The sequence below is a fragment of the Geodermatophilus tzadiensis genome, assembly GCF_003002915.1.
GTDB lineage: Bacteria > Actinomycetota > Actinomycetes > Mycobacteriales > Geodermatophilaceae > Geodermatophilus > Geodermatophilus tzadiensis.
Genome location: NZ_PVTG01000008.1, coordinates 115,344 through 173,014 on the forward strand (window position 1 = coordinate 115,344; position 57,671 = coordinate 173,014).

Here is a 57,671-nt window from a genome sequence, read left to right on the forward strand (position 1 = left end):
CTCACCCGCCTGGCTCGACTCGCCCTTCAGTGCGCTGAGGGTGGCGATCAGCTGCAGGTGCGCCGTCACCGGCGGACGCGAGTCGTCCCACGGCCGCTGGAGCAGGTCGGCCAGCACCGCCGCGCGCAGCCGGCCGATGGGCCGGTCGTCACCGTCCTGCTTGAGCAGGACGGCCAGCTGGGCGACCAGGTCGAAGCACGCCGCCACCGGCGCCGGCAGATCGGCAGTCAGGGTGCTCATGCCCTCCCGCGGGGAGGGATAGACCCGCACATCGGCCTGCCGCTCGGCCTCCCGGCGCCGCTCATCAACGGCATCGGCGTCCACCGCCAGCAGCGCGGCCACGGCCCGCTTCCTGAGCATGTGGGTGGTCCAGCCGGCGGCCTCGGGCAGCAGCCGGGACTCCACCTGTCGGGCCACCGCCGGGTCGGTGTGCTGCAGCACGTCGACGAGCACCTTCGCTCGGGCCTCGTCCAGCGCCCCCTCGGCCAGCGCCGCCCAGGTGCCCGGGAGGGACTCCCGGTACACCCACGCCCGGTGCGCCAGCAGCGAGGCCGACCGGCGGCCGCAGTTGAGCACCATCGCCAGCTCGGCGGGAAAGAACTCACTCACGCCGGGCAGCTCCGGATCCGCCGCCCACGACCCCCGCGTCGCACCCGGTGTCCCGGGCGCGGGGTCCAGGTCGTCCGGGGTGTCGTCGGCCAAGCCGAGGACGAGCTCGGCCTCGTAGGCGGCCAGCCGGGCCTTGAGGGCGGCCACGTGCTCCAGCTCGGCGGCCTTCTGCTCGCGGGTCAGCAGCACCACCGGCAGTCGCCGCAGCTCCGGGGGCTCGGTCACGAGCAGGTCGAGGAGCCCCCCGGCGCACACCGGCGGCTGGTCCTCCTCGATCTCCTGCACGACCCGAACCTACGACCGGGGTACGACAGTTCCCGCAGGTCAGGGAGGTGACGGGCGAGGAGATGTGGGGAGGTGAGAGCCCACAGCGCTGACCGCAGCGCCGACCAGCGGGAGTGGTGCTTGCATGACCGGCATGACGACGCAGCGGGTGGCGGTGCTCGGACCGGGCGGTGTCGGCGGGCTGCTGGCGGCCCTGCTGGCGCGGGTGGGCGCGGAGGTCACCTGCCTGGCGGGCGCGGACACGGTCGAGGTCCTGCGCCGCGACGGCATCCGCCTGGCGAGCGCCCAGCTCGGCGACTCCACGGCCCGGGTGGACGCCGCCGAGGAGCTGACCGAGCCGGTCGACGTCTGCCTCGTCTGCGTCAAGGCCACGCAGCTCGACGCCGCCCTGGCGCGGGTGCCGGCCGGCGTCCTCGGCGGCGCGCTGCTGGTGCCGTTCCTCAACGGCGTCGAGCACGTCGAGGAACTGCGGCGGCGCTACCCCGACGCCGGCGTCGTCCCGGCCGCGATCCGGGTGGAGAGCACGCGCACGGCGCCGGGCGTCGTCCGGCACGGGAGCCCGTTCGTCTCCGTCGACCTGGTCGCCACCGGCGCGCTCGAGGAGCGGGTGCGGGGGCTGGCCGAGCTGCTCGGGCGCGCGGGCGTCGCCGTGCGGGTGGGGGACGACGCCGCGGCCGTGCTGTGGGGCAAGCTCGCGTTCCTGGCACCGTTCGCGCTGCTCACCACGTCGGCGCGGGCGACGGCGGGCGAGGTCCGCGAGCAGCGCCGCGACGACCTGCTCGCCCTGGTCGCCGAGGTCGCGGCGGTGGCCGGCGCCGAGGGCGCCCCGACCGACGCCGAGGCGGTGGTGGCGTTCTTCGACGGGGTCCCGGCCGGGATGCGCTCGTCCATGCAGCGCGACGCCGAGGCGGGCCGGCCGACCGAGCTCGACGCGATCGGCGGCGCCGTCGTCCGCGCGGCCGGGCGGCACGGCCTCGCCGTCCCGGTGACCGCCCGCTACGTCGCGGAGCTCTCGGCCGGCTGAGCGTCCAGCGGCCGGGTGGCGCCGGCGGCGAACAGGCCTGCCGCCAGCACGACGAGGACGACGAGCAGCGCGTCGACGATCCCGGTGGCCTCGGCGACGACGCCGATCAGCGGCGGGCCGGCGAGGAACGCGGTGTAGGCGATCGAGCTGACCACCGAGACCCGCGCGGCCGCCCGCGCGGGGTCGTCGGCGGCGGCACTCATGCCGACCGGGAAGCCGAGCGCCGCGCCGGCGCCCCAGAGCACCGCGCCCGCGACGGCCAGCGGCAGCGACGGCGCGACGACGAACAGCAGCAGCCCGAGGACGGCGGTCGCGCCGCCTCCCCGCAGGGTGGCCACCCGGCCCCACCGCGCGAGCAGCGAGCCGCCCAGCACCCGGACGGCGGTCATCGCCGTCACGAAGCAGGCGAACCCGACCGCGGCGGCCGCCTCCGAGACGCCCTGCCCGTCGACCAGCGCCACGGCCAGCCAGTCGTTGGCGCTGCCCTCGGTGAACGCGAAGGCGAGCGTGAGCGCGCCGACCAGCAGCGTGCGCGGCTCGCGCCAGGCGCGCCCGACGCCGGACCCCTCCGACCGGGCGGCCTCCTCGTCGGGGTCCGCGGGGAGGAACGAGCGGACGGCGAGCGCGATCGCGGCGAAGGACGCCGCCGCCACGAGGACCAGGTGCACCGGCAGCGGGAGCGCCAGCGCCGCCGCCGCGGCACCGAGCAGCGCGCCGGCCACCGTGCCGAGGCTGAACCCGGCGTGCAGCCGGGGCATGAGCGGGCGGGCGAGCCGCCGCTCGACGGCGGCGCCCTCGATGTTCATGGCGACGTCCCAGCCGCCGACGCCGGCGCCGGTGAGCGCCAGCCCCACCGCGGCCAGCGGGACCGAGGCGGTGCCGAGACCGGCGGCGAGCAGGAGTTGGCCCGTCGTGGTGACGGCGGCGCCGGCCAGCACGGTGCGCGCCGGGCCGAGGCGGTGCACGACCGGGCCGGTGGCCGGCAGCGCGACACCCGAGCCGAGAGCGAGGCACAGCAGCAGCAGGCCGAGCTGGGCGGCGGAGAGGTCGAGCGTGTCGCGGGCGGCCGGCACCCGCGAGATCCACGACGCGAAGGCGAACCCGTTGACGATGAAGGCGGTCGCCACGGCGGTGCGTGCGCGCCCGACCGTCGGGGCGGTGGTGCTGGTCGTCACAGCTCTCCCTCGGCGTCGGTGCGGCCGGGAACCACCTTATCGAATCGATTCGACACCGTGTCCTGGAGGGCGGCGCGCCACGGCCGTAGCGTCGTGGTGACCCCGTCCGCTCAGGAGGCGCGCGTGACCGACCGGAACCGGCCGACCCTGGCCACCGTCGCCGCGCGCGCCGAGGTGGCGCCGTCCACGGCGTCCCTGGCCTTCTCCGGGTCCTCGCGGGTCGCGCCGGCCACCCGCGAGCGCGTCCTGGCCGCGGCCGCGGAACTGGGCTACGCCGGGCCGGACCCGGTCGCCCGCTCGCTGCGGTCCCGCCGCAGCGGGGTGGTCGGCGCGATGATCGGCGAGCGGCTGGCCTATGCGTTCACCGACCCCGTGGCGGTGCAGCTGCTCGACGGCGTCACCGAGGTGCTCAGCCCGCTCGGCGTCGGCCTGCTGCTCCTGCCCGGGGACGCCGACCGGCAGGGCCCGACGGTCGACCAGCTGGCGCACGTGCCGCTCGACGCCGCGGTCTACGCCACCTGCGGGCTCGAGGACGACCCCGCCCTGGCGCACCTGCAGCGCCGCGGGGTGCCGGTCGTCGCCGTCGACGGGCCCCGGCTGGACGACGTCGTGTTCATCGGCATCCACGACCGGCGCGGGACGGCGGACCTGGCCCGGCACCTCGCCGGGCTCGGGCACCGCCGCGTCGCCGTCGTCGCCATGCCGCTGCGGCTGGACGGCACCCGCGGACCGGTCACCGCGGCCCGCCGGGCACGCGCGCACTACCGCGACGTGCGCGAGCGGCTGCTCGGCGTCGAGGAGGTGTTCGGGCCGGTGCCGGCGGTGGAGGGCGCGAGCAACTCGGTCGGGGAGGGCGAGCGGGCCGGGCGGGCGCTGCTCGACGTCCCGGCCGCCGACCGGCCCACCGCCGTCGTCGCGCAGAGCGACCTCATGGCCGCCGGCGTGCTGCGCGCCGCCCAGGAACTGGGACTGCGGGTGCCCGAGGACGTCAGCGTGGCCGGTTTCGACGGCGTGGAGCTGCCGTGGCTCGCGCCGGTCCGGCTGACCACCGTCGCGCAGCCGACCACGGAGAAGGGCCGCGTGGTGGGCCGGGCGGTCGCCGAGCTGGTCGAGGGCCGGCGCCCGGAGGACGTCGTCCTCGACGTGCACGTCTCGGTCGGCACCACCACCGGGCCGGCCCCGGGCTGAGCCGCGTCGCCTCGGCCGGGCCCTCGGCGGGTCGTCCTCAGCCTCCTGGGGCGGGCGGCTCCCCGGCCCAGGCGGCGTGCAGCAGGGCCGCCACGCCGTCGCGGGTGACCGGGCGGGGGTTGGCGTAGGGGTCGGCCACGGCGAGGTCGGCGACGCGGGCGACGTCGTCCTCGGCCATGCCCAGCTCGGCGAGGGAGCGGGGGGCGCCGAGCCGGCCGGCCAGCTCCCACAGCGCCCGGGCGGGGTCGGACGCCCCGCCCAGGGCCCGGGACAGGGCCGCCACGGCCCGGGGTGCGGCCGGGGCGTTGTAGGCCAGCGCGTGCGGCAGGACGACGGTGTGGGTGGGTGCGTGCGGCAGGTCGAGGGTGCCGCCGAGGGTGTGACACAGCTTGTGGTGCAGACCCATGGTGGTCGCGCCGAGCACCGCGCCGCACAGCCACGCGCCGTACTGGGCCTCGCCGCGGGCCGCCGGGTCGGCGCCGTCGGCGACCACGGCGGGCAGCGCGGCGGCCAGCGCCCGCACCCCCTCCTCGGCCATCAGGGAGACGATCGGGCTGGCGTCGGGGGCGTAGAGGCCCTCCACGGCGTGCGCGACCGCGTTGACGCCGGAGGTGACCGACAGCTGCGGCGGCAGGGTGAGCGTGAGCTCGGGGTCGTAGACGACGCTCCTCGGCAGCACGCGGGGGTCGCGGCCGGTGCGCTTGGCGCCGGCCTCGGTCAGTCCCCAGATCGGGGTCATCTCCGAGCCGGCGTAGGTGGTCGGCACCGCGACGACCGGCAGCCCGTGCGCCAGCGCGACGGCCTTGCCCAGCCCGATCGCCGAGCCGCCGCCGACGGCCACACAGCCGTCGGCGCCGGCGCCCCGGGCCAGCTCCTGTGCGCGGGAGGCGACCTCGACCGGCACGTGCATCCGCGCCTCGGGCAGCACCCCGGCCGCCCGCTCCCCCAGCGCGTCGGCGACCGTCCGGCCGGTGTCCGCCTGCTCCGGGGAGCACAGCACCAGCACCCGTCCCAGGCCCAGGGCGGCGACCTCCTCGGGCAGCCGGGCGAGCGACCCGGGTCCGAACACCACCCGCATCGGCAGCGCGGTGTAGGCGAACGGCGCGATCACGCGCGGTCCTCGCGCAGCAGCGACAGGTCGAAGGTCAGCGTCCGGAACGGGTTGGCCAGCCCCACCTCCGCCGCCCGCGCCGGGTCGTCGACCTCGGGCACCTCGCGCACCAGGCTCTCCTTGACCCCGAACACCGCGTCGGAGTCCAGGTACGGGGAGTCGGCCACGAACACGTGCGTGGTCACCGGCCGGTACCCGGGTGCGTCGGCGATGAAGTGCAGGTGCGCCGGCCGGTTGGGGTGCCGCCCGGTGGCGGCCAGCAGCTGTCCCACCGGCCCGTCGTCGGGGATCGGGTAGAACCGCGGCACCACCGACCGGAACCAGAACCGGCCCTGCTCGTCGGCGGTGAACAACCCGCGCAGGTTGCCCGGCGGCTGGATGCCGGGCTGCTGCACGTCGTAGAAGCCGTCCTCGTTGGTCTGCCACACGTCCACGGTCGCGCCGGCCAGCGGCTCGCCGTCCGGGCCGGTGACCTGCCCCGACACCAGGCACGGGGTGCCCTTGCCGTCGAGGGCGATGTCGTCGCCGAGCCGCCGGGGCGGGGACTGCACCATGTGGAACGGGCCGAGCACCGTGGACTCGGTCGACGTGCCGCCGGTGCGGTGGTTGATCGTCTCCACCAGCATCGACACCCCCAGGACGTCGGAGAGCAGGATGAACTCCTGGCGCACCGCGTCGCTCGTGTGGCCGGTGCGGGTCAGGAAGTCGATCGCCACCGCCCACTCCGCCTCGGTGAGCTCCACGTCCTTGACGAAGGCGTGCAGGTGACCCACCAGCGAGGTCAGCACCTGCCGCAGCCGCGGGTCCGGGGTGTTCGCGAAACTGGCCGCGACCACCTCCGCCGACCGCTCCTCGCTGAACAGCTCCCCGCTCACGCCGGCCGGTCCAGCACCGTGCGCAGGGCGGCCTCGAGCGCGGCCTCGGCGTCGGGCACGGGGCCGGCCGACCGGAAGGCGACGTAGTTGTCCGGACGGGCGAGCAGCACGCCGCCGTCGTCGGTGCCGCGCACCCGCGCCCAGTCGCCGTAGAGGTCGTCGTACCGCTGGCCGGGCCCGACGACGACCGCGGCCACCTCGACGCCGAGCCGCTCCCCCACGGTGGCCGCGGCGCGCACCCAGGCGTCCCCGCCGATGCCGGTGAAGACGGTGAACCGGCCCTGCCCACCGAGGTCGAGGGTGGAGACCTGCCGGCGCCGGGGCCCGGTCAGCCAGGCGTGCGGCAGCTTGGCGCCGGGCCGCGAGGACACGTGCGAGTACAGCTCCGGGTCGCGCACCGGCTCCTCGGGCGGCGTGCCGTCGGGCACCACCGCCGTCGACTCGTAGCGCTGGTCCATCTCCACGCCGTGGCAGTTGAACTCGTAGTCCTTGAACGCGATCGCCTCGCGCAGCGCCGCGCGCTGCTTCTCCGCCTCCGGCGTGGCCTGCTTGCGGGCGGCCATGTGCTCGACCATCAGGTCGGGGTCGGAGGTGTCGAGCAGGCCGAGCGCGTCGAAGATCCGCGCGGTGTCGGCGATCGACTGGTTGGCCCGGTCGACCACCTGCCGGCCCACCGGCGCCCGCTCGGCCGAGTAGGTCTCCAGCAGGCCCGGTCCGGCCTGCCCGCGGAGGACGGCGGCCAGCTTCCACGCCAGGTTGTAGGCGTCCTGGATGGAGGTGTTGGAGCCCAGCCCGTTCGACGGCGGGTGCCGGTGCACCGCGTCCCCGGCGCACAACACCCGGCCGGCGGAGTAGCGCTCGGCGGCCAGGTGGTTCACGGTCCACGCCGAGCTCGACGTGATGGTCACCGGAACCGAGTCGTCGCCGATCAGCCGGCGCACGATCCCGAGCGCGTACTCCTCGGTGAGGTCCGGCGGCGGGCCGTCGATGTCGTAGCCCCAGACGATCAGCCACTTGTGCCAGGGCCGGACCATCCGCACCAGGCCCGCGCCGATGCCGCCGACGTCGGCACCGGGCTGCAGCACCCAGTAGAGGACCGACGGGCGGTCGGCGACCAGGTGCGACAGGTCGGCCTCGAAGACGATGTTGATGCTGCCGCCGACGCCCATCTGCCCGCGCAGCGGCAGGCCGACCGCCTCGGCCACCTGGCTGCGGCCGCCGTCGGCACCGACGACGTAGCGGGCGCGGACGTCGTACTCGTCGCCGCGCAGCCGGTCGCGGACGTGCACCGTGACGCCGTCGTCGTCCTGCTCGAGGGAGACGAACTCGGTGTCGAACCGGACCGTCGCCCCGCGCGACTGGGCGGCGTGCACGAGCAGGGGCTCCATGAGGTCCTGGGGCATGTCGCACATCCGCGTGGGGCTGGCGGCGGAGTAGTCGGCCGTCCGGTCGGGCCGGGTGCCCCAGGCGTGCAGCCGGCCGAGCTCCTCGCCGGCGATGGAGGTGCAGTAGACGAGGTTGCCCATGAGGTGCTGCGGCGTGGCCTCGGCCTCGACCTCGCGCTGGACGCCGAGGTCGCGCAGCACCTCCATCGTGCGCTGGTTGGTGATGTGCGCCCGCGGGGTGTCGGCCAGCTGCCCGTACTTGGTGATGACGGTGGTGTCGACGCCGTAGGTGGCCAGGGCCAGCGCGGCGGCCGAGCCGGCCGGTCCGCTGCCGACCACCAGGACGTCGGTCTCGAGGGTGGGCACGGGATCTCCTCAGCTCTCGCTCAGCCACGGGTAGCGGGCGGTGTCCTTGCCGGCGTAGTCCGGGTCCAGGTAGATGAAACAGCGCTGGATCAGGAAGTCGCGGATCTCGAACACGTCGCACCACCGGCCCGCGCCCCACTCGGGCACCCCGGCCCGCCACGGCCCCTCCTTGTGCTCCCCGTGGCTGGTGCCCTCGACGACGACGAGGTCGGACCCGGAGAAGACCCAGGTGAACTCGGCGTAGTGGTGGGTGATCGAGGCCAGTGACCCACCGACGTCGGCGAAGAGCCGACCGATCTGCTCCCTGCCCGTCGCCAGTCCCCACTTGGGGAACATCACCTGCGCGTCGGCGGCGAACAGGTCGAGGATGCTGCCGCCGGTCGAGGTGACCCCGGCGTTGTCGAAGGCCTTCAGGTACTCGAGCGCGACGGACTTGCGCTGCTCGTCGGTCATGGTCAGGGTCGCGATCGCCACGGTGGTGTCCTCTCCTCGGATGGGGTGGGTGCGGGGCCGGCGTCAGGCGGGGGTCAGCTGGGACGACGGGGCAGCGGCCGGCTCGCGGACCGGTTCGCGGTCGGCGGCCTGGGCGGCACGGTGGGCGAAGGCGATGATCGGGCCGAGGGTCGCGCCACCGGCCCAGTAGGCCTGCGCCGAGGCCGACGCGACGCAGTTGCCGACGCCGTAGAGACCGGGCACGGGGGTGCCGGTGTCGTCGAGGACCTGACCGTCGGGGTTGGTCCTCGGGCCGCCCTTGGTGTCGAGCGTCCCGCCGGTGACCAGGGCGGCGTAGTAGGGGCCGCGGTCGCTGATGGGCCACATGGTCGGGTTGGTCCGGCCGGGCTCGTCCTTGACGACGCCGTTGAACAGCAGCTGCACGGGCTTCTCGCCGCGGTGGAAGTCCTCGTCCACCCCACGCTCGGCGAAGCCGTTGAACCGCTCGATCGTCTGCCGCAGCGTGGCGGCGAAGTCGGGGGCGAGGGTGAGGCCCCCGGTGACGCCGCGGTAGCGCTCCAGCCGTCGCGCGATCGCGGCGGACAGCTCCTCCAGCGTCTCGCCCCGGATGACGTGCGCGTCGTCGGTGCCGGGCGGCACGATCAGCCGGCCGTACTCGTCACTGGCGGAGTGGTCCTGGCTGCGCTGGTCCCAGACCTGGACGAGCACGAGGTGGGGGTACTCGCCCCGGTCGCCGTCGTAGGCGAAGAAGCGCTGGGCCAGCTCGTTGTACTGGAGCTTCTCGTTGACCACCCGGCGACCGGTCTTGTCGACGAAGACCATCGAGTCGCCGGCGACGGAGAACATGCCGCTCATGCCCGGGTCCCGGGCGACGGCCTTCTCCAGCGGGATCGGGCACATCCAGGCGTAGTTCATGTTCCTCAGCTGCGCGCCGACCGGGCCGGCGATGGCGAGGAAGTCGCCCTCGTTGGTGCTGGCGGCGCACCCGCCGTAGACCGGCGCGTGGAGGAAGTTGCGGCGGAGGTCGACGTCGTGGGTGAAACCGCCGGTGGCGAACACGACGGCCTTGCGGGCGGCCACGCGGGAGGTGCGCCCGTCGGCGGTGGTGGCCTCGACCCCGACGACCGCGCCGTCGCGGGTCACCAGGCGCTGCACGCGGTGCCCGGTGCGGACGTCGACGCCGTCCCGGGAGGCGGCCGCGCTCATCGAGGCGACCGCGACCAGACCACCGTCGGACATGCTCTCGCGGGCACCGGCGGGCACGAGGACGCGCCCGGTCGGCGCCTTGTCCTCGGGCAGCTCCGACCAGTAGTCGGGGACCCCCGCGCAGTGCCGGTACTCCAGCGCGCCACGCTCGGCGAGCAGCTCGGCGGCCGGGGAGGCGCTGGCGTAGATGGCGCGGCACATGTCGTACTCCCACGGCGACAGACCCAGGGTCGGCGACTCGGGGTCGTAGGCCGTCGGCCGGGCCAGGCGGGCGACGTAGCGCAGGAAGTCGGGCTCCTCGTCGGCGATGCCGGCCGCGCGCATCGGCTCGTTGGCCGGGACCCAGTACCAGAAGGCCGCCTTGCGGGCCGTGCCCCCGAGGACGTCGGCCTTCTCGAGGAGGACCACCTCGTTGCCCAGCCAGCGGCTGAAGAGGGCGGTCGGCAGTCCACCGCCACCGCCGCCGACGACGACCACGTCGGCGACGACGTCTGCCGGGCGGTCGTCGGGCACGGGCGCCGCCGACTCGCGGGCCGGGGCGTGCGGGGGCGCGGGGGTGCTGGTCACGGGGTACCTCGCCGGATCCGGGTGTGGTTCAGGACACCCCGAGCGTGGAGCCGCCGGACCCGTGGCGGGTGTGCCGTTTCGGCACACCCGCCCGCCGCTCAGCCGCCGTCGAGTCCGTAGTAGCGGAGCTTGCGGTACAGGGTGGTCCGGCCGATGCCGAGGGTGTCCGCGGCGCGGGAGCGGTTGCCCGCCGAGGCCTGCAGCGCCGCGCGGATCGCCGTCCGCTCGGCCTGCTCCAGCCCGGTGAAGACCCGCGTCACGCGGCGCAGCTCCTCCGGCAGGTCGGCCGAGGTCACCGGCCGGTCCTCGCCGACCTCGCGGCACAGCCGCGCGACCAGCGCGCGCAGCTCCTCGACGTTGCCCGGCCACGCCCACCGGCGCAGCGCCGCCTCGGCGTCGAGGGCCAGGCGCAGCCCCCGCGGCACCAGCGGCGCGGAGAGGGCGGCGACGAGCGCCGGGACGTCCGCACCCCGGTCGCGCAGGGGCGGGACCTCGACGACCGCCGCCGGGCCCGCCGGCACCAGGTCCCGGTACCAGGGGCGGCCGTCCTGGGGCACCCCGCCGGTGAGGGCGAGCACACCTCTGTCGCAGCGGTGGGCCAGGTCGCGCAGGCTGGCGGCCGTCCGGGCGGGCAGCGCGTCGGCGCCGCGGACGACGACCTGCGCGTCGTCGGCGAGCGCCCCGGCGACACCGGCCAGCCAGGTCGCGGGGTCCTCGGTGACGGCGTCGACGGCCTCCACCTCGGTGACCGCCCGCCCCTGCCGGGTGCCGACCGCGCGCGCGACGGCGCTGCGGCCGCTGCCCCACTCACCGACGACGACGAGCACGCGGGCGTCCCCCAGCTGCGAGGCGCGGCGGAGCAGCGCCTGCCAGGCCGGCGAGCTCCCGACCAGCCGCGGCAGCGCCTCGGGGACCGGACGTCCGGGCGCGATCCCGAGCGGGGTGGACGGCGGAGCGTCCGGTGTCTCGAGGGTGACGAGGAGACCGGCGACCACGCCGCCGTGCAGCACCTCGCGCAGCCGGGCGACGTGCCCGCTGCCCGGCAGCCGCAGCCGGGTGGTGGCGAGCCGGTCGTCGCGCACCGCCGTCGCGGCGAGGTCCTCGAGGTCGGCCAGGTCGGGGTCGACGAGCAGCGAGCCCGCCGGGTCGCTGACGATCCGGGTGCGCCCGTCGAGGGCCAGCACGGCCGGGGTGCGTGCCCGCTCCGGGAGGAAGGCGTCGAGCAGCACCCGCTCGCGGGGCTCGGTGTGGTGCAGCAGCTCCCGCTCGATCGCGGCGGCGGCGGTGTCGACCAGGGTGGACAGCAGCACCGGCGGGACGTCGAGTCCGCAGACCAGGGACAGCACGCCGCGCAGCCGGGAGTCCAGCGGGTCGCGGATGGGAGCACCTGCGCAGGCGGTGTCCTGGTAGAGCCCGAGGACGTGCTGGGGGCCGCGGACCAGCGCCGGCCGTCCGGTCTCGACGACGGCGGAGATGCCGTTGAGACCGGTCGTCGTCTCCGACAGGTCCGCACCCGGGCCGGTGTCGATGCGCTCGAGGTGCCGGCGGACCTCGGGGCTCTGCGCCTGGACCACCTCCACCCGGCCGCGCGCGTCGGAGAGCACCACCGCCAGATCGGCGGCCGAGAGGCTGTCGGCCAGCCGCTCGAGCACCGGGGAGGCGGCGGCCACCAGCGAGGCGTGCCGGGGACCGGGGACCCGCGGCACGGCGGGGAGGTCGGGCGCGACCCCGAGGAAGAGCGCCCGCCGCCAGGCCGCGGCCAGCTCGGCCGGCAGGCCCGGAGGAGTGCGCGCGTGCAGTCCGCCGGCCAGGAACTCGTCACGGGCGCGCCGCAGGCGGTAGAGCCCCTCCGCCGTCAGTGCGTCGAATCCGGTCACGGCACCTCCGCTCGGCCCGCCGGGTGCTCGGCGGTCACCCTGTCACCGACGCCTCGGGCAGGCCAGGGGTCGGAGCGGCTCAGGCGCCCGAGGGGTCCTGGGTCGTCCTGGGGTCGATCGGCAGCGCCGCCCTGGTCGGAGGCCCGTCCTCAGGTACGGGGTTCGCGGCCGGCCGGCTGGCGGGGCTCGTCGAGCAGCGGGTCGGGGGTGCGCAGCGGCACGGTGGCCGGGGCGTCGGCGGTGACGGTCAGGCGTTCGCCGTCCACGACGACGGTCACCGGCCCGGGGCCGCGCATCAGCGTGACGGTGGTGCCCTCCCGCGTCGTCTCGACGCGCAGCAGGCTGCCGCGCCACGTGACGCGGTAGGCGGTGCGGGACAGCGCGGCCGGCAGCAGCGGCGCCAGCTCGAGGTCCTCGGAGTCCTCCCGGAGGCCGCCGAGGCCGGCGACGAGGGCCAGCCACGCCCCGCCCACCGCGGCCAGGTGCAGGCCGTTGGCGGTGTCGCCCCGGACGTCGCGCAGGTCGACCAGGGCCGCCTCCCGCAGGTAGCGCAGCGCGAGGTCGGGGTGCTGGGCCTGGGCGCAGACGACCGCCTGCACGGCGGCCGACAGCGAGGAGTCCCGGACGGTCCGCGCCTCGTAGTACTCGAGGTCGCGCGCCACCTCCTCGGCGGTGAAGTCGTCGCGGCACCACCACAGCGCCTGGACGAGGTCGGCCTGCTTGAGCACCTGCCGGCGGTAGAACTCGGCGTAGTGGTGGTGCTCCTGGACCGGGTAGGAGTCCCTCAGCTCCTCGAACGGCCACTCCCGGTAGGTCGTGAAGTCGTCGTTCATCGGGTGCACCCGCAGGCCCTCGTCCCACGGGACGTGCACGGCGTCGGCCGCCGACCGCCACGCGGCGGTCTCGGCGTGGTCCACGCCGAGCTCCGCCGCGAGCTCCGGCCGCCGCTCGCACGCGTCGGCGGCCCACCGGAGGTTGCGCCGGGCCATGAGGTTGGTGAAGACGTTGTCGTCGACGACGCCGGTGTACTCGTCCGGCCCGGTCACGCCGAGCCAGTGCCAGGCGCCCGCGGCGTCCTCGTGGCCCAGGGACCGCCACGCCCGTGCCGTCTCGACGAGCACCGGCAGCCCGCCGACGGAGTCGAGGTCGCGGCCGGTGACGTTCTGGTGCAGCCAGAAGGCGCGGGCGACGTCGGCGTTGACGTGCACCGCCGCCGTGCTCGCGGGCCAGTACGCCGAGACCTCGCGTCCGCTGATGGTGCGCCAGGCGAAGCAGGCCCCCTCGAGCCCCAGGGTCCGCGCCCGCTCCCGGGCGAGGTCGAGCGTGTCGGCGCGCCACCGCAGCAGGCGGGCGGCCGCGTCCGGGCGCAGCAGCGACAGCGCGGGCAGCACGAACCCCTCGACGTCCCAGAAGGTGTGGCCGCTGTAGCCGATGCCGGTCAGCCCCTTGGCGCCGACGGGGGCGCCGGAGATGCAGGCGGCGGAGCAGGAGAGCTGGAAGACGGTGTAGCGCAGCGCCTGCTGGAGCTCGGCGTCGCCGTCGACCTCGACGTCGGCGGTCGCCCACAGCTCGTCGAGCACGGCCCGCTGGCCGGCGAGCAGGCCGTCCCACCCGAGGTCGAGCGCGGAGCTGACGGCGGCCGAGGCCTGGCCGACCACGGAGTCCGACCCGGCGTCGTGCGACCAGCTGTACGCGACGACCTTGACGACGGTGACGCTCTCCCCCGCCGCCAGGTCGGCGGCGACCGTGGTGACGACGTGCTGCTCGTCGACCCGCGTGCTCACCCGCCCGCCGTCGACGTGGTGGGCGACCGCGGCCGCGACCGTGATGCCCGACCGGCGGGTCCGCTCCACGAGCGCGCCGCCGGTCTCGTGGCCGATCTGGGCGTGCGGCTCGAAGGCCTCGTCCAGGGCAGGCGCGACCCGCGGGTCGTCGTTGTCCACCCCGGCCGGCGTCACCTGGCCGGCGGCCAGCTCGGACCGGACGACGACGTGCCCCCGCCCGTCCAGCACGCGGACCTCGAAGCGCACGGCGCACACCGACCGCTCGGCCAGGGAGACCAACCGCCGCGAGGACACCTCCACCGACGTGCCCGACGGCGACGTCCAGCGCACGTGGCGGTCGAGGGTCCCGGCGCGCAGGTCGAGGGTGCGCTCGTGGACCTGCGGCGGGACCTCGCGCACGTCCAGCGGGACCCCGTCGACCAGGAGGCGCAGCGGCGTGCCGTCGGCGACGGTGAGCAGCGCCTGCCCCTCCTCCGGCTGGCCGAAGCCGCCCTCGGGATAGGACAGCGGGTGGGTCTCGTAGACGCCGGACAGGTACGTGCCGCGCATGCCGAAGGGCTCGACCTCGTCGAGCGTGCCGCGGACGCCGAGGAAGCCGTTGGAGAGGCTGAACACCGACTCGGCGACGGCGAGGGTGCGCGGGTCCACCCGCGGCTCCCGGACCAGCCACGGGTCGGTGTCGAGGGTCGGGGCGGTCACGTCGGCCTCGCTCGCGTCGTCCGGGACAGGACGGACGCCGGGGACCTGCGTCCGACCCCTGTCCTACCGTCCGCCACGGCCCCTCGCGATCCGGGCGCCACGCAGCCGGACGCGCGCGCCTGCTCCGCAGCCGGCAGCCGCCTCACCGACCGGGATCGGCGCCGGCCCGGGCGCTCGTGCGACCGCGCGTCGACCGCGCTCAGCCGAAGGGGTCGGTGGCCGCGCGCAGCACCGCCGAGGCGGACGTGGTCACGGGCCGGCCGTGGCCGAAGCAGGCGACCTCGACGTCGAGCGCCGCCATCCGCTGCAGCGAGGCCCACGCCGCCGTCCGGTCGGTGTTGAACGGACCGAGCACCACCGGCCCGCCGTCCCCGCTGCGGTCGCCGGCGATCGTGTCACCGGTCAGCAGCACCCCGTGCCGGGGCAGGTGCAGGGCGATGCTGCCCGGCGTGTGGCCCGGCACGCCGAGGACGACGGCCCCGCCGGCCAGGTCGAGGACGTCCCCCTCGTCGAGGGCGTCCACCACCGGCACGGCGGGCGCCGGCCGGACGTCGGCGGACGCGACGGCGTAGAGGTCCTGTTCGGCCGCGGTGACCACCGGCGGCGGCTCCGGGACGTCGCCGCGCACGACGGCGGCGTCCGCGCGCCCGGCCAGCACCGGGGCGCCCGACCACGCGGCGAGCTCGGCCGCCGAGCCGGAGTGGTCGGGGTGGCAGTGGGTCAGCACGATGCGGCGCAGGTCGGCGCGGTGCAGCCCGAGCTCCTCCAGGGCGGCGCCGATGGCGGGGCCGGTGCCGGACAGGCCGGTGTCGACCAGCGTGGCGCCGTCCTCGTCGTGCCACAGGTAGGCGTTGACGAAGCCCAGCCGCAGCAGGTGCAGGCCGGGCACGACCTCGACCAGGTCCATGTCGCGACGGTAGGGGCCGCGCCCGGGCACGGGCACCCTCAGCGCACGGTGTACGGCCCGGTCGGCTCCGCGTGGTAGCCCTTCGCGCCGACCGCGACCGCGAGCTCGCTGCGCGGCGGCCGGCCCTCGGCGAGCAGGTCCAGCGCCCGACGGAAGTCGTACTCGGGCGTCCAGCCGAGGTCGGCGCGGGCGGCGGCGTTGACGTACACCCGGTCGATGCGCGGGAACAGCCGCCAGCCCAGCCGCCGGTAGAGCGCGGCCGCGTCGGGGAAGAGCCGGCCCACGACGGCCGGGGCGTCGGTGCGCAGCTCGGCGAGGTGCTCGGGCCGGAACGGCGTGGTCGCGCTGACGACGTAGCGCGCGAAGCCCAGGGCCGGCGCCCGGTCCAGCGCGGCGCGGTGCGCGGAGACCACGTCGGCGAGGTCCACGCGCCGCGACAGCAGCTCGTTGACCTTGGCGTTGTCGTCGGCGTAGGCGGCGCGGACGTCGTCGGCGTCGTCGCCCTCGGGGAAGAACCGCGCGGTGCGCAGCACGACCACCGGCAGGCCGGTGTCGCGGGCGACGAGCTCGCACAGGTCCTCGGCGGCGACCTTGGTGGCGCCGTAGACGTTGCGCACGAGCGGCGGCACCGCCTCGGTGATCCAGGCGGCCGGCTCGCCCGGCGCGGGCACCAGCGCCCGCCCGAAGGCACTGGTGGTGCTGGTGACCACGACCCGGCCGACACCGGCGGCCGCGGCCTCCTCGAGCACGGTGAGCGTGCCGGTGACGTTGGTGTCGACGAACGCCTGCCGGTCGTGGGTGCCGACGTGCGGCTTGTGCAGCGTGGCGGTGTGCACCACGGCGTCGACGCCGGCCAGCGCCGCCCGGACGGCGGCCCGGTCGGTCACCGAGGCGACGACGTCGGTCCACCGCGACGGCGCGACGTCGAGGCCGGCGACGTCCTCCCCCGCGGCGCGCAGCACCCGCACCAGCGCCTCGCCGAGGTGCCCCGAGCTGCCGGTCACCAGCACCGCCATGCCGACACCCTGGCACGGGTCCCGCCCGGTCCCCGCACGACACCGCCGCGCCGCCGGCACCCGCCCCGGACGCAGGCGGGCACCGGCGCCCGGGATCAGTGGTGCCCGTGCCGGCCCCGGCCCGCACCGGGGGCGCCGGCGGTCTGCCGGCCGTCGTCGGCCTGCTGCGCGCCGCCGTGCCCGCCGCCGTGGTGGGCGTGGACGACGGCGTGCCCCTTGCCGCGGCTGATCAGCCAGCGGTTGACCGGCACGGTGACGACGAACGCGACCGCGAGGGCGAAGGCGAGCGCGCCCCAGAACAGCCAGCTGTCGAGGTGGGCCTCCATCGCGCCGGGGACCAGCAGCACGACCGCGTTGTCGACGACCTCCATCACGGTGATGGAGAGGGTGTCGGCAGCCAGCGCGATCGGGATCGCCGCGCGCAGCGACAGGCCCGAACGCATCACCGGGCCGATGGTGAACGAGTAGCCGAACACGAAGGCCAGGACGACGGCGAGCACGATCGTCTGCACGTCGGACCAGCCCAGGGCGGTGCCGATGACCATGCCGAGCACCTCGCCGATGGCGCAGCCGGTGAGGCAGTGCAGCGTGGCCGTGACCGCCAGGCGGGTCAGGGCGCGGCCGGTGGGGCGCTGGGGATGCGTCGAGTGGTCCATCTCTGCTCCTCGGTCGGACGTCGACCGGGTGCGACGCCCCTTCGTCGCGTCGCCCGTCGACTCCTCCATTGATACCCCCATGGGGTATTGCGCGCAAGGGGTGTCGGTCCGCCTCGGGAGACGATCCCGGGACCACCGCTCGACCGCGCCGGCGCCCCGCCGGCCGCTCGTGCCGGGTGGAGCAGCTCAGGCTCCGCCGAACAGGGTCCGGGTCAGCGCGGTCCGACGGACCAGCAGGTCGTAGACGAGCAGCGTGACGACGGCGGACAGCGCGCAGATCAGCAGGTACTCCAAAGCCGGGTGCAGCGGACTGCCGACGACGAGGTAGGCCACCGCGACCAGGACCGGCTGGTGCAGCACGTACCAGGGCAGCACCGCCGCGGTGACGTAGCCGACGACCCGGACGTCCCGCGCGCCGTCGCGCCCCGCGCGGCCGGACGGAGGTCGCAGCCGGGCCAGCCCGCCGAGGACCGCCACGACCGCGCACCACCCTGCTGCGCCGAACGCCGCCCTCCCGGCGAGGGTGAGCGGGTCACGGTCGAGCAGGAGGTCGGCCTCCCCGCCGAGCACGGCCGCGCCTGCACCGACCAGCAGTGCGACGGCGGCCACGGCGGCCGGGCCTGCGTCGCGGCGCACCGCCCGGCGGAAGCGCACATCGGTGGCCAGGACCACCCCGGCGGCGAAGAAGACCAGGTAGCCGAGGACGTTGCCCGCGGCGATCCCCTCGTCCAGGCCGAGTCCGGCGGCGATCCCTGCCAGGAGGACCGCGGGCAGCAGGACGATGCCGCGCCGTCCCACCCCGTCGGCCAGCGCACGCACCGCCCTCCGGCCGTGGGCGGAGCCCAGCCAGCCGAGGAGCGGCACCACCGCCAGCGAGTACAGGAGCAGGAGGTGGAGGAACCACAGGTGCCCCGTCTCGAAGCCCCGGCCGTCGGCAGCGGGCTGGAGGACGAACGGGAACTCCGACCACTCCCACCGCACCCGGAAGAAGCGGGGCCAGAAGGCCCAGTAGGACTCGGTGTAGCCAGGGTCCGCGCGCAGCCGGAGCCACACCGGCAGCGGGACGAGCAGCACGGTGCCCACCACCTGCGGGACGAGCAGCCGCCGCAGCCGCCGACGCAGGTGGTCACCGGCTCCGTGGGCCTGCCAGGAGTGCCAGGTCCCGATGCCGGCGGCCAGGAACAGCAGCGGCATCGCCACCACCACGACAGGGGCGACGATCGGCAGGAGGTCGGCGGTGCGTTCGCTCTTGACGTAGAAGTCGTCGGTCGCGTCGAACACCAGCAGGGCGTGGAACGGGATGAGGCCTCCGACGACGACCGCCCGTGCCAGGTCGAGTCCGGGCCACCGGTCGACCCGCCCCGACGTCTCCGCCGCCGTCGTCGCCATGAGGAGTCCCTCCGCGCTGCTCGGTCGCCAGCACGGTCGCAGCCCCGCCGGGGCATGTCGAGGGGCCGGGCCGCCCACGCTCCCCCGGCACCCCGCCTCGGCTGCACCCGCCCGCGGAGCCGCCACCGGCCCGGCTCCCCGAGCGGGGGAACCGGGCCGGTGGGCGGACCGAGCCAGCCGGGCAGACGTCCTGCCGGCCACGTCCGGGACACCACTGTCCGCGCCGGCGTCTGGTGCCCTGCACAACGAGAGCAGGCCCGCACCCGATCGGTGCGGACCTGCTGCTGCGCCGGCGTTCTGCGTCACCTGCTCGTCGCGCGTGTCGGTGTCCGGGGGCGGCGATGACAGAGGCCTCCTGGACGACCGCCCAGTCATGGGTCGCACGTCCCGCAGGTCGTCACGAGCCCGTGTGCGACTCCGCGAGCGCGCGGGAGGACCGCACTGGCGACCGGGCCGGGGTCGTCGGTCGCCGCTTCCTCCACGTGCGGCGACAGCACGGTGGTGCTCTCGGCAGCGCAGGGGAAGACGCCGTGGTCGCCGGCAGTGCCAACCGGCAGTGTGCAGCCGCGCGCCGGCCGGATGCGCTCAGGGCGCCGGCGTCGGGGACGCCCCTGCGCCAGCTGCTCGTCGGAACCAGTCGAGCGCGAGGTCGGCGACGGCGGCAGGCGCGTCGTCGGTGACGAAGTGCGCCGCGTCCTCGACGTAGGCGAACTCGGCGCGGTCGGCGTACCGCTCCGGATGGCGGCAGACGCGTCCGATGATCGCTTCGTTCCAGTAGCGGTCGCGGCGGCCGAAGACGAAGAGGGTGGGCACCGTGAGCCGGCGGCGCCGGTAGACACCGCGAGCCATGCGCATGCCCTCGGGCACGGCGATGCCACGGGTGAGCGTGCGGACGGCGGCGTCGACGTCGGGACGGCGCATCGGGGCGAGGTGGGCCTCGACGGTCGTCGCTGCCATCGGCTGGGCGACGTACCTCGTGGAGAAGATGCCGGCCAGGGAGGCGCCCGGGCGGTGCCAGATGAAGGAGGGGAGGTGCCGGAAGCCCGGTGCGACCCTCGGGTTCATCGTCATGAAGCCGGGCGGCACGGAGAGCTGCACCGCCGTCCGCACCCGCTCCGGGTGGTCGTAGCTGAGCTGCATCGCGGTGATCGCGCCCAGGTCGTGCGAGACGAGGTGGACGCGCTCGACCTGGAGGACGTCGAGGAGGGCGAGCAGGTCGCCGAGACGGGTTTCGCGTCCGACACGGGGATCGTCGGCCACGGTCCAACCGGCCCCGCGCAGGTCGGGGCAGAGGACGCGGTGACCGCGTGCGGCGATGGCCGGGGCCACGGCACGCCACTGCCACCAGTGCTGGGGGAACCCGTGCAGCAGCACGACCGGGTCGCCCTCGCCGATGGCGGCGAGGTGCGTGCGCAGGCCGGGTGTCCCGACGACGTGGTGCTCGAAGCCGGGGGCCTCTGGCAGCGGCGGAGACCACGCCGACAGGTCGACGGGACGGATGGCGCGGGGCCCGGACACGTCCATGCCGACCTCCCCTTCGCACGGAGGACACTACGTTCGTAGTAGGCAGGTCCATGGTGGACCTCCGGAGAGGAGACGTCCATGCCCGCGGCCACCCGAGAGCGCGCGCTCGAGGCGGCCGTGGAGCTGCTGGGCGCGCAGGGCGTGCGCGCACTCACCCATGCTCGTGTCGACACCCGCGCGGGCCTCCCGCCCGGATCGACGTCGAACTGGTTCCGCACCCGCCGGGCGTTGCTCAGCGGCATCGTCGACTGGATAGCGGAGCGAGAGCGCGCCGACTTCGACCCGGGCGCGCTGCCGACGGTCTCGAACGTCGAAGAGCTCGTCGAGGGCCTGTGCGCCATGACGGACCTGCAGTCCGGGAGGTTCGCCGCGCGCACCCGCGCCCGCTACGCGCTGTTCCTCGAGCTCGCCGACGACCCTGAGCTCGGCGAGCCGCTGCGGCGGCAGCGCCGGCTGTTCGAGCGGTGGACCGAGGGGATCGTGACCGCCGTCGGTGTGGCCGACCCCACGCCCGCCACCAGGGTCCTCATGGCCCTCGCCGACGGTCTGCTGCTGCACCGGCTCACCGTCGACCCCGGGCTCGACATGCGCCCCGCCGTCGAACGCGCAGTGCGCGCCCTGGCGCAGTCTCCGGGCGCAGCGCCGACGACGACCGAGTGATCGACGCGAGGTCGGGACAGGTGAACGGCTCCTCGGCCGTCACCGGCCCGGTCCCCCTGAGGAGAACCGGGCCGGTGACGATCTCGATGGTCAGGAGTGTCCTGCTGGCCAGGGCCAGGACATCGCTGTCCAGGTCAGCAGCACAGGCTCCTGGCCGATCACCTCAGGAGCAGCCGCTGGTGGAGCCGCAGCCCTCGCAGACGTAGCAGCTGCCGGCCGGGCGCATCTTCGTGCCGCAGGTCATGCACAGCGGCGCGTCGGTGGCGGTCCCGGTGACCAGCTCGAGGAGCTCGGCCGAGGAGTGGGCCTCCTTGACCGGCTTGTCGGCGACCTCCGGCTTGGCCGGGCCCTCGGTCGGCACCGAGCTGCGCAGCGCCTCGACGTCGACCTCCTCCTCCTCGACGACGTCCGCCGTGGAGGCCGAGCCGTAGCTCCCGGCCACCTGGGCGGCGCGCTCCTCGGCGCTGAAGATGCCGAGGGTGGCCCGCGTGTCCACGGGCAGGTGGTCGAGGGCCAGGCGCCGGAAGATGTAGTCCATCACCGACTGGGCGATCCGGATGTCGGGGTCGTCGGTCATGCCGGCCGGCTCGAAGCGCATGTTGGTGAACTTCTGGATGTAGGTCTCCAGCGGCACACCGTGCTGCAGCGCGATCGAGATGCCGATCGAGAAGGCGTCCATGACACCGGCCAGGGTCGAGCCCTGCTTGCCCAGCTTGAGGAACACCTCGCCGAGGCTGCCGTCCTCGTACATCCCGGCGGTCATGTAGCCCTCGGCGCCGGCGACGCTGAACGACGTCGTCATGCTCTGCCGCTTCTTCGGCAGCCGGCGGCGCACCGGGTGCGACGTGGTGGCGACCGGCGCCGCCTCGACCTCGACCTTGGTCTCGGCCTTCTTCGCCTTGGCGTCGGACAGCGGCTGGCCGACCTTGCAGTTGTCGCGGTAGATCGCCAGTGCCTTGAGGCCGAGCTTCCAGCCCTGGAAGTAGATGTTCTCGACGTCCTCGACGGTCGCCGTCTCCGGCATGTTGACCGTCTTGCTGATGGCGCCGGAGATGAACGGCTGCACCGCGGCCATCATCCGGACGTGGCCCATCGGGGAGATGGCCCGCTCGCCCATGGCGCAGTCGAACACCTCGTAGTGCTCCGGGCGCAGGCTCGGCGCGTCGACGACGTGGCCGTGCTCGGCGATGTACTCGACGATCGCCTCGACCTGCTCGTCCTGGTAGCCGAGGCTCTTCAGCGCCCGCGGGACCGTCTGGTTGACGATCTGCATGGACCCGCCGCCGACCAGCTTCTTGTACTTGACCAGCGAGAAGTCCGGCTCGATGCCGGTCGTGTCGCAGTCCATCATGAAGCCGATGGTCCCGGTGGGGGCCAGCACCGAGGCCTGCGCGTTCCGCCAACCGTGGTCGGCGCCGATCTCCAGGCACTCCTGCCACTGGGCGGTGGCGGCCTTGAGCACGTCGGCGTCGTCGGCACCGACCGGGCGGATGGCGTCGTTGGCCGCGGCGTGCTTGCGCATGACCCGCGCGTGGGCGTCGGCGTTGCGGGCGAAGCCCTCGTAGGCGCCGACGATGCCGGCCAGCTCGGCCGAGCGGCGGTAGGCGGTGCCGGTCATCAGCGAGGTGATCGCCGCGGCCAGCGTCTGGCCACCGCGCGAGTCGTACGCGTGGCCGGTCGCCATGAGCAGCGCGCCGAGGTTGGCGTAGCCGATGCCCAGCTGCCGGTAGGCGCGGGTGGTGTCCCCGATCGGGTCGGTCGGGAAGTCGGCGAAGCAGATCGAGATGTCCATCGCGGTGATGACCAGCTCGACGGCCCTGGTGAAGGTCCGGGCGTCGAACGTGCCGTCGGCCTTGAGGAACTTCATGAGGTTCAGCGACGCCAGGTTGCACGAGCTGTTGTCCAGGCTCATGTACTCAGAGCACGGGTTGGACGCGTTGATCCGGCCGGTCTCGGGGTTGGTGTGCCAGTCGTTGATCGTGTCGTCGTACTGGATGCCGGGGTCGGCGCACTCCCACGCGGCCTGGGTGACCTTGCGGAACAGGTCCTTGGCGTCGACGGTCTCGATGACCGAGCCGTCGAGGCGGGCGCGCAGGCCGAAGTCGGTGCCGTCCTCCACCGCGCGCATGAACTCGTCGGAGACGCGGACGGAGTTGTTGGCGTTCTGGTACTGGACGCTGGTGATGTCCTTGCCGCCGAGGTCCATGTCGTACCCGGCGTCGCGCAGCGCGCGGATCTTGTCCTCCTCGCGCGCCTTGGTCTCGATGAACTCCTCGATGTCGGGGTGGTCGATGTCGAGGACGACCATCTTGGCCGCGCGCCGGGTGGCCCCGCCGGACTTGATGGTCCCGGCGGAGGCATCGGCACCGCGCATGAAGCTGACCGGGCCCGAGGCGGTGCCGCCGGAGGACAGCAGCTCCTTGGACGAGCGGATCCGGGAGAGGTTCAGGCCGGCGCCCGAGCCGCCCTTGAAGATCAGCCCCTCCTCCCGGTACCAGTTGAGGATCGAGTCCATCGTGTCGTCGACGGCGAGGATGAAGCAGGCGCTGACCTGCTGCGGGGCGCTGGTGCCGACGTTGAACCACACGGGGCTGTTGAAGCTGAACACCTGGTGCAGCAGCATCCAGGTCAGCTCGTGCTCGAAGATCTCGGCATCGCCCTCGCTGGCGAAGTAGCCGTGCTCGCGGCCGGCGGCGCCGTAGGTGAGCACCACCCGGTCGATCAGCTGGCGCAGGCTGCTCTCGCGCTGCGGGGTGCCGACGGCGCCGCGGAAGTACTTCGTGGTGACGATGTTGGTGGCGTTGATGCTCCACTCGGCGGGGAACTCCACGCCGCGCTGCTCGAAGTTGACCGAGCCGTCGCGCCAGTTGGTCATGACGACGTCGCGTCGCTCCCAGGTCACCTCGTCGTAGGGGTGCACCCCGGCGGTGGTGTAGACCCGCTTGACCTTCAGGCCCTTCCCCCTGGTCGGCGCCTTGGCGGCCCGACGCGTGCGGCCTGACAAGCGGTCCTCGATCTCGGTCACGAGCTCTCCCTCGGTGAGTGGTGAGGCGGCTGGGGAAGAGAGCCGCACTCTGTCTAGCGGGTGGTGCTGACGGTTTCCGGTGGTGCGGGGCGGGCCGGCGGCGCTGCCGGCCGGGGCTGGGGTGCGGCGGTCAGCCGTCGCGGGCGGCCGACGGGCTGCGGGCGCTCCCCCGGCGGCGGGGCGCCGGGGGCTCGATCTGCAGCCCGGGCAGCGGCGGGGTGCCACCGCGGTGGTGGCGCATGCGCAGCTCGGTGATCTCCTTCTCGAAGTCCTCCACCGAGCTGAAGGCGCGGTAGACGCTGGCGAAGCGGAGGTAGGCCACCTCGTCGAGCTCCCGCAGCGGCTGGAGGATGGCCAGGCCCACCTCGTTGCTGGGCACCTCGGCCACACCGCTGGCGCGGATGGCGTCCTCCACCTGCTGGGCGAGCTGCTGCAACTGGTCCTCGTCGACCGGCCGGCCCTGGCAGGCGCGGCGGACGCCGGCGACGACCTTCGACCGGTTGAACGGCTCGCTGACGCCGCTGCGCTTGACCACGGCGAGCACCGCCTCCTCCACGGTCGTGAAGCGACGGCCGCAGGCCGGGCACGAGCGACGGCGGCGGGTGGTGGCCCCCTCGTCGGCCTCACGCGAGTCGATCACCCGGCTGTCGGGGTTGTGGCAGAACGGGCAGCGCACTGCGGATCACCTCCCTCCGCGGACGGTGGCGTCGGCGGCCGGACGGGGCTCGCGGGGAGCTCGCTCGACGTCGACGTGTGGACTTCCCTGGGGACATCCGGTGGATGTCCTCGGGAGGTCCTGAGGACGGCCTGTGGACGACTTCCGGCTGTGCAACTACTAGATGTAGGGGGACCCTAGGTCGCGCAACACAAGATCTGCAAGTCGACAGCGGGCGTGTCTCTTCCGCCGAGACGTGCTCGTGACCCAGTGGTGACCAGGGGCGAGCAGATCCCCCACCCGTCACACGACACGCCGGGGGACCGCGCGTGTCGGCGCGCACGCCATCGCTAGGCGGTGTACGCCCTCCTCCCCCGGACGCACGCCGGCCCGGGCGGCGGGCCGTCTCCGGCCGCGGCCGCCCGGGCCGGGGAACGTGCGGGAGCCGCCTACCGCGTGGGGCGGACGGCGGGACGCCCGCCGCGTGGGTGCGACCCGAGGTCGTCGAGGCGGATCCGGCGGGTGACCATGTCGGGCTCCACGGGCGGAACACCGGTCGGGACGGCGGCCGGGACAGCGGCCGGGGCGGCGGCCGCGTCGGCGACCGGGGCCGACGCGGCGGTCAGGGCGGGCATCTCGACGGTCAGCGCGCGGTGCCGGCCGGTGTCCGCGGGGGCGCGGTGCCGACCCGCGGTGACCGAGCCGGCGGCGGGCTGCTCGGCGGTGACGTCGCCCCCGTGGCGGCGACCGGCGCGCCGGGTCCGGCCGCCCGGCTGCACGGCGGTCATGGCCACCGTCGGCGCGGGGGCCGGCCCGGACGCCGGCACCGCCACGGCTCCCGTGGCCGACGCGCCGGGGGCCGCGCCGGCGAGCGCGAGGTGGCGCTCGGGCAGCCGGACGGCGGCGAGGTCGATCCAGCGGCCCTCGCCGTCGGCGGCGGGCAGCGGACCGGGCCGCTCGTCGCGCGCGCGGACGAGCGCCTGGCAGCCCCCGGCGTCGTCGTGCCGCCAGCCCAGCATGCCGCCGGGCACCCAGGCGCCGTCGAGGAGGACCTCGACGTCCTGCGGGGCGCGGAAGACGACCGAGGCTGCGCTGTTCACGGCTGCTGACACGCGTTCGACCGTAGGTGCCCGACCGGCGCGGACCCGGGAACGACCCCGCGCGGAGGGTTGACGAACTCGGCGCCGTGACCTCGTCCATGTCTGCCGGGCCGCCGCGTGCCGGGTCGCTGCCCGCCGGGCACGGGTCGCCGGCCGGGGTGCGGGCCGGTCACGGCAGCCGGAGGACCTGGCCGGGCACCACACCGGCGCCCTCGAGGTCGTTCAGCTCCTCGATGGCGTCGACCACCACGCGCACGTCCTGCTCGCCGCCGGCGACCTCGCCCGCGATCGACCAGACCGTGTCGCCCGGACGCACCACGACGCTGCTCTCGCCCGCCAGGCGCAGCCCGGCCTCCCCGCCGGTGACCCAGGGGGCGACCACCGACCCGAGGACCAGGGCGCCGCCCAGGGCGAGCGCGAGGACCAGCCGCCGGCCCCGGCGGGTCAGCCGGAGCCGCGCCGGGGCGGGTGCGGCCGCACGCCCGCCGCGCACGGCACCGGCCGCGGCCCGGGCGCGCGGCGGGCGGCCACCCGGGCGGGCCGGGTCGCGGCGGGCCCGGGGGGCCTCGGCCGGGGGCCCGGCCGTGCGGGCCGGCGCGGCGGCGGGGCGGTCGGGGACCGGCCGCAGGTGCCCGGGAACCCGTGGACCCGAGCCCGGCAGGGCTGCCCGGCCGGTCGGGCGGGCCGGCCGTCGGGCACCGTCCCCGGACCCCAGCAGCGGCCGCCACGGGACCTGGACCGCCGCGTCGAACTCCAGCACGGCCTGTCGCACGCTGCCCATGACCAGTCCTCCTCGTCGCTCACACGGCCCCGACGTCGAACACGCGTTCGATCGAACGTCTGTGCGATGTCTACCGCATCCGTCCGACGCGGTCGACCCGACACCTCCCGGCGGTTTCGAACACACGTTTGAAGTCGCGGCGCCGAGGCGCTACGGTCCGACCAGCACCCGCCCGCCGTCGCCTGCGGGCCCGGCGGGACCGCGGCCGCGGTTCCGGACGGGACCGGCTCCGGCCCGGCACCGGGCGGACACGAGGGCTGTGAGGGCACAGCCGGCGAGGAGGAGACGTGGCGGGCACCAGCGGCACCGGCCGGCGCACGCGGACCGGCGGGACGGCGACCCGGCGCACCCCGAAGGCCGGGGCGGTCACGGACGCGGCCGGGCCGGGCGACGGGACGGGGGCGGTGCGCACGTTCCCCGACCGCACGGAGAACGGCGACGGCCTGACCCAGCGGCAGCGCCGGGTCCTCGAGGTCATCCGCGACTCGATCGAGCGGCGCGGCTACCCGCCCTCGGTCCGCGAGATCGGCGAGGCCGTCGGCCTGTCCTCCGCGTCGTCGGTGGCCCACCAGCTGTCGGTGCTGCAGAAGAAGGGCTGGCTGCGGCGCGACCCCAACCGCCCGCGCGCCCTCGACGTCCGGCTCCCCGGGGAGACGACGGCCGAGACCACCGCCCCCGCGGCCGAGGCCGCGGCCGGTGCGCCCACCTACGTGCCGCTCGTCGGCCGGATCGCCGCCGGTGGCCCGGTGCTCGCCGAGCAGGCCGTCGAGGACGTCTTCCCGCTCCCCCGCGAGCTGGTCGGCGACGGCACGCTGTTCATGCTGCGCGTCGCCGGTGACTCGATGGTCGACGCGGCGATCTGCGACGGCGACTGGGTGGTCGTCCGCCAGCAGCCGACCGCCGAGAACGGCGAGATCGTCGCGGCGATGCTCGACGGCGAGGCCACGGTGAAGACCTACAAGCGCCGCGACGGCCACGTCTGGCTGCTACCGCACAACCCGGCCTACGAGCCGATCCCCGGCGACGAGGCGACCGTCCTCGGCCGCGTCGTCACCGTGCTGCGGCGGGTCTGACCCGGCGACCCGGGGCGGCGGCCGACCGCCGCCCCGGTCAGGCTCCCGGTGCCCCCGGGGCGCGGCGGCGGCGCACCCGGCCGCCGACGACGACCAGCAGGGTCGCCACGCCGGCCGCCACGAGTGCGGTGGTGACCGCGGACAGGCCGACACCGCCGTCGTCGTCGAGCAGCGCGGACAGCGACGGCTCGGTCGCGCCCGCGGGCGCGGGCGGCGACGCCGGCGTCGCCGCCGGGATCGGCACCTGCGTGACGTCGCCCGGCACGCCCTCGCCGGCCACGAGCAGGGCACTGCCGTCGGCGGTGAAGCTGACCGCCTCCCCCTGCGGCGCCGCGGGCAGCGCGATCCGCACCGGCTCGCCGGCCAGCGCGCCGGGCACGTCGGCACCGGCGAGGTCCCAGACGTAGGCGTCGGTGTAGGTGCGCAGTGCGAGGCGGCTGCCGTCGCGGGCCACCGCGCCGCCGGTCACCAGCAGCTGCCCGGCGCGACCGACCGGACCGCCCGGCGTGCCGGTGAGGGTGAACGTCACGGTGCCGACGTCGACCAGGGCGACCGTGCCGCCGTCGACCAGGGGCGCGGCCGGGCGGTAGACGTGACTGGCGCCGAGCACCTCCTTGGTGACCAGGTGGGGCGTGCCGTCGGGAGCGAGCAGCAGCGCCTCGGCGTCGTGCGCCCCGTCGGGGTAGGTGAGCCGGTACAGCGACGTCGACCCGTCCGGGCGCACCGCGACCAGCGCGACGGTGGCGCGGGTGGCGTTGTTGTCCCCGGTGTCGGCCAGCCAGACGGTGCCGTCCGCGCCGACGGCCAGGTCCTCGGGGTCGTAGGGGTCCAGCGGGGCGGTGGTCACGTCGACGACCGCGCACGCGTCGTCGAGCACGTGCAGGACCACCTGGTCCCCGCCGTCGACCACCGCCAGCAGGCGGTCGCCGACGTCGACCAGCCCGGACAGCTCGGCCAGCCGCGGGTCGGTGACCGTGCACCGGGTCACCGGCGCGGCCGGCTCCTCGGCGGCGGCCGGCGCCGGGAGGACGGCCGGCCCCAGCCCGAGCAGGAGGGCCGCACCGGCGCCTGCGGCCCGACGGCGCACGTCAGGACGGGGCGGTCGGACGGCCGGCGCGGGCACTCGCCCAGCGTGACAGCAGGACCGCGTCGAGTGCGTGGACCACGCCCAGCAGGAGCAGACCCACCGCGGCGCCGACCACCGCGTCGGTGACCCAGTGGAAGTCCAGCGACACCATGGCGATCCCGGTGACGACCGGGCCCGCGACGCTGAGCCACCACAGCGCGCGCTGCACCTGCGGCGCGAGCCGGTACTCGACCGCCTGCCAGCGGGCCACGCCCCACATGAGCACCGCGTTGGCCACGTGACCGGAGGGGTAGGAGGCCCCGTCGCGGTGGAAGAACGACCCGGGATAGGCCGGGGCGGTGCGGCCGGTGCCGAACTTGAACGCGTAGACCACCACGGTCAGCAGCGCCAGGGCGGTGAGCACCCGCACCAGGGGCAGGAGCGTCCGCCGCCGCACGCACAGCCAGCCGACCAGGACGGCCAGCACGACCACGATGGTGCCGCGGCCGCCGATCTGGGTGACCGCCCACACCGGCCAGTAGGCCGGGGAGTCGCGCAGGTCCCAGGAGCTGACCACCTCCGACACCTGCAGGTCCAGCCGCTCCAGGTAGCCGCGGCTGAGCAGGTCGACGGTGACGGCCACGGTGACCACCAGGGCACCGAGCAGCAGCCACCACGGCGGGCGACCGGACGACACCGGGCGCGCCGGCACGGCCGTGGCGTCGCCGGGCTCGTCCCCGGCCGACGCGTCGGCCTGGCGTCGCACCACGCCGCTGGTCACCCGCTCACGGTACCGGGGCCGTGACCGGCCCGTGACCTCCCGCGGGTCCACGGCGAGCCGCCCGGACACCCGATCGGGTGTCCGGGCGGCCCGGCCGGTGAGGTCAGGCGACCGGCGCGGCGAACCCCTCGAGAGCGGCGGCCAGACCGCCGTCCACGCGGGCGGTCAGCCGGGTGCCGGCCGCCTCGTGCAGCTCGCTGAGCACCTCGCCGTCGCGGTGGACGCGGGCCACCAGGTCGCCGCGGTCGTAGGGCACGAGCACCTCGACCTCGACGTCCGGGTGCGGCAGCCGGGCCGCGAGGACCTCGCGCAGCTGCTCGATGCCCTCGCCGGTGCGGGCCGAGACCCACACCGCGCCGGGCAGGGCGCGGCGCAGGGTCAGCACGTCGTCCTCGGTCATGGCGTCGACCTTGTTGACGACGATCAGCTCGGGCACCGCGGCGGCGTCGATCTCCCGGAGGACGACGTGCACCGCGTCGATCTGGCCCAGCGGGTCGGGGTCGGAGCCGTCGACGACGTGCAGCAGCAGGTCGGCGCCGGCCACCTCCTCCAGCGTGGACCGGAAGGCGTCGACCAGCTGGTGGGGCAGGTGCCGCACGAAGCCGACGGTGTCGGTGAGCGTGTACTCGCGGCCGTCGGGCGACTGGGCGCGGCGCACCGTGGGGTCGAGGGTGGCGAACAGCGCGTTCTCCACCAGCACGCCCGCGCCGGTGAGCCGGTTGAGCAGGCTGGACTTGCCGGCGTTGGTGTAGCCGGCGATCGCCACGCTCGGGACGGCGTTGCGGTCGCGCGCGGAGCGCTGGGTGGCGCGGGCGGTGGCCATGCCGGCGATCTCGCGGCGCAGCTTGCTCACCCGCGACCGGATCCGCCGCCGGTCGGTCTCGATCTTGGTCTCACCGGGACCGCGGGTGCCGATGCCGCCACCGCCGGCGACGCGGCCACCGGCCTGCCGGGACAGCGACTCACCCCAGCCGCGCAGCCGCGGCAGCATGTACTGCATCTGCGCCAGCTCGACCTGGGCCTTGCCCTCCCGGCTGGTGGCGTGCTGGGCGAAGATGTCGAGGATCAGCGCGGTCCGGTCGACCACCTTGACCTTGAGGATCTTCTCCAGCGCGTTGAGCTGGCCGGGGGTCAGCTCGCCGTCGCAGATGACGGTGTCGGCGCCGGTGGCGGCCACGATCGAGCGGATCTCGGTGGCCTTGCCCGAGCCCACGTAGGTGCCGGCGTCGGGCTTGTCCCGGCGCTGGCTGACCGCCTCGAGCACCTCCGAGCCCGCCGTCTCGGCGAGCGCGGCCAGCTCGGCCAGCGAGCGGTCGGCGTCGGCCTGGGTGCCCTCGGTCCACACCCCGACCAGCACGACCCGCTCGAGGCGCAGCTGGCGGTACTCGACCTCGCTGATGTCGGCGAGCTCGGTGGACAGCCCGGCGACCCGGCGCAGGGCGCCACGGGCCTCGAGGTCGTAGGAGCCGGTCGTGTCGTCGTCCCACTGGTCGGCGGGGGCCGGGCGGGTGCCCTCCGCGCGCTCGGCGCGCTCCTGGGCGTCGGCGAGCACGGCGCGGTTCTGTGCGGTCGTCATCGTCTCCAGCGTGACACGCGCGTCGCCGCGGGTCACCTCAGTTACCTGTGCAGTCGTCATACGCCGGGTGCAACGCCGCGCGCCCGCGGAACCATCCCGGTACGCGTGGCCGGGTCCGGCCCGGGTAGGGCCGTGGCAGGACCCGACACACGAGGAGGCTCGAGATGAGCGAGACGGGCAGCAGCGCGGCGGGGGCGGGCGAGGAGCTCGACGACCCGGGCCGTGACCCGGTGGGCCTCGGGGTGCCGCGCAACCCCTTCGGTGGCGCCGACCAGGACACGGGGGCCGGCGCGCCCCGCGGCACCGGCAACGTGGGTCCCGGCGACAAACCCGAGGCGCCGACCGACGAGCCCGAGACCCGCGCCGACACCCCGGACACGCCCTAGGAGCGGAGCCACTCCGCGCTGAGCTCGCCGGTCGCGACCACGACGGCCGGGCCGTGCAGCACCGTCGTCTCCGGGGAGACGTCGACCGTCAGCCGCCCGCCGGGGACGTCGACGACGACGGTGCCGCGCTGGGGGGCGTCGGACCCGGCGGCCAGCGCGGCGTAGGCGGTGGCGCAGGCCCCGGTGCCGCAGGAGCGGGTCTCCCCCACCCCGCGCTCGTGCACCCGCAGCCGCACGTGCGCGTCGGCGCCCTCGGCCGGCCGGGCGAGCACCCGCACGAACTCGACGTTGACGCCCTCGGGGAACAGGCCCGCGTCGAAGCCGGGCTGTCGGGTCAGGTCGAGGGCGTCGAGGTCGATGCCGCTGTCGGCGTCGGTGAGGCAGACCAGGTGCGGGTTGCCCATCGACACCGCCTGCCCGCCGAGGGCCTGCCCGGACACGGTGGCCTCGCCGCGGCCGAACGGCCGGGCCGGACCCATGTCCACCCAGTAGGTGCCGTCGGCGCCGGCGCCCACCCGGCGCGGTCCGCCGCGGGTGCCCACCAGGACGCCGTCGGCGCACGCGGCCCGGTCGAGCAGCCCCTCGGTGACCAGCACGTGCAGGAACAGCCGGATCCCGTTGCCGCACATCTCGGCGTGCGAGCCGTCGGCGTTGCGGTGGTCCATGAACCACTCGCAACGCCCGAGGTCCTCCCCCAGGACGGCGGGGGCGTCGGGCACGTGCGCGCTGCGCACCACCCGCAGGACGCCGTCGCCGCCGAGGCCGGAGCGGCGCTCGCACAGCCGCTGCACCAGGGCGGCGTCGAGGCGGTCCTCGGGCCAGCGGTCCCCGTCGGGGTCGGGCAGGACGACGAAGTCGTTCTCGGTGCCGTGCCCGAGGAGGAACCGGTCGCTCACCGCCCGATCGTACGGCCGGCGAGCAGCCCGCCGACCGCGTCGGCCAGGTCGGGGCGGGCGGCGTCGAACCACGTCGTCGCCGGGTCACGGCGGAACCACGAGCGCTGGCGGCGGACGAACCGTCGGGTGGTGGTGACGGTCCGCTCGCGCGCCTCGTCGGCGGTCAGCGCGCCGTCGAGCTGGGCGAGCACCTGCGCGTAGCCGAGCGCCCGCGCGGCGGTGGGCCCCTCGCGCAGGCCGTCGGCGGCCAGCGCCTCGACCTCGGCGACGAGGCCGGCGGCCCACATCCGGTCCACCCGCTCGGCGACCCGCGCGTCGAGCTCGGCGGGCTCGCGGTCCAGGCCGACGACGACCGCCGGGTAGTGCGGCCGCGGCTCGGGCAGCGTCGCGCGGAACGGCCGGCCGGTGAGCTCGACGACCTCGAGGGCGCGCACGATCCGCCGTCCGTTCGAGGGCAGGACGGCGGCCGCGGCCTCCGGGTCGACCGCCGCGAGGCGGGCGTGCAGGGCAGCCGGCCCGGCATCGGCCAGCTCGGTCCCCAGCCGCGCACGGACGGCGGGGTCGGTGCCGGGGAAGTCGAGGTCGTCGAGGACGGCGCGCACGTAGAGCCCCGACCCGCCCACCAGCAGCGGCACGGTCCCGGCCGCGCGCAGCCGGTCGACCTCGGCGCGCGCCAGCCGCGCGTACTCGACCACCGAGGCGGGCTGGCGCACGTGCCAGACGTCGAGCAGGTGGTGGGGCACCCCCTGCCGCTCGCCGGCGTCGGGCTTGGCGGTGCCGATGTCCATGCCGCGGTAGAGCTGCATCGAGTCGGCGTTGACCACCTCGCCGCCCAGCCGCCGGGCCAGCTGCACCGCCAGCGCCGTCTTGCCGGTCGCCGTGGGCCCGACGACGGCGACGACGGGCGGTGCCCTCACCGCGTCGTCCAGGCGGCGACCAGGTAGCCGACGCCGTAGGGCGCCTCGTCGGCCAGCAGCTCCGCGGTGACCTCGCGGCCGCGGAGGAGCGCGCCGACCGCGCGCCACACGGGGACGCCGGCCGCCAGCAGCCGCGCGCCCTCGGCCGGGTCCAGCACGGCGAGGGCGGCCGCGTCGCCGGCGGCCAGCGCGGCGGCGACGGCGGCGTCGAAGGGCGCGGCCGCCTCGTCGAGGTAGCCCGGTGCCTTGAGGCTGCGGCGCGCCGACCCGTCGCCCATCGCCAGCACCGCCACCGGCCCGGACACCTCATCGACGGCGCCGGCCAGCTCCCCGGGCGCCGCGCCGACGCGCGGCCCGGTGTGCCCGGCGGCGTCGAGCAGCGCCGCGCCGACGGTCAGCGAGAGCGGCAGTCGCCGTCCGCCGGGGCGCACCGGGCCCGACAGCGGCACCTCGAGGTCGACGCCGAAGCCGCGCAGGTCGCCGACGTCCCCGGGGCCGTGGTGGCCCTCCGCGTCCGGCCCGACGACCACGACCGTGTCCGCTCCGGCGGCGAGCAGCGTCCCGACCGCGGTGGCGCAGGCGGCGCGCAGCGCGGCGGTGTCCTCGGCGGCCCGGCCGGCGACCGCGGGCAGCAGCAGCGGCGGGCACGGGCAGAAGGCGACCGCGACCGGTCCGGCGGGCAGGCTGCTCACCGCAGCAGTGTCTCCGACGCGGCGTGGGAGACTGCGGTGCGTGTCGAGCACGGAGAACCCCGGAGACGGGTCGCAGCAGGTCCCCCCGCCCGAGACGGCCGGTCCCGACGCGGTCACCCCGGAGGCCGGGACGCCCGCCGCGCCCACCCCCGCGGACGCGGAGCTGGCCGACCCGACGGCGGCCGCGAGCGCACCGGAGACCGTCGTCGCCGAGGCCGGCGCCCCGGAGGCCGGCACCCCCGAGGCCGGCACCCCGGAGGCCGGCACCCCGGAGGCCGGCACCCCGGAGGCCGGCACCCCGGAGGCCGGCACCCCGGAGGTGAGCACGCCCGCCGCGGCGCCTCCCGCGCCGGCCGCCGAGGCGGCGTCGGACCCCACGCGGTGGGGCCGGGTCGACGAGGACGGCACCGTCTACGTGCGCACCGCCGACGGTGAGCGCGCGGTCGGCTCGTGGCAGGCCGGCGAGCCCGCCGCGGGGCTGGCCCACTTCGCCCGCCGCTACGACGACCTGGCCACCGAGGTCTCGCTGCTCGAGGCCCGGCTGAGGGCGCACACCGGCAACCCGAACGAGATCAAGGCCAAGGCACAGGCGCTGGCCGACACCATCCCCACCGCGACCGCCGTCGGCGACCTCGACGGGCTGGCCGCGCGCGCCCGCGCCATGGTGGGCACCGCCGACTCCGCCGCCGCCGAGTCGCGCGCCGAGAAGGCCGCCGCCCGCGCCGCGCAGGTCGCCCGCAAGGAGGCCCTAGCCGCCGAGGCCGAGCAGATCGCCGCGGAGTCGACGTCGTGGAAGGCCGCCGGCGACCGGCTCAAGGCGATCGTCGAGGAGTGGAAGACGATCCGCGGGATCGACCGCAAGACCGACGAGGCGCTGTGGTCGCGGTTCGCCGCGGCCCGGGACGCCTTCGGCCGCCGCCGGGGCGCCCACTTCGCGGCGCTCGACGCCCAGCGCGGCGAGGCCCGGGCGGCCAAGCAGGAGCTCATCGCCGAGGCCCAGCGGCTGGCGGCGTCGACCGACTGGGGTCCGACGAGCGCCGCGATGCGCACGCTGATGGACCGGTGGAAGGCAGTCCCCCGCACCAGCCGCGACGGCGACGACGACCTGTGGAAGCAGTTCCGCGCCGCCCAGGACGTGTTCTTCAGCGCCCGCGCCGAGTCGGACAAGGCCCGCAACAGCGAGCAGCTGGCCAACCAGCAGGCCAAGGAGGAGCTGCTGGCCGAGGCGGAGAAGCTCGACCCGGCCACCGACCTCCGCGGCGCGCAGGCGGCGCTGCGCCGGATCCAGGAGCGCTACGACGCCATCGGCCACGTGCCGCGCGGCGCGATGCGCTCGCTCGAGGACCGCATGCAGGCCGTCGAGCAGAAGGTCCGGGGCGCCTCCGACGCCGGCCGGGTGCGCACCGCGCCGGAGAACCCGATGGTCACCTCGATGCGCGCGGCGGTGACCAAGGCCGAGGAGCAGCTGGCCAAGGCCGAGGCCGCGGGCGACGCCCGCCGCGTCGAGGAGGCCCGCGCCAACCTCGCTACCCGCCGCGAGTGGCTGGCCGAGGCCGAGAAGACCGCCTCCCGCCGCTGAGGCATAGGAAGCGATCCCACGTCCGGGCGGCCCCGACGTGGGGATCGCTTCCTAAGCCTCGATCAGGCCGGGGCGCCGATGCGGGGCATGCCGAGCAGCACCCCGGGCGTCGTCGGGCGGGTGCCGGCCTCGTGCGCGTCGCCGGCGCGGGTGCGGCGGTGCGACAGCAGCGGGCCGTCGGCGACCAGGTGGTGCGGCGCGGCCGCGGTGACGACGGTCTCGACGACGTCACCCGGGCGCACGCCCGCCCCGCCGGCGAAGTGCACCAGCCGCCCGTCGCGGGCGCGACCGCTCATCCGCCCGGTGCGGGCGTCCTTGCTGCCCTCCCCCGCGGCGGCGAGCAGCTCGACGGTGCGCCCGACCTGCGCCTGGTTCTCCGACCAGCTGATCTCCTCCTGCAGCGCGGTCAGCCGCAGGTAGCGCTCCTGCACGACCTCCTTGGGCAGCTGGCCGTCCATCTCGGCGGCCGGCGTCCCGGGGCGCTTGGAGTACTGGAAGGTGAACGCGCTGGCGAAGCGCGCCTGCCGGACCACCTCGAGGGTCTGCTCGAAGTCGGCCTCGGTCTCGCCGGGGAAGCCGACGATGACGTCGGTGGTGATGGCGGCGTCGGGCATCGCGGCCCGCACCCGGTCGATGATCCCGAGGTAGCGGTCCTGCCGGTAGCCGCGGCGCATCCGGCGCAGCACGTCGTCGGACCCGCTCTGCAGCGGCATGTGCAGCTGGTGGCAGACGGCGGGCGTCTCGGCCATCGCCTCGATGACGTCGTCGGTGAACTCGCGCGGGTGCGGGCTGGTGAACCGCACCCGCTCCAGGCCCTCGATCGCACCCGTCGCGCGGAGCAGGTCGGCGAAGGCGCCGCGGTCGCGGAAGTCCACGCCGTAGGCGTTGACGTTCTGGCCGAGCAGCGTCACCTCGAGCACGCCCTGGTCGACCAGCGCCCGCACCTCGGCCAGGACGTCGCCGGGCCGGCGGTCCTTCTCCTTGCCGCGCAGCGCCGGGACGATGCAGAACGTGCAGGTGTTGTTGCAGCCGACGCTGATCGACACCCACCCGGCGTAGGCGGAGTCCCGCTTCGCCGGCAGCGTCGACGGGAACACCTCGAGCGCCTCGGCGATCTCTACCTGGGCCTCGGCGTTGTGCCGGGCGCGCTCGAGCAGGGCCGGCAGCGAGCCGACGTTGTGCGTGCCGAAGACGACGTCGACCCACGGCGCGCGCCGCACGATCTCGCCGCGGTCCTTCTGCGCCAGGCAGCCGCCGACGGCGATCTGCATGCCCGGGTGGGCGTCCTTGACCGGCCGCAGGTGGCCGAGGTTGCCGTAGAGCCGGTTGTCGGCGTTCTCCCGCACCGCGCAGGTGTTGAGGACGACGACGTCAGCGTCGGCCCCCTCGGGTGCGGCGGCGTAGCCCGCGGCCTCGAGCAGGCCGGACAGGCGCTCGGAGTCGTGCACGTTCATCTGGCACCCGTAGGTGCGCACGCGGTAGGTGCGCAGCGGGCTGTCGACCTCTGTTCCCATGGCGTCTGCGAGGGTACGGCGCGACGCCGGTCACCCGGCGTGAGCGGACCCGTTACTGGATCGTGATGACCTCGGGACCGCGCCGTCCCCCGGCGGCTCTAGGGTTCCCCGGGTGACCAGCCAGCTCGCCGGAGGACCTCTCGTCCAGCTGACCGGCGTCAACAAGTGGTTCGGTGAACTGCACGTCCTCCAGGACATCGACCTCGCGATCGACCGCGGCGAGGTCGTCGTCGTGATCGGCCCGTCGGGCTCGGGCAAGTCCACGCTCTGCCGCACGATCAACCGGCTCGAGTCCATCCAGCAGGGCGAGATCCGCATCGACGGCGAGAAGCTCCCCGAGGAGGGCAAGGCGCTCGCGCGGCTGCGCAGCGACGTCGGGATGGTCTTCCAGAGCTTCAACCTCTTCGCGCACAAGACGATCCTCGAGAACGTCACCCTGGCCCCGACCCGGGTGCGCCGGCAGGGCAAGGCGCAGGCCGAGGCGCGCGCCCGCGAGCTGCTCGAGCGGGTCGGCGTCGCCCACCAGGCCGACAAGTACCCCGCGCAGCTCTCCGGCGGCCAGCAGCAGCGCGTGGCCATCGCCCGCGCGCTGGCGATGGACCCCAAGGTCATCCTCTTCGACGAGCCGACCTCGGCCCTGGACCCGGAGATGATCAACGAGGTCCTCGACGTCATGACGTCGCTGGCCCGGGAGGGCATGACGATGGTCGTGGTCACCCACGAGATGGGCTTCGCCCGGCGGGCGGCCAACCGGGTCGTGTTCATGGACGGCGGCCGGATCGTCGAGTCCGCCGACCCGGAGACCTTCTTCACCGCCCCGCGCTCGGACCGGGCGCGCGACTTCCTCTCCAAGATCCTCAACCACTGACCACCCGGGAGGACCCACCCATGCGCAGCACCCGACGACTCGCGGCGTTCGCCGCGCTCGGCCTCGCCCTCGCGGCCTGCTCCAGCGAGGCCGGCAACCAGGCCGCGGAGGAGTCCTCCAGCGCGCCGACCGTCGCCGAGGACGTCGACTTCCCCGAGGGCTCGACCATGGCCGAGCTGAACGAGGCCGGGACGATCAGGGTCGGCACCAAGTACGACCAGCCCGGGTTCGGCCTGCTCAACCCGCAGAGCGGCCAGCCCGAGGGCTTCGACGTCGAGATCGCCAAGATCGTCGCCGGTGAGCTGGGCATCGCGCCCGAGGACATCGAGTTCACCGAGACCGTCTCGGCCAACCGCGAGCCGTTCATCCAGAACGGCCAGGTCGACATCGTCGTGGCCACCTACACGATCAACGACGCCCGCAAGCAGGTCGTCGACTTCGCCGGCCCGTACTACGTCGCCGGGCAGGACATCATGGTCGCGGCCGGCAACCCCGACGGCATCCAGGGCCCCGAGGACCTGGCCGGCAAGACCGTCTGCTCGGTCGAGGGCTCGACGCCGGCGCAGAACATCCGGGACAACTACCCGGAGGCCCAGCTGGTGACCTACGACGTCTACTCCAAGTGCGCCGACGACCTGGCCAACGGCAACGTCCAGGCCGTGACGACGGACAACGTCATCCTCACCGGGCTGGTCGCCGGCAACCCGGAGGGCTTCGAGCTGGTGGGCAACCCGTTCACCGAGGAGCCCTACGGCATCGGCCTGGCGCTCGGCGACACCGACTTCCGCAACTTCATCAACGACGTCCTCGAGGAGTCCTACGAGGACGGCCGCTGGGCCGACGCCTGGGACCGCACCGTCGGGCAGATCACCGGCGAGGAGGCCCCCGAGCCGCCGTCGGTCGACCGGTACTGACCCCACCGACCGGTCCGGACGCCGCCGGGCGGGCTCCCCGCCCGGCGGCGTCTCCCGGTGACTGAGAGATCGAGGGCGCGGTGCAGTTCCTCAGCGACAACTCCGACCTGTTGTGGAGCGCGTTCCTGACGACGCTCTCCCTCGCGGTCGTCAGCGGCCTGTGCGCGCTGGTGCTCGGCACCGTGCTGGCCGCGATGCGGGTGAGCCCGGTGCCCCCGCTGCGCGGGCTGGCCACCTTCTACGTCGAGGTCTTCCGCAACACCCCGCTGACCGTCGTGTTCTTCTTCCTGGCGTTCGGCATCGTGCAGATCGACCTGCAGTTCCCGAGCCGCTTCCTCACCGCGGTGGCGGCGCTGTCGCTCTACACCGCCGCGTTCGTCTGCGAGGCGCTGCGGTCGGGCATCAACTCCGTCCCGGCGGGCCAGGCGGAGGCCGCCCGGGCGCTCGGGCTGACCTTCGGGCAGTCGCTGCGCCAGGTGGTCCTCCCCCAGGCGTTCCGCACCGTGGTGCCGCCGCTGGGCAACGTGTGGATCGCGCTGGCGAAGAACACCTCGATCGCCGCCGGGTTCGCCGTCACCGACCTGACCGCCGCGCTCCAGCGGCTGGCCAACGCCAACGCCGACCAGCTGCTCGCCGTCTTCGCCGCGGTCGTCGCCGGCTACCTGGTCATCACGCTCCCCTCCGCCTGGCTGATCCGGGTGGTCGAGACCCGGGTGGCGATCGTCCGATGAGCACCAGCGTCCTGTTCGACCTGCCGGGGCCCCGCGCCCGTCGCCGGCAGCTGGTGGGCACCGTGGTGGGCGCCCTCGTCGTCGCCGCGCTCGTCGGGCTGGCCCTGTGGCGGCTGGCGGCCAACGGCCAGCTGCAGCCCGACCGGTGGGCCGTGCTGTTCGACCCGGCCTCGGGTGTCCCGCAGGCCCTGTGGGAGGGGCTGCTCAACACGCTGGCCGTGGCCGCGGTCGGCATGGTGCTGGCCACCGTGCTGGGCGCGCTGCTGGCGGTCGGGCGGCTGTCGGACCACGCGTGGGTGCGCATCCCGGTCGGCGTGGTCATCGAGCTCTTCCGCGCCGTGCCGCTGCTGATCCTGATCCTGTTCTGCCTGCTGTTCCTGCCCACGGTCGGCGTCCCGATGACGGCGTTCCGGGCGCTGGTGCTGGGGCTGACGCTCTACAACATGGCCGTGCTGGCCGAGATCTTCCGGGCCGGGATCCTGTCGGTGGACCGGGGCCAGCAGGAGGCGGCCTACGCCCTCGGCATGCGCAAGACGCAGGTCATGACGCTGGTCCTGCTGCCGCAGGCGGTGCGCCGGATGCTGCCGGTGCTGGTGGCCCAGCTCGTGGTCCTGCTCAAGGACTCGTCGCTGGGCTTCATCGTCGGCTACGTCGAGCTGCTGCGGACCGCGCGCAGCCTGGTGGAGTTCTTCAACTTCTCCTTCGGCAGCCAGTACACCTTCCAGCTCTACGTGGCCGCCGGCCTGATCTACATCATCGTCAACGTGGTGCTCTCCCAGGTGGCCCGCAGCGTGGAGAAGCGCACCCGGCGCAGCACCAAGGCCGCCGCGGCCAAGGACGTCGAGCTGCCCGCCGACGTGCAGATGGGCGGGGGTGGCGGGCCGGCCTGACCGGCCGGTCGCGCGGGACACGGAACGGTCACGCGGCGCCCCGCTCGTCCCGCACCGCACCGCGGGTCCACGGGTGGTCAGGCGCGGTGCCGGGGCTGCCGAGTACGGGTCCGTGGACACCGCTCTCCGCCCCGTCGTGCCGCCGCTGCCCACCGTGGTGCGCCTGCCCGGGGGGCAGTCCGACGCCGCCCAGGACTTCGTGAACCGGCTGCGGGCTGCCTCGGCCTCCTTCGCCGGCGCCGCGGGTGCCGACTCCGCCGTCGTCCGCGAGGCGGTGCCCCCGGCCCGGCACCGGCGCGCCCGCTGCCGCGTCGTGCTGCGCATGTTCGACGGCGCCGAGGTCGACATGACCTTCCTCGGCCCGGTCAGCCGCCCGGCCCTGGCACCCGACCGCTCCTTCGAGGCGCAGATCGCCCGCTGGCTGCGCGCCGGGCACGTCCGCGGCGCCGAGGGGGCGTGGCTGGTGCCCGACGACGAGGCCCCCGGTGGCCGCGCCGTCGACCTCACCGCCTGGTCGACCGCGGCCGGGTCGACGGCGACCGGGGCGATCGCCCGCTGACCGCGGCTGCTCCCTCCCACGTGGACGGGCCCCGTCGCCGGCTCCGGGAGCCGGCGACGGGGCCCGTCGTCGTGTGTGCGGCCCGTCAGGGCAGGTCGTCCTCCCAGCCGGGACCGTCCGGCCCGTCGGGGTCGGGATCGGTGCCGAAGCCGGTCCCGTCGAGGACGTCGCGGACCACCGCCGCGGCCAGCCCGCCGCCGTAGCCCTTGCGGGCCAGCATGCCCACCAGCCGGCGGGTGGCGGTGACCCGGTCGACCCGGCGGAGGCCGGACAGGCGCCGCTCGACCAGCCGGCGGGCCGCCTCGCGCTCGTCCTCGTCGTCGACCAGGGCGAGGGCCTGCTCGGCGTCCTCGCCGTCGACGCCCTTCGCCCGCAGCTCCGCCTTCAGGGCCCGGCGGGCCAGGCCACGGCCGGCCTGGCGGGAGCTCACCCAGGCGCGGGCGAAGGCGGCGTCGTCGACGAGGCCCACCTCGCCGAACCGGTCGAGCACGGCGGCGGCGGCGTCCTCGGGGACACCGCGGCGCTCGAGCAGCTCGGCCAGCTGTCGGCGGGTCTTCGGGGCGCCGGTGAGCGCCCGCAGGCAGACCGCCCGGGCCACCGACTCGGGGTCGCCCGGCTCGTCGGCGGGGTCCCCGGGGACCGCGTCCGAGCCGTCGGGGCCCGCGGGGTGGACGGCGGCCGGGCCGTCCGGGTCAGGGGACGGCCCGGACCGCCGCCGGCGCCCGGCCCGCCCGTGCGGTGAGTCCCCGCGCGGGCGGCGCCGGCCACCGGGCCGGTCGGACCGCTCGGGCTCGTCATCCCAGGGGGACGGGCCCGGCCGGCCGGTCATCGGAGTGCTCAGAAGTCGACCGGGTCAGCGGCCGGGGCGTCGACCTGCGGGCCGATGCCCAGCTTCTCCTTGACCTTCTTCTCGATCTCGTCGGCGAGGTCGGGGTTGTCGCGCAGGAAGGAGCGGACGTTCTCCTTGCCCTGGCCGAGCTGGTCGCCCTCGTACGTGTACCAGGCGCCGGACTTGCGGATGAAGCCCTGCTCGACACCGGCGTCGATGAGGCCGCCCTCGCGGCTGAAGCCCTGACCCCACAGCAGGTCGAGCTCGGCCTGCTTGAACGGCGCGGCGACCTTGTTCTTCACGACCTTGACCCGCACCCGGCTGCCGACGGCGTCGGTGCCCTGCTTGAGGGTCTCGATCCGGCGCACGTCGAGGCGGACCGACGAGTAGAACTTCAGCGCACGACCACCGGTGGTGACCTCGGGCGAGCCGTAGACGATGCCGACCTTCTCGCGCAGCTGGTTGATGAAGATCGCGGTGGTGCCCGAGTTGTTCAGCGCACCGGTGATCTTGCGCAGCGCCTGGCTCATGAGGCGGGCCTGCAGACCCACGTGGCTGTCACCCATCTCGCCCTCGATCTCGGCGCGGGGCACCAGGGCCGCGACGGAGTCGATGACGATGATGTCGAGCGCGCCGGAGCGGATGAGCATGTCGGCGATCTCGAGCGCCTGCTCACCGGTGTCGGGCTGGCTGACCAGCAGCGCGTCGGTGTCGACGCCGATGGCCCGGGCGTACTCGGGGTCGAGGGCGTGCTCGGCGTCGATGAAGGCCGCGATGCCGCCGGCGGCCTGGGCGTTGGCCACCGCGTGCAGGGCGACCGTCGTCTTGCCCGAGGCCTCGGGGCCGTAGACCTCGATGACGCGGCCGCGGGGCAGGCCGCCGATGCCCAGCGCGATGTCGAGCGCGATCGAGCCGGTCGGGATGACCTTGATCGCCTGGGCAGCGCTGTCGCCCAGCCGCATGACCGAGCCCTTGCCGAACTGCTTGTCGATCTGGGCGAGGGCCATGTCGAGGGCCTTGTCGCGGTCGAGCGTTGCCATGGTGCTCACCTTCGGGAAGTCGCGTGCGGAGTCGGTGTGGTGTCGCGGACGACGCTAGGTCGGGGGTCTGACACTTTCCGGGAGCGGGCCGGACCTGTGGAGGAGCGACTCCCCTGTGGACGCCACTGTAGGGCGAACACACGTTCGAGTCGAGCGACACGCACGGGCCGCCCCGGTCGCCGTCACACCAGCCCCTGCCGGTGGGCGAACACCGCCGCCTGGGTGCGGTCGCGCAGTCCCAGCTTGCCCAGGACGCGGGCCACGTGCGTCTTCACGGTGAGCTCCGAGAGGACCAGTGCCGCGGCGATCTCGGCGTTGGACTCCCCCCGGGCCACCGCCTGCAGCACCTCCCGCTCGCGGGCGGTGAGCGAGGCCACGCGCGGGTCGGGCGGGGTGCCCGCCGGCAGCCGGTGCGCGACCGTGTCGAGCAGGCGGCGGGTCACCCGGGGCGAGACGACGGCGTCCCCGCGCGCGACCGCCCGCACCGCCCGCAGCAGCTCACCGGGCTCGGCGTTCTTCGGCAGGAAGCCGCTCGCCCCCGCCCGCAGCGCGGCGAACGCGTACTCGTCGAGGTCGAACGTGGTGAGCACCAGGACCCGCGCCGGCAGGTCCTCGGCGACGATGCGGCGGGTGGCCTCGACGCCGTCGACACCGGGCATCCGCACGTCCATCACCACCACGTCGGGCCGCAGCTCGCGGGTCAGCGCGACCGCCTCCACGCCGTCGGCGGCCTGGCCCACGACGGTCAGGTCGTCCTGCGCCTCGAGCACCATCGACAGGCCGACGCGCACGAGGGGCTCGTCGTCGACGAGCAGCACGCGCGTGGTCACGGGGCGGCCACCGGGGCGCCGTCCTCCTCCACGCGGGCGGCCGCGAGGGGCAGCACCGCGGCCACCCGCCAGCCGCCGGCCGGGCGAGGTCCGGCGGTGACCGACCCGTCCCAGGCCGCCACCCGCTCCCGCATGCCGACCAGCCCGTGCCCGGCCCGGTCGGGGGCGGCGGCCGCGGGGGCGCCGTCGTCGGTCACCTCGACGGCGAGCTCGGCCGCCCGCCAGTCGAGCCGGACCTCGGCCGACCGCGCACCGCGGGCGTGCCGCAGCGTGTTGGTCAGCGCCTCCTGCACCAGCCGGTGGACGGCGAGCTGCGCACCGGCCGGCAGCGGCCGCGGCCGGCCCGTGACCCGGAGCACCGTGGGGAGGCCGGCGGCGCGCACCTGTTCCACGACGCCGGTCAGGTCGGCCAGGCCCGGCGCCGGCGCGCGCTCGGCCGGGTCGTCGTCGGTGCGCAGGACCCCGACCAGCCGGTGCATCTCGGCGAGCGCCTGCCGGCCGGTGGCGGCGATCTGCGCCACCGCCTCCCGGGCCTGCCCGGTGCCGGGCGCGAAGCCGGCGCCGTCGGCGAGCGCCGTCATGACCGACAGGTTGTGCGCGACGACGTCGTGCAGTTCGCGGGCGATGCGGGCCCGCTCCTCGACGACGGCGACCCGAGCCCGGGCGTCGCGCTCCCGCTCGGCGCGGGCGGCGCGGTCCTCCAGTGCCTCGAGGTAGGCGCGCCGGGTGCGGCGGTCGCGGCCCACGACGGCCGCGGTGACGGTGACCGCGGCCAGCGGGACGACGGCGGCGCCACCGGGGCGCCCGGCCAGCGCGGCCGCGCCGGCCAGCACGGGGACGGCCAGGCAGGTGGCGACGGCGGCGGCCGCCGTCCGCGGGGCGCAGCGGTCGACGACCCACACGAGCAGCAGCAGCACGGCCGCCCCGGCCGGCAGCAGGTACCGCAGCTCGAGGCCGTGGACCAGCCACCAGCCGACGACCACGGCGACGCTGACCCCGAAGGCCGGGAGGGGCGCCCGGGCGCGGGCCAGGGCCGGCGCCCAGGCCAGCAGGGTGACGACGACGTCGGCGGGGGTCGGCCCGCCGAAGCGCAGGAGCGGGCCGACGGAGAGGACGGCGCCGGCGACCACCGGTCCCACCGTCCCCACCGCCGACCGCACCTGCACGGGCGCCATCGTGCCCCCCGCCGGCCCGCCGGGCCGGGTGCTCACGCGTCGCGTCGGCGCACCGTGACCACCGCGGCGGCGAAGAGCACGACGAGGTAGCCGCAGAGGACGGCCAGGCCGGTCCACGGCGCGAACTCGTCGGGCCCGGTGACGCGCTGCACGATGCTCGAGCCGGCCTGGCCCGGGAGCCACCGCACGACGTCGGGACCCCAGCTCGAGGGCAGCAGGTTGCCGAGCACCGGCAGCAGGAAGACGATCCCGAACAGCGTGCCGATGGCGCCGCCGGTGGAGCGCAGCAGCCAGCCCAGCGCGGAGCCGAGCAGGCCGATCCCCGTCACGTACAGCCCGGCGCCGAGGACGGCGCGCGCCGCCCCGTCGTCGGTCAGGGACACCCCCGCGTCGCCGAGCGAGGCCTGACCGACGAGGAAGGCGGCCAGGGCGGCCAGGGCGGTCGTCGCCAGACCCACCGCGGCGAGCACCACGGCGCGGGCCAGCAGCACCGGCCAGCGCTGCGGCACGGCGGCGAAGGTCACCCGCACCGCGCCGCTGGTGTACTCGCCGGTGACGAGCAGCACGCCGAGCACCCCGACGACGAGGGCGGCCAGGTTGTGGCCGCCGAGGCTCAGCGCGACCGGGTCGGCCAGGTCCAGGCCGGGCGGGCCGCCCCGCCCGCCGGGGCCGCCGGACTCCGCCGTCGAGGTGAACAGCAGCCCGAGCAGGACCATCGCGGCCGACGCCCCGCCGAGCACCCACCAGGTGGTGCGCAGCGACCGGACGGCCACCCACTGCCCGGCCAGCAGGCCGCGGACGCCGCCGCCGGCCGGGCGCCACGCGGGCGTCACGCGGGCGCGGTCGGGACCGAGGGTGCCGGTGCTCATGCCAGGACCTCCTGTGCGGCGTCGGTGCGGTACTCCCGCTCGTCGCGGGTCAGGTCCATGAAGGCCTCCTCCAGGGAGGCCGACACCGGGGTCAGCTCGTGCAGCGCGATCCCGGCGCGGGCGGCGCGGTCGCCGATCTCGGCGGCGGCCAGCCCGCGCACCTCGACCAACCCGCGCTCCGGGGAGTCCAGGACGACGCCCTCGCCGGCCAGCAGGTCGACCAGCTCCACCGCCTGCGGGCTGCGGACCCGCACCGACGAGCCGCCGGCCTGCCGCAGCACGTCGGCGGTGGGTGCGTCGACGACCAGCCGCCCCCGGCCGAGGACGACGAGGTGGTCGGCGGTCACCGCCATCTCGCTCATCAGGTGCGAGGACACCAGCACGGTCCGCCCCTCGGCCGCCAGCCGCCGGGTGAGGGTGCGGATCCACAGCACGCCGTCGGGGTCCAGGCCGTTGACCGGCTCGTCGAGCACCACCGTGGCCGGGTCGCCCAGCAGGGCGGTCGCCACCCCGAGGCGCTGGCCCATGCCGAGGGAGAACCCGCCGACGCGCCGGCCGGCCACCGCCGTCAGCCCGGCGAGGTCCAGGACGGCGTCGACCCGCGACCGCGGCACCCCGGCCGTGGCGGCGAGCAGGCGCAGGTGGTCGCGCGCGGATCGCCCCGGGTGCGCCGAGCGGGCCTCGAGGAGGGCACCGACGGCACGCAGCGGGGCGGGCAGGTCGGTGTAGCGGCGGCCGTCCACCCGGACGGTGCCGGCCGTCGGCCGGTCGAGGCCGACGACGACGCGCATCGTCGTCGACTTCCCGGCTCCGTTGGGGCCGAGGAAGCCGGTCACCCGACCGGGGCGGATGGTGACGGTGAGGTCGTCGACGGCCGTCCGGTCGCCGTAGCGCTTGGTCAGTCCACGGATCTCGATCACGCGGTCGACGCTAGGGAGCCCGGCCCCCTCCGCGCGTCGGCCGGCAGGACGGACCCCGGGCCCCGGCCCCTCCTCCGCAGGGAGTACGCCGCGGGGTCAGCGGTCCCTCGGCGGGACGTCGTACTCCTCGCAGATGGCCAGCCACACGCGGCGGACGGGCAGCCCGGCCTCGATCGCGTCGACGGCCGTCCGGCCGCCGAGGGAGGAGAAGACGTGGTCGCGCGCCACCGTCTGTGCCCGCATCGACCCGAACTGGCCCTCGAGCCGGGACCAGAACTCCTGCAGGCGCACGCCCCGACGCTAACGCGCCTCCCCGTCGGCGGGAGCGGCCGCGTGGTCGGCGATCCCCTGGCGGAGCCGCCGGACCAGCGCCGCGGGGTCGTCGGCGGCCAGCCGCACCTCGATCACCGGGCGGCCGCCGGTGCGGGCGAGGGGCAGCACCAGCGGCGTGCGCAGCTCGACGTCGACCTGGGTGGAGGCGACGACGGCGACCGACACCGCCCGCCGCTCCCCCTCCTCCGCGACGACGACCGTGCGCGAGCCCTCGACGCTGCGCCGCCGGACGCGCGCGACGGCGATCTCCTCCCACGGCACCCGGACGTCGACGGTCCAGCCGCTGCGCACCCGCAGCCCCGCGGCGTCGACGGTGTGCGGGTGCACGCGCAGCCCGGCGAGCATCCCGAGCATCCACAGCAGCCCGTAGAGGCCGAGGACCGCCACCGCGACCCGCAGCGACCGCCAGGGCAGCAGCCAGTCGACCAGCGGGATCTCGACCGCCGACAGCACGACGAACGTCCACATCACCGGCGCGGCCGCCGAGGCGTACGGGAAGGCCTCGGCTCCGGCCGGCACGTCGGGACGGCGGCGCACCCACCGCCACAGGCTGCGCCACGTGCCGAGCTCGAAGACCACCGCGCGGCGCACGAGCTCGCGGGCGGTCACGGGGTCTCCTCCGCCGCGGCGCCGCCCGGGACCAGGGCGCGCAGCCGCTCGAGGACCTCGTCCAGCGCGGCGACCAGTCCGTCGAGACGGTCCGGCGCCAGCCCGCCGAACAGCTGGTCGGCGAGCTGCGCCTGCCCGGCCGCCATCTCCTCGAGCAGCCGCTCGGCGCGGGCGGTGGGGGTCACCAGAGTGGCCCGCCGGTCGGTGGGGTGCGGCTCGCGGGTGACCAGGCCGGCCCCGGCCAGCCCGTCGACCAGGCCGGTGACGTTGCGGGCGCTGACGCCGAGGGCGTCGGCGAGCGCCCGCTGGGTGCTGGGGCCGGCGGCACGCAGCCGCCACAGCAGCGTCGTGCGGGCGACGGTGAGGCCCTCGGCCGCCAGCGACGTCGTCATGTCGCGGCCGAGCAGGACGGTGACCTCGAGCACCCGGTCCAGCGCGGCCAGCGTGGCGCCCGTCATCGTGAACCCCCTACACCGTGAAGGAGCTTCACCATATCGGACGCCTAGGCTGGCGGCGTGTTCCCCACCACCGGCTCGGCCACCTGGGACACGGTCCTGGAGATCGGCATCGCGCTGTGCATGCTGGTGACGCTGGTGCTGCTCTGGCGGAACATGCGCGGGCGCTGAGCGCCTCAGCGCCGCGCCCACACCACCGCGAGCGGGACGACCAGCGCCGCGGAGACCCCGGCCACCAGGCCGAACCCGCCCACCGCGAGCAGCGGCCCGCCGACCGCGCCCGCCACCGCCGCGCCCAGCCCCATGAGCAGGTCGGTCCCGCCCTGCGCGGTGGGCCGCACCTCCGCCGTCACCGACTCGGTGACCAGCGTCGAGCCCGCGATCAGCCCGCACGACCAGCCCAGGCCGAGCAGCAGCAGCCCGGCGCCCAGCCGCCACGCGGCCTCCGGCGGCGCCGTGCCCGCGATCGCCGCGGCGGCCAGCAGCAGCGCTCCCCCGACGGCGACCGTCGCGCGCCGGCCCACCCGGTCGGCGAGCAGGCCGACCAGCGGGCTGAACAGGTACATCCCGGCCACGTGCACGCTGATGACCAGCCCCACCAGCCGCAGCGTCGTCCCCGCGGGACCGCCCGCGTGGCCCATGTGCACCGGCGTCATCACCATGACGCCGACCATCACGGCGTGGGCGACCACGACGGCCACCAGCCCGAGCCGGCCGCCCGGGTCGGCCCACACCGCGGCCAGCGCCGCCCGGGTCGCCCGCGGTGGGCGGGCGGCCGGCGTGCCCGCGCCGTCGCGCAGCCGGCGGGCCAGCAGCAGCGGGTCGGGACGCAAGGCGGCCCACAGCCCGGCGGCGACGACGGCGAACACGGCGGCGGAGACGACGAACCCGCCGCCGAGCGCCGGCAGCCCCAGCGCCCCGGCCAGCCCGACGCCGGGCGCGGCCAGTTGCGGGCCGAACACCGAGCCCACGGTGGTGGCCCAGACGACCAGCGACAGCGCCCGGCCGCGCCGCTCGGGGGCGGCGAGGTCGGCGGCGGCGTAGCGCGCCTGCAGCCCGCACGCGGTGGAGGCGCCGAAGGCGAACAGGCCGGCCAGCAGCAGCGGCAGGGACGACAGCGCCGCGGCGACGACCGTCAGCGCGGCCCCGGCGAGGGCGACGGCGTACCCGGCGACCAGGCCGGCGCGGCGCCCGGAACGGTCCGACAGCCGCGCCAGCGGGACGGCGAGCACCGCGGCACCGAGCACGCCCGCGGTCTGCCCCAGCCCCGCGGCCGAGTCGCTGCCCGCGACCTCGCGGGCGAGCAGCCCGCCGACGGTGATCCCGACGGTGACCCCGAGCCCGCCGAGGGCCACCGCGCCGGCGAGGACGCCGACGGTGCGCCGCTGGACGCCCTCGACGTCGGGGGCGGCCGAGACGCCGGGGGTCACAGCCCCAGCGAGCGGCCGATGATCTCCCGCATGATCTCGTTGGTGCCGCCGTAGATGGACTGCACGCGGGCGTCGCGCCAGGCCTTCGACACCGGGTACTCGTCCATGTAGCCGTAGCCGCCGTGCAGCTGCAGGCAGCGGTCGGCGACCTTGTTCTGCAGCTCGGTGGTCCAGTACTTGGCCATCGCCGCGTCGACGGCGTCCAGCTCGCCGTCGTTGTGCTGACGGACGCACTCGTCGACGAAGGTGCGCGCGATCGTCGTCTCGGTGTGCAGCTCGGCGAGGACGAACCGGCTGTGCTGGAAGCTGCCGACCGGCCGGCCGAACGCCGTCCGGGAGGTGACGTACTCGCGGGTGCGCGCCAGCACCGTCTCGGCCGACGCCACTGCGCCGACGGCGATCGACAGCCGCTCCTGCGGGAGGTTGCCCATGAGGTGGCCGAAGCCGCCGTTCTCCCGGCCGAGCAGGTTCTCCGCGGGCACGCGGACGTCGTCGAAGAACAGCTCGGCGGTGTCCTGCGCCTTGAGGCCCACCTTGTCCAGGTTGCGGCCGCGGCTGAAGCCGGGCATCCCCCGCTCGACGACGAGGAGGCTCGTGCCCCGGGAGCCGGGGGCGTCGGGGTCGGTGCGCGCCACCACGATCACCAGGTCGGCGTTGATGCCGTTCGTGATGAAGGTCTTGGCGCCGCTGAGCACCCACGAGTCGCCGTCGCGGCGGGCGGTGGTGCGGATCGCCTGCAGGTCGCTGCCGGTCCCCGGCTCGGTCATGGCGATCGCGGTGATCAGCTCGCCGCGGCAGAAGCCGGGCAGCCAGCGCGCCGCCTGCTCCTCGGTGCAGAGGTCGCGCAGGTACGGGGCGACGACGTCGTCGTGCAGGGTGAAGCCGACGCCGGTGGCGCCGATGCGGGTCAGCTCCTCGTTGAGGACGGCGTTGTAGCGGAAGTCGCGCACCCCGCCGCCGCCCCACCGCTCGTCGACGTCGAAGCCGAGCAGCCCCTGCTCCCCGCCGGAGAGCCACACGTCGCGCGGGACGATGCCCTCGCGCTCCCACTGGTCGTGGAACGGCGCGATGGTCTTCTCCGCCCAGTCGCGGACCATCCGCCGGAAGTCCTCGTGCTCGGCCTCGTACAGCGAGTGGCGCATGCCCGGCAGTGTGCCCCACACCACCCCCGGACCGGGCGACCCCGTCCGGGCGAGGGCGCCGCGGTGGCGTCCGCGCAGGCCAGCGGACTGTCGTACCCGCGGGGACACTGGACACGTGCCCGCTCTCGACCGGTTCTCCGAGCCCACCCGGGCGTGGTTCACCGGTGCCTTCGCCGCGCCCACGGCCGCCCAGGAGGGCGCGTGGCAGGCCATCAGCAGCGGCGAGCACGCGCTCGTCGTCGCCCCCACCGGGTCGGGCAAGACGCTGGCCGCCTTCCTGTGGTCGCTCGACCGGCTCACCGCCGGCCCGCCGGACGACGAGAGCCGGCGCTGCCGCGTCCTCTACGTCTCCCCGCTCAAGGCGCTGGCCGTCGACGTCGAGCGCAACCTGCGCGCGCCGCTGACCGGCATCGGGCAGGCGGCGATGCGGCTGGGCCTGCCCCGGCCGGAGATCTCGGTGGGCATCCGCTCCGGCGACACCCCGGCCGACGAGCGGCGGGCGTTCACCCGGCGGCCCACCGACATCCTCATCACCACGCCCGAGTCGCTGTTCCTGCTGCTCACCAGCTCCGCGCGGGAGGCGCTGCGCGGGGTGGAGACGGTGATCGTCGACGAGGTGCACGCGGTCACCGACAGCAAGCGCGGCGCGCACCTGGCGGTCTCCCTCGACCGCCTCGACGAGCTGCTGGACCGCCCGGCGCAGCGGATCGGCCTGTCGGCGACGGTGCGCCCCATCGAGGAGGTGGCCACCTTCCTCGCCGGCGGGCGGCCGGTGCAGGTGGTGCAGCCGCCGTCGGCCAAGGAGTGGGACCTCTCGGTCGTCGTCCCGGTCGAGGACATGAGCTCCCTCGGCCAGCCCACCGGCGAGCTGGAGGGCTCGGCGGCCGGCGACCAGCCGCGGACCTCGATCTGGCCGGCGGTCGAGGAGCGGGTGCTCGACCTGGTGCAGGCGCACCGCAGCACGATCGTGTTCGCCAACTCCCGGCGGCTGGCCGAGCGGCTGACCAGCCGGCTCAACGAGATGGCCTACGAGCGGGCCACCGGGGAGGAGGTGCCGCCGGGCACCAACGCCGCCGCGCTCATGGCCCAGGCCGGTGCCGGCGGCGGCGTCCCCGAGGGCGTGCAGCCGGTCGCCGCGGCCCACCACGGGTCGGTGTCGCGCGAGCAGCGGGCGGTGGTCGAGGAGGCGCTGAAGTCCGGGCGGCTGCCGGCGGTGGTGGCGACGTCGAGCCTGGAGCTCGGCATCGACATGGGCTCGGTCGACCTCGTCGTCCAGGTGGAGGCGCCGCCCACCGTGGCCGCCGGCCTGCAGCGGGTCGGGCGCGCCGGGCACCAGGTCGGCGCGGTCAGCCGCGGCGTGCTGTTCCCCAAGTACCGCGGCGACCTCGTGCAGTGCGCCCTGGTGGCCGAGCGGATGAAGGCCGGCGCCATCGAGTCGATCCGCTACCTGCGCAACCCGCTCGACGTGCTCGCCCAGCAGGTCGTGGCGATCGTGTCGGAGGGGCCGCGCACGGTCGAGGAGGTCGGGGCGCTGCTGCGCCGGTCGGCGCCGTTCTCCGGCCTGCCCGACTCCGCGCTGCACGCCGTCCTCGACATGCTCGCCGGCCGCTACCCCTCCGACGCGTTCGCCGAGCTGCGGCCGCGGCTGACCTGGGACCGGGTCACCGACACCCTCACCGCCCGCAGCGGCGCCCAGCGGCTGGCCGTCACCAGCGGCGGCACCATCCCCGACCGCGGGCTGTTCGGCGTCTTCCTGGTGGGCGGCGAGGGATCCGGCGGGCGCCGGGTCGGCGAGCTCGACGAGGAGATGGTCTACGAGTCGCGGGTGGGCGACGTCTTCCTGCTCGGCTCGTCGTCGTGGCGGATCGAGGAGATCACCCACGACCGGGTGCTCGTCTCCCCCGCGCCCGGCCAGCCCGGGAAGATGCCGTTCTGGCACGGCGACGCCCCCGGCCGCCCCCTGGAGCTGGGCCGGGCGCTGGGTGCCTTCCTGCGCGAGGTCGGCTCGGCGACGCCGGAGCGGGGCCGCGAGCGGGCCCGGGCCGCGGGCCTCGACGACTGGGGCGCGGCCAACCTGCTCGCCTACCTCGCCGAGCAGAAGGCGGCCACCGGCCACCTGCCCGACGACCGCACGCTGCTGGTCGAGCGCTTCCGCGACGAGCTCGGCGACTGGCGACTGGTCGTGCACTCCCCTTTCGGCGCGCAGGTCAACGCGCCGTGGGCACTGGTGCTCGCCGCGCGGCTGCGGGAGCGCTACGGCGTCGACGTCGCGTCCATGCACTCCGACGACGGCATCGTGCTGCGACTGCCCGACACCACCGGCGAGCCGCCCGAGGCCGACCTCGCCGTCCTGGACCCCGACGACGTCGAGCGCGAGGTGACCGCCGAGGTCGGCAGCTCGGCGCTGTTCGCCAGCCGGTTCCGCGAGTGCGCCGCCCGCGCGCTGCTGCTGCCCCGCCGCGACCCGCGCCGGCGCACCCCGCTGTGGCAGCAGCGGCAGCGCGCCGCCCAGCTGCTCAGCGTGGCCAGCGAGTTCTCCTCCTTCCCCGTCACGCTCGAGGCCGCCCGCGAGGTGCTGCAGGACGTCTACGACGTGCCGGGCCTGGTCGAGCTGATGCGCGACGTCCGCTCCCGACGGGTGCGGGTGGTCGACGTGCAGACGCAGGCCGCCTCGCCGTTCGCCCAGTCGCTGCTGTTCGGCTACGTCGGGCAGTTCCTCTACGAGGGCGACGCGCCGCTGGCCGAGCGCCGCGCGCAGGCGCTGGCGCTGGACACCGGCCTGCTCGCCGAGCTGCTGGGCCGCTCGGAGCTGCGCGAGCTGCTCGACGCCGAGGCGCTGGCCGAGGTGGAGCGCGAGCTGCAGCGGCTGCCCGCCGAGCGGCACCCCCGCGACGTCGACGGCGCCTCCGACCTGCTGCGCGGGATCGGCGACCTCACCCCCGCCGAGGCGGCGCAGCGCGGCGTCCCGGCGGAGTGGCTGGCGGAGCTGGTGGCCTCCCGGCGGGCGATCGTCGTGCGGATCGCCGGCGAGGAGCGGCACGTCGCCATCGAGGACGCCGGCCGGCTGCGCGACGCGCTCGGCACCGCGCTGCCCGTGGGCGTCCCCGAGGCGTTCACCGAACCGGTCGCCGACCCGCTGGGCGACCTGGTCGGCCGCTACGCCCGCACGCACGGGCCCTTCCAGCCGGCCGAGGTGGCCACCCGGCTGGGACTGGGGGTCGCCGTGGTCACCGCCACGCTGCAGCGGCTGGTGGGCACCGGGCGGCTGGTCACCGGCGAGTTCCGCCCCGGCGGCAGCGGCCAGGAGTGGTGCGACGCCGACGTGCTGCGCTCGGTGCGCCGCCGCAGCCTGGCCAAGCTGCGCCAGGAGGTCGAGCCGGTGCCGATCGGCACGCTGGCCCGGTTCACCCCGTCGTGGCAGTCGGTCGGCAGCCGGATGCGCGGGGTCGACGGCGTGCTGGCCGTCGTCGAGCAGCTCGCCGGGGCGCTGGTGCCGGCCAGCGCGCTGGAGACGCTGGTGCTCCCCACCCGGGTGCGCGACTACTCCCCCGCCATGCTCGACGAGCTGACCAGCGCCGGCGAGGTGCTGTGGGCCGGCGCCGGCGGGCTGCCCGGCGGCGACGGCTGGGTGAGCCTGGTGCCCGCCGACCTGGCACCGCTGCTGCTGCCCGACCCGGTGGAGCTGCCGGAGGAGGGCGGGGTCGCCTTCGCGGTGCTCGAGCAGCTCGGCGCCGGGCAGGCGGTGTTCTTCCGCGGGCTGTCCGACCTCGTGGGCGCCACCGACGACACCGCCCTGGCCGACGTCGTGTGGGACCTGGTGTGGGCGGGACTGCTCACCAACGACACCCTCGCGCCGCTGCGCACCCGGCTGGCCGGCGGCGGCACGCACAAGCGCACACCCGCCCCGCCGCGGGCGCGGGTGGAGCGCAGCCGCTACGGCCGGCCCCGGCTCGGCCGCCCGGCGATGCCCACCCGCACCGGCCCGCCCACCGTGGCCGGCCGCTGGTCACGGCTGCCCGAGCGCGAGCCCAACCCCACCCGGCGCACCACCGCCCGCGCCGAGGCGCTGCTCGAGCGGCACGGCGTGCTCACCCGCGGCGCGGTCACGGCCGAGCAGGTCCCCGGCGGCTTCTCCGCCGTCTACCCCGTGCTGCGCGCGTTCGAGGAGAACAACCGGGCCCGCCGCGGCTACTTCGTCGAGACCCTGGGCGCCGCCCAGTTCGGCACGCCCGGCTCGGTCGACCGGCTGCGCGCGTTCGCCACCCCCGACCGGGCACCCGAGGGCGCCGTGGTGCTGGCGGCCACCGACCCGGCCAACGTGTACGGGGCGGCCCTCCCCTGGCCCGACCGCGGCGGCCCGGCCGAGGGCGGGAGCGCCGAGCAGGTCGCCGTCGACGTCGGCGAGGGCACCGGCGGCGGACGGCGGCCCAGCGGCCACCGCGCGGGGCGCAAGGCCGGCGCGCTGGTCGTGCTCGTCGACGGCGAGCTCGTGCTCTACGTCGAGCGCGGCGGCAAGTCGCTGCTGTCGTTCACCGAGGACGAGCAGACGCTCAAGGAGGCCGCCACCGCGCTGTCGGGTGCCGTCGCCGCCGGGGCGCTGGGCCGGATGGTCGTGCAGAAGGCCGACGGCGCCTCGGTGCACCAGGACACCCCGCTGTCGGCAGCACTGCAGGCGGCCGGTTTCGCCGCCACCCCGCGGGGCCTGCGCCTCCGCGGCTGACCGGCACCCGGCGGCGTCCGCGTACCGTGGACCGTCGCAGTCGTGAGGGATGAGGGAACAGACATGGCAGCCGGCACGGTCCGCTGGTTCGACGCGGACAAGGGCTTCGGGTTCATCGAGGCGCAGGACGGCGGGGACGACGTCTTCGTCCACTTCTCGGCGATCGAGGACACCGGCGGCTTCCGCACCCTCGAGGAGGGGCAGGCGGTCGACTTCGACGCCACCGAGGGCCCGCGGGGTCCGCAGGCCGAGCGGGTGCGCCCGGTGGGCGGCGCCCCGCGCGGCCGCCGTGACGACCGCGGCGACCGGGACCGCGGCGACCGCGACCGCGGTGGCCGCGACGACCGGGGTGGTCGCGACGACCGCGGGCGCGGTGGCTCGCGCGCCCCCCGCGGCATCGTCGTCCAGGGCACCGTGACCCGCTTCGACGCCGACCGCGGGTTCGGGTTCATCGTCCCCGAGGACGTGTTCGTGCACGTGTCGGCGGTGTCCCGTGGCGGCGACCTCGAGGAGGGCGACCGCGTCGAGTTCGAGCTCGTCGAGGGCAACCGCGGGCTGCAGGCCGAGTCGGTGCGCCTGCTCCCGCCGGCCCGCCGCGGCGGCGGCTACGACCGCCCCGCGCCCCGGGACCGCCGCGACGACCGCGGCGGCCGGGACCAGCGCCCCGCCCGCCCGGCCCGCGGCGGCGACGCCCCGCAGGGCGACGCCGAGGGCACCGTGCAGTGGTTCGACTCCGGCAAGGGCTTCGGGTTCATCACGCCCGACGACGGCGGCGACGACGTCTTCGTGCACTTCTCCGAGATCGCCGACGACGGCGGCTACCGGGAGCTCGAGGAGGGCCAGCGCGTGGCCTTCACCCGGACCTCGGGCGCGCGTGGGACGAGCGCGACGGGCGTCCGCCCGCTGCACTGAGGAACCCTCGCTCCGCTCGGGGCGGGCCCCTGCGAGGGGGCGTCCCGGGCCGTCAGCGGCGGCGGCGCAGCCAGGGGGCGAACCAGCGGGTCAGCCGCGGCATGACGACGTGGCCGAGCAGCACCACCACGACGACCGCCGACAGCAGCAGCCGGGCCGGCAGCGGCCACGAGGCCACGTGCGGGCTCACGAGCAGCTGGAAGGCCAGCGTGATGACGAAGACGGCCGCGGTGGTCAGCACGGTCAGCTTCCACCGCGGGCCGGGCCGCGCCGGCGTGAGGGCGGTGAAGAAGCTGTCCAGCCCGGCCACCCGCGCGTAGTCGACCGACTCGGTCAGGTGCTCCACGCGCGCGAGGGCGGTCCGCCGCTCGGCCGAGCGCTCCCAGCGGGCCAGCGACTCGCCGTCGGCGAACCGGTAGACCAGGTGGTAGCGGGTCGAGCCAGGTCCGGGCCGCAGCAGGCTGGTGCCCAGGTTGCCGGGGAACTCCGCGGCCTGGCCGAGGACGTCGGCGGCCCAGCGCTCGAAGGTCTCGCGCTGGTCGGCCCGCACGTCGCGGGCGACCGTCACGGTCACCGGCTCGGCGGTGGCGGTCACCGCCTCGGGTGCGGTGACCGGGGAGCTCGTCGGGCGGTCGCGTCGCAGCACGGGAGGACCAGCGCCCCGGCGGCCCGCCGTCATCCCGCCAGCGGCGTGACCTGCACCGCCTCCCGAGCAGCACCGATGCCCCCGGAGGACACTGGGGACGTGCCCGAGGGAGACACCGTCTGGCTGGCGGCCCAGCGGATGAACACCGCGCTGGCCGGCCAGACGCTGCGCCGCGGCGAGCTCCGGGTGCCCCAGCTCGCGGCCACCGACCTCACCGGCCGCACCGTGGCCGAGGTCGTGCCCCGCGGCAAGCACATGCTGACCCGGTTCACCGACGGCTGGACGCTGCGCACGCACTACCGGATGGACGGCAGCTGGCACATCTACCGCAAGGGCGCGCGCTGGCGGGGCGGCCCGGCGTTCTCCATCCGCGCCGTCCTGGCCACCGACCGGTGGGACTGCGTCGGCTACCGGCTGCACGACGTCGCCCTGGTGCGCACCGCGCACGAGGACTCCGTCGTCGGCCACCTCGGCCCCGACGTCCTGGGCCCCGACTGGGACCTCGACGAGGCGCTGCGCCGGCTGCGGTCGCACCCCGACGAGCAGATCGGCGTCGCCGTCCTCGACCAGCGCAACCTCTGCGGCCCGGGCAACCTCTACAAGGTCGAGGGGCTGTTCGTCTGCGGCGTGCACCCGTGGATGCGGGTGGCCGACGTCGAGGACCTGCCCGGCCTGGTCGAGCGCACCCGCGGGCTGATGCTGGCCAACCGCGACCGGCCCGAGCAGAGCACCACCGGCGACCTGCGCCGCGGCCGCGACCACTGGGTCTACGGCCGCAAGGACAAGCCCTGCTACCGCTGCGGCACGCCGATCCTGCGCGGCGACCAGGGCCCGGACCTGCAGGAGCGGATCACCTACTGGTGCCCGACCTGCCAGGCCACCGACGCCCCCATCGACCCGGCGGCCCGCACCGGCGAGCCCGACCACCCGCCGCCGCTGCCCGGCGCGCACTGAGGCCGGGTCAGCGCGGCGGCAGGAGGTACCCCACGGCCGCGGCGTAGC

General features: G+C 75.8%; 52 protein-coding genes (2 of these 52 cut by a window edge). 14 read left to right on the forward strand and 38 right to left on the reverse strand.

What is annotated here, in order from left to right; genetic code table 11:
- On the reverse strand, window positions 1-894 hold the 5' portion of the coding sequence (locus LY71_RS12190) for an HNH endonuclease signature motif containing protein (RefSeq protein WP_106277793.1). 615 nt of this gene lie to the left of the window's left edge; only the first 894 of its 1,509 coding nucleotides appear in the window; its start codon is at window positions 892-894; its stop codon lies beyond the left edge, outside the window.
- Window positions 895-1,027: 133 nt separating this feature from the next.
- Between LY71_RS12190 and LY71_RS12195 the strand changes: the two genes are divergently transcribed.
- Window positions 1,028-1,918 (forward strand): ketopantoate reductase family protein, encoded by an 891-nt coding sequence (locus LY71_RS12195; protein WP_106277971.1) that lies wholly within the window; start codon window positions 1,028-1,030, stop codon window positions 1,916-1,918.
- Here LY71_RS12195 and LY71_RS12200 read toward each other — a convergent pair.
- Complete coding sequence (locus tag LY71_RS12200; RefSeq protein WP_106277795.1) at window positions 1,891-3,093, reverse strand: MFS transporter; 1,203 nt, start codon at window positions 3,091-3,093, stop codon at window positions 1,891-1,893. The genes LY71_RS12195 and LY71_RS12200 overlap by 28 nt on opposite strands.
- A gap of 123 nt (window positions 3,094-3,216) precedes the next feature.
- Here LY71_RS12200 and LY71_RS12205 point away from each other — a divergent pair, with 123 nt between their 5' ends.
- Window positions 3,217-4,281 (forward strand): LacI family DNA-binding transcriptional regulator, encoded by a 1,065-nt coding sequence (locus LY71_RS12205; protein WP_106277797.1) that lies wholly within the window; start codon window positions 3,217-3,219, stop codon window positions 4,279-4,281.
- 37 nt (window positions 4,282-4,318) lie between these two features.
- Here LY71_RS12205 and LY71_RS12210 read toward each other — a convergent pair whose 3' ends face one another.
- The 12 genes from LY71_RS12210 to LY71_RS12265 form a co-directional block, all read right to left on the reverse strand.
- Window positions 4,319-5,392 (reverse strand): maleylacetate reductase, encoded by a 1,074-nt coding sequence (locus LY71_RS12210; RefSeq protein ID WP_106277799.1) that lies wholly within the window; start codon window positions 5,390-5,392, stop codon window positions 4,319-4,321.
- Window positions 5,389-6,267 carry a dioxygenase family protein gene (locus LY71_RS12215; RefSeq protein WP_211297301.1) on the reverse strand — a complete coding sequence of 293 codons (879 nt, stop codon included), beginning with the start codon at window positions 6,265-6,267 and terminating at the stop codon, window positions 5,389-5,391. Before LY71_RS12215 ends, LY71_RS12210 begins: the two co-directional genes overlap by 4 nt.
- On the reverse strand, window positions 6,264-8,018 hold the full coding sequence (locus tag LY71_RS12220) for an FAD-dependent oxidoreductase (RefSeq protein ID WP_106277801.1): 1,755 nt from the start codon (window positions 8,016-8,018) through the stop codon (window positions 6,264-6,266). Before LY71_RS12220 ends, LY71_RS12215 begins: the two co-directional genes overlap by 4 nt.
- Window positions 8,019-8,027: 9 nt before the next feature.
- Complete coding sequence (locus tag LY71_RS12225) at window positions 8,028-8,492, reverse strand: nuclear transport factor 2 family protein (protein WP_106277804.1); 465 nt, start codon at window positions 8,490-8,492, stop codon at window positions 8,028-8,030.
- Window positions 8,493-8,534: 42 nt separating this feature from the next.
- On the reverse strand, window positions 8,535-10,244 hold the full coding sequence (locus LY71_RS12230) for an FAD-dependent oxidoreductase (protein ID WP_106277806.1): 1,710 nt from the start codon (window positions 10,242-10,244) through the stop codon (window positions 8,535-8,537).
- A 98-nt stretch (window positions 10,245-10,342) separates the two neighbouring features.
- Window positions 10,343-12,121: a sigma-54-dependent Fis family transcriptional regulator gene (locus LY71_RS12235; RefSeq protein ID WP_106277808.1), complete on the reverse strand. Its 1,779-nt coding sequence runs from the start codon at window positions 12,119-12,121 to the stop codon at window positions 10,343-10,345.
- A 149-nt stretch (window positions 12,122-12,270) separates the two neighbouring features.
- The gene (locus LY71_RS12240; protein WP_106277810.1) at window positions 12,271-14,604 is read right to left on the reverse strand and encodes a glycoside hydrolase family 65 protein; all 2,334 of its coding nucleotides are present in this window, start codon (window positions 14,602-14,604) and stop codon (window positions 12,271-12,273) included.
- Between the two features lie 199 nt (window positions 14,605-14,803).
- Window positions 14,804-15,511: an MBL fold metallo-hydrolase gene (locus tag LY71_RS12245; protein ID WP_106277978.1), complete on the reverse strand. Its 708-nt coding sequence runs from the start codon at window positions 15,509-15,511 to the stop codon at window positions 14,804-14,806.
- Window positions 15,512-15,549: 38 nt separating this feature from the next.
- On the reverse strand, window positions 15,550-16,527 hold the full coding sequence (locus tag LY71_RS12250) for an NAD-dependent epimerase/dehydratase family protein (RefSeq protein ID WP_106277813.1): 978 nt from the start codon (window positions 16,525-16,527) through the stop codon (window positions 15,550-15,552).
- A 95-nt stretch (window positions 16,528-16,622) separates the two neighbouring features.
- Window positions 16,623-17,183, reverse strand: coding sequence for a DUF4396 domain-containing protein (locus LY71_RS12255; protein ID WP_106277815.1), 561 nt, complete (start codon window positions 17,181-17,183; stop codon window positions 16,623-16,625).
- A gap of 186 nt (window positions 17,184-17,369) precedes the next feature.
- Window positions 17,370-18,572 (reverse strand): acyltransferase family protein, encoded by a 1,203-nt coding sequence (locus LY71_RS12260; RefSeq protein WP_106277817.1) that lies wholly within the window; start codon window positions 18,570-18,572, stop codon window positions 17,370-17,372.
- Between the two features lie 585 nt (window positions 18,573-19,157).
- Window positions 19,158-20,096, reverse strand: a complete 939-nt coding sequence (locus tag LY71_RS12265; protein ID WP_106277819.1) for an alpha/beta fold hydrolase — start codon at window positions 20,094-20,096, stop codon at window positions 19,158-19,160.
- 78 nt (window positions 20,097-20,174) lie between these two features.
- Here LY71_RS12265 and LY71_RS12270 point away from each other — a divergent pair, with 78 nt between their 5' ends.
- Window positions 20,175-20,756 carry a TetR/AcrR family transcriptional regulator gene (locus LY71_RS12270; protein WP_106277821.1) on the forward strand — a complete coding sequence of 194 codons (582 nt, stop codon included), beginning with the start codon at window positions 20,175-20,177 and terminating at the stop codon, window positions 20,754-20,756.
- 163 nt (window positions 20,757-20,919) lie between these two features.
- Here the strand turns inward: LY71_RS12270 and LY71_RS12275 are convergent, their stop codons facing one another.
- The 4 genes from LY71_RS12275 to LY71_RS12290 all read right to left on the reverse strand — a co-directional run bounded on the left by LY71_RS12275 (window position 20,920) and on the right by LY71_RS12290 (window position 26,317).
- The gene (locus tag LY71_RS12275) at window positions 20,920-23,781 is read right to left on the reverse strand and encodes a vitamin B12-dependent ribonucleotide reductase (RefSeq protein WP_106277824.1); all 2,862 of its coding nucleotides are present in this window, start codon (window positions 23,779-23,781) and stop codon (window positions 20,920-20,922) included.
- Window positions 23,782-23,911: 130 nt separating this feature from the next.
- Entirely contained in the window at window positions 23,912-24,457 is a 546-nt protein-coding gene (gene nrdR, locus LY71_RS12280) for a transcriptional regulator NrdR (RefSeq protein WP_106277826.1), read from the reverse strand.
- A gap of 428 nt (window positions 24,458-24,885) precedes the next feature.
- Window positions 24,886-25,548, reverse strand: coding sequence for a hypothetical protein (locus LY71_RS12285; protein WP_146146129.1), 663 nt, complete (start codon window positions 25,546-25,548; stop codon window positions 24,886-24,888).
- 157 nt (window positions 25,549-25,705) lie between these two features.
- Window positions 25,706-26,317: a LysM peptidoglycan-binding domain-containing protein gene (locus tag LY71_RS12290; protein WP_106277830.1), complete on the reverse strand. Its 612-nt coding sequence runs from the start codon at window positions 26,315-26,317 to the stop codon at window positions 25,706-25,708.
- Between the two features lie 287 nt (window positions 26,318-26,604).
- Between LY71_RS12290 and lexA the strand changes: the two genes are divergently transcribed.
- The gene (gene lexA, locus LY71_RS12295) at window positions 26,605-27,390 is read left to right on the forward strand and encodes a transcriptional repressor LexA (protein ID WP_106277832.1); all 786 of its coding nucleotides are present in this window, start codon (window positions 26,605-26,607) and stop codon (window positions 27,388-27,390) included.
- A 37-nt stretch (window positions 27,391-27,427) separates the two neighbouring features.
- Here lexA and LY71_RS12300 read toward each other — a convergent pair whose 3' ends face one another.
- The 3 genes from LY71_RS12300 to hflX all read right to left on the reverse strand — a co-directional run bounded on the left by LY71_RS12300 (window position 27,428) and on the right by hflX (window position 30,813).
- On the reverse strand, window positions 27,428-28,477 hold the full coding sequence (locus LY71_RS12300; protein WP_106277980.1) for a hypothetical protein: 1,050 nt from the start codon (window positions 28,475-28,477) through the stop codon (window positions 27,428-27,430).
- Window position 28,478: 1 nt separating this feature from the next.
- Window positions 28,479-29,237 carry a phosphatase PAP2 family protein gene (locus LY71_RS12305; RefSeq protein WP_245887858.1) on the reverse strand — a complete coding sequence of 253 codons (759 nt, stop codon included), beginning with the start codon at window positions 29,235-29,237 and terminating at the stop codon, window positions 28,479-28,481.
- 103 nt (window positions 29,238-29,340) lie between these two features.
- Window positions 29,341-30,813 carry a GTPase HflX gene (gene hflX / locus LY71_RS12310; protein ID WP_106277984.1) on the reverse strand — a complete coding sequence of 491 codons (1,473 nt, stop codon included), beginning with the start codon at window positions 30,811-30,813 and terminating at the stop codon, window positions 29,341-29,343.
- 164 nt (window positions 30,814-30,977) lie between these two features.
- Between hflX and LY71_RS12315 the strand changes: the two genes are divergently transcribed.
- The gene (locus LY71_RS12315) at window positions 30,978-31,199 is read left to right on the forward strand and encodes a hypothetical protein (RefSeq protein WP_106277834.1); all 222 of its coding nucleotides are present in this window, start codon (window positions 30,978-30,980) and stop codon (window positions 31,197-31,199) included.
- Here the strand turns inward: LY71_RS12315 and dapF are convergent.
- The 3 genes from dapF to LY71_RS12330 are packed head-to-tail and all read right to left on the reverse strand — an operon-like array spanning window position 31,196 to window position 33,704.
- Window positions 31,196-32,095 (reverse strand): diaminopimelate epimerase, encoded by a 900-nt coding sequence (gene dapF / locus LY71_RS12320; protein WP_106277836.1) that lies wholly within the window; start codon window positions 32,093-32,095, stop codon window positions 31,196-31,198. The two genes, LY71_RS12315 and dapF, sit on opposite strands and share 4 nt — an antisense overlap.
- On the reverse strand, window positions 32,092-33,012 hold the full coding sequence (miaA, locus tag LY71_RS12325; RefSeq protein WP_106277839.1) for a tRNA (adenosine(37)-N6)-dimethylallyltransferase MiaA: 921 nt from the start codon (window positions 33,010-33,012) through the stop codon (window positions 32,092-32,094). The genes dapF and miaA overlap by 4 nt, the downstream gene beginning before the upstream one ends.
- Window positions 33,009-33,704, reverse strand: coding sequence for a class III extradiol ring-cleavage dioxygenase family protein (locus LY71_RS12330; RefSeq protein ID WP_106277841.1), 696 nt, complete (start codon window positions 33,702-33,704; stop codon window positions 33,009-33,011). Before LY71_RS12330 ends, miaA begins: the two co-directional genes overlap by 4 nt.
- Before the next feature lie 40 nt (window positions 33,705-33,744).
- Here LY71_RS12330 and LY71_RS12335 point away from each other — a divergent pair, with 40 nt between their 5' ends.
- Complete coding sequence (locus LY71_RS12335; protein ID WP_106277843.1) at window positions 33,745-35,283, forward strand: DUF349 domain-containing protein; 1,539 nt, start codon at window positions 33,745-33,747, stop codon at window positions 35,281-35,283.
- 62 nt (window positions 35,284-35,345) lie between these two features.
- Here the strand turns inward: LY71_RS12335 and miaB are convergent, their stop codons facing one another.
- Window positions 35,346-36,797, reverse strand: coding sequence for a tRNA (N6-isopentenyl adenosine(37)-C2)-methylthiotransferase MiaB (gene miaB / locus LY71_RS12340; RefSeq protein WP_106277845.1), 1,452 nt, complete (start codon window positions 36,795-36,797; stop codon window positions 35,346-35,348).
- A gap of 112 nt (window positions 36,798-36,909) precedes the next feature.
- Between miaB and LY71_RS12345 the strand changes: the two genes are divergently transcribed.
- The 5 genes from LY71_RS12345 (at window position 36,910) to LY71_RS12365 (ending at window position 40,759) form a co-directional block, all read left to right on the forward strand.
- Window positions 36,910-37,665: an amino acid ABC transporter ATP-binding protein gene (locus LY71_RS12345; protein ID WP_106277848.1), complete on the forward strand. Its 756-nt coding sequence runs from the start codon at window positions 36,910-36,912 to the stop codon at window positions 37,663-37,665.
- A gap of 20 nt (window positions 37,666-37,685) precedes the next feature.
- Window positions 37,686-38,579, forward strand: a complete 894-nt coding sequence (locus tag LY71_RS12350; protein ID WP_106277850.1) for a glutamate ABC transporter substrate-binding protein — start codon at window positions 37,686-37,688, stop codon at window positions 38,577-38,579.
- An 80-nt stretch (window positions 38,580-38,659) separates the two neighbouring features.
- The gene (locus LY71_RS12355; protein WP_106277852.1) at window positions 38,660-39,310 is read left to right on the forward strand and encodes an amino acid ABC transporter permease; all 651 of its coding nucleotides are present in this window, start codon (window positions 38,660-38,662) and stop codon (window positions 39,308-39,310) included.
- On the forward strand, window positions 39,307-40,200 hold the full coding sequence (locus LY71_RS12360; RefSeq protein ID WP_106277855.1) for an amino acid ABC transporter permease: 894 nt from the start codon (window positions 39,307-39,309) through the stop codon (window positions 40,198-40,200). The genes LY71_RS12355 and LY71_RS12360 overlap by 4 nt, the downstream gene beginning before the upstream one ends.
- 112 nt (window positions 40,201-40,312) lie before the next feature.
- Window positions 40,313-40,759, forward strand: a complete 447-nt coding sequence (locus tag LY71_RS12365) for a hypothetical protein (RefSeq protein ID WP_146146130.1) — start codon at window positions 40,313-40,315, stop codon at window positions 40,757-40,759.
- Window positions 40,760-40,844: 85 nt separating this feature from the next.
- Here the strand turns inward: LY71_RS12365 and LY71_RS12370 are convergent, their stop codons facing one another.
- From LY71_RS12370 to LY71_RS12420, 11 genes are all read right to left on the reverse strand, one after another.
- Window positions 40,845-41,357 (reverse strand): regulatory protein RecX, encoded by a 513-nt coding sequence (locus LY71_RS12370; protein WP_245887859.1) that lies wholly within the window; start codon window positions 41,355-41,357, stop codon window positions 40,845-40,847.
- Between the two features lie 239 nt (window positions 41,358-41,596).
- The gene (gene recA / locus LY71_RS12375; protein ID WP_106277862.1) at window positions 41,597-42,628 is read right to left on the reverse strand and encodes a recombinase RecA; all 1,032 of its coding nucleotides are present in this window, start codon (window positions 42,626-42,628) and stop codon (window positions 41,597-41,599) included.
- 182 nt (window positions 42,629-42,810) lie between these two features.
- Window positions 42,811-43,458 (reverse strand): response regulator, encoded by a 648-nt coding sequence (locus tag LY71_RS12380; protein WP_106277864.1) that lies wholly within the window; start codon window positions 43,456-43,458, stop codon window positions 42,811-42,813.
- Window positions 43,455-44,624, reverse strand: coding sequence for a sensor histidine kinase (locus tag LY71_RS12385; protein ID WP_211297302.1), 1,170 nt, complete (start codon window positions 44,622-44,624; stop codon window positions 43,455-43,457). The genes LY71_RS12380 and LY71_RS12385 overlap by 4 nt, the downstream gene beginning before the upstream one ends.
- A 41-nt stretch (window positions 44,625-44,665) precedes the next feature.
- A complete protein-coding gene (locus LY71_RS12390) occupies window positions 44,666-45,502 on the reverse strand; it encodes an ABC-2 transporter permease (RefSeq protein WP_106277866.1) in 837 nt (278 codons plus the stop codon).
- Window positions 45,499-46,422, reverse strand: coding sequence for an ATP-binding cassette domain-containing protein (locus tag LY71_RS12395; protein ID WP_106277868.1), 924 nt, complete (start codon window positions 46,420-46,422; stop codon window positions 45,499-45,501). The genes LY71_RS12390 and LY71_RS12395 overlap by 4 nt, the downstream gene beginning before the upstream one ends.
- A gap of 96 nt (window positions 46,423-46,518) precedes the next feature.
- A complete protein-coding gene (locus LY71_RS12400) occupies window positions 46,519-46,713 on the reverse strand; it encodes a DUF3046 domain-containing protein (RefSeq protein WP_106277871.1) in 195 nt (64 codons plus the stop codon).
- A 9-nt stretch (window positions 46,714-46,722) separates the two neighbouring features.
- Window positions 46,723-47,364 carry a hypothetical protein gene (locus tag LY71_RS12405; RefSeq protein WP_106277873.1) on the reverse strand — a complete coding sequence of 214 codons (642 nt, stop codon included), beginning with the start codon at window positions 47,362-47,364 and terminating at the stop codon, window positions 46,723-46,725.
- Window positions 47,361-47,822: a MarR family winged helix-turn-helix transcriptional regulator gene (locus tag LY71_RS12410; protein WP_106277876.1), complete on the reverse strand. Its 462-nt coding sequence runs from the start codon at window positions 47,820-47,822 to the stop codon at window positions 47,361-47,363. Before LY71_RS12410 ends, LY71_RS12405 begins: the two co-directional genes overlap by 4 nt.
- Before the next feature lie 173 nt (window positions 47,823-47,995).
- On the reverse strand, window positions 47,996-49,249 hold the full coding sequence (locus LY71_RS12415) for an MFS transporter (RefSeq protein ID WP_106277879.1): 1,254 nt from the start codon (window positions 49,247-49,249) through the stop codon (window positions 47,996-47,998).
- Window positions 49,246-50,391, reverse strand: coding sequence for an acyl-CoA dehydrogenase family protein (locus tag LY71_RS12420; RefSeq protein WP_106277988.1), 1,146 nt, complete (start codon window positions 50,389-50,391; stop codon window positions 49,246-49,248). Before LY71_RS12420 ends, LY71_RS12415 begins: the two co-directional genes overlap by 4 nt.
- A gap of 115 nt (window positions 50,392-50,506) precedes the next feature.
- Here LY71_RS12420 and LY71_RS12425 point away from each other — a divergent pair, with 115 nt between their 5' ends.
- Both LY71_RS12425 and LY71_RS24695 read left to right on the forward strand, forming a co-directional pair.
- Window positions 50,507-55,111: an ATP-dependent helicase gene (locus tag LY71_RS12425; RefSeq protein ID WP_106277881.1), complete on the forward strand. Its 4,605-nt coding sequence runs from the start codon at window positions 50,507-50,509 to the stop codon at window positions 55,109-55,111.
- 63 nt (window positions 55,112-55,174) lie between these two features.
- Window positions 55,175-56,023: a cold shock domain-containing protein gene (locus tag LY71_RS24695; RefSeq protein ID WP_106277883.1), complete on the forward strand. Its 849-nt coding sequence runs from the start codon at window positions 55,175-55,177 to the stop codon at window positions 56,021-56,023.
- A gap of 52 nt (window positions 56,024-56,075) precedes the next feature.
- Here LY71_RS24695 and LY71_RS12435 read toward each other — a convergent pair whose 3' ends face one another.
- Window positions 56,076-56,669, reverse strand: a complete 594-nt coding sequence (locus LY71_RS12435; RefSeq protein ID WP_106277885.1) for an antibiotic biosynthesis monooxygenase — start codon at window positions 56,667-56,669, stop codon at window positions 56,076-56,078.
- Window positions 56,670-56,768: 99 nt separating this feature from the next.
- Between LY71_RS12435 and LY71_RS12440 the strand changes: the two genes are divergently transcribed.
- On the forward strand, window positions 56,769-57,623 hold the full coding sequence (locus LY71_RS12440; protein WP_106277887.1) for a DNA-formamidopyrimidine glycosylase family protein: 855 nt from the start codon (window positions 56,769-56,771) through the stop codon (window positions 57,621-57,623).
- 7 nt (window positions 57,624-57,630) lie between these two features.
- Here the strand turns inward: LY71_RS12440 and LY71_RS12445 are convergent, their stop codons facing one another.
- Window positions 57,631-57,671, reverse strand: partial view of a TetR/AcrR family transcriptional regulator gene (locus tag LY71_RS12445; protein ID WP_106277889.1) — the end only. It continues 556 nt past the right edge of the window; 41 of the gene's 597 nt are visible here — the last part of the coding sequence; the start codon falls outside the window, past its right edge; its stop codon occupies window positions 57,631-57,633.

Bases quoted from the DNA above. Each gene is read 5' to 3' on its own strand.
- LY71_RS12195 (WP_106277971.1), top strand. From the start codon at position 1,028: ATGACGACGCAGCGGGTGGCGGTGCTCGGACCGGGCGGTGTCGGCGGG.
- LY71_RS12245 (WP_106277978.1), bottom strand. From the start codon at position 15,511: ATGGACCTGGTCGAGGTCGTGCCCGGCCTGCACCTGCTGCGGCTGGGC.
- LY71_RS12250 (WP_106277813.1), bottom strand. From the start codon at position 16,527: ATGGCGGTGCTGGTGACCGGCAGCTCGGGGCACCTCGGCGAGGCGCTG.
- LY71_RS12255 (WP_106277815.1), bottom strand. From the start codon at position 17,183: ATGGACCACTCGACGCATCCCCAGCGCCCCACCGGCCGCGCCCTGACC.
- LY71_RS12260 (WP_106277817.1), bottom strand. From the start codon at position 18,572: ATGGCGACGACGGCGGCGGAGACGTCGGGGCGGGTCGACCGGTGGCCC.
- LY71_RS12265 (WP_106277819.1), bottom strand. From the start codon at position 20,096: ATGGACGTGTCCGGGCCCCGCGCCATCCGTCCCGTCGACCTGTCGGCG.
- LY71_RS12270 (WP_106277821.1), top strand. From the start codon at position 20,175: ATGCCCGCGGCCACCCGAGAGCGCGCGCTCGAGGCGGCCGTGGAGCTG.
- LY71_RS12290 (WP_106277830.1), bottom strand. From the start codon at position 26,317: ATGGGCAGCGTGCGACAGGCCGTGCTGGAGTTCGACGCGGCGGTCCAG.
- hflX (WP_106277984.1), bottom strand. From the start codon at position 30,813: ATGACGACCGCACAGAACCGCGCCGTGCTCGCCGACGCCCAGGAGCGC.
- LY71_RS12315 (WP_106277834.1), top strand. From the start codon at position 30,978: ATGAGCGAGACGGGCAGCAGCGCGGCGGGGGCGGGCGAGGAGCTCGAC.
- miaB (WP_106277845.1), bottom strand. From the start codon at position 36,797: ATGGGAACAGAGGTCGACAGCCCGCTGCGCACCTACCGCGTGCGCACC.
- LY71_RS12350 (WP_106277850.1), top strand. From the start codon at position 37,686: ATGCGCAGCACCCGACGACTCGCGGCGTTCGCCGCGCTCGGCCTCGCC.
- LY71_RS12360 (WP_106277855.1), top strand. From the start codon at position 39,307: ATGAGCACCAGCGTCCTGTTCGACCTGCCGGGGCCCCGCGCCCGTCGC.
- recA (WP_106277862.1), bottom strand. From the start codon at position 42,628: ATGGCAACGCTCGACCGCGACAAGGCCCTCGACATGGCCCTCGCCCAG.
- LY71_RS12390 (WP_106277866.1), bottom strand. From the start codon at position 45,502: ATGAGCACCGGCACCCTCGGTCCCGACCGCGCCCGCGTGACGCCCGCG.
- LY71_RS12410 (WP_106277876.1), bottom strand. From the start codon at position 47,822: ATGACGGGCGCCACGCTGGCCGCGCTGGACCGGGTGCTCGAGGTCACC.
- LY71_RS12420 (WP_106277988.1), bottom strand. From the start codon at position 50,391: ATGCGCCACTCGCTGTACGAGGCCGAGCACGAGGACTTCCGGCGGATG.
- LY71_RS24695 (WP_106277883.1), top strand. From the start codon at position 55,175: ATGGCAGCCGGCACGGTCCGCTGGTTCGACGCGGACAAGGGCTTCGGG.